The 57,671-nt window shown below is 70.9% G+C and carries 49 protein-coding genes and 1 tRNA gene (2 of these 50 only partly in view); 9 read left to right on the plus strand and 41 right to left on the minus strand.

What is annotated here, in order from left to right; genetic code table 11:
- The 5 genes in view from ACSQ2D_RS11945 to ACSQ2D_RS11965 are tightly spaced (at most 57 nt apart) and all read left to right on the plus strand, a layout consistent with a single transcriptional unit that may run on beyond the window.
- Positions 1-891, plus strand: partial view of a C39 family peptidase gene (locus tag ACSQ2D_RS11945; RefSeq protein ID WP_435986162.1) — the 3' portion only. The gene continues 288 nt to the left of window position 1, outside the view; 891 of the gene's 1,179 nt are visible here — the last part of the coding sequence; its start codon lies off the left edge, out of view; it ends in the stop codon at positions 889-891.
- A complete protein-coding gene (locus tag ACSQ2D_RS11950; RefSeq protein ID WP_435986163.1) occupies positions 891-1,469 on the plus strand; it encodes a hypothetical protein in 579 nt (192 codons plus the stop codon). Before ACSQ2D_RS11945 ends, ACSQ2D_RS11950 begins: the two co-directional genes overlap by 1 nt.
- A 34-nt stretch (positions 1,470-1,503) precedes the next feature.
- Positions 1,504-2,298, plus strand: coding sequence for a C40 family peptidase (locus ACSQ2D_RS11955; protein WP_435986164.1), 795 nt, complete (start codon positions 1,504-1,506; stop codon positions 2,296-2,298).
- Positions 2,295-3,170, plus strand: coding sequence for an EamA family transporter (locus ACSQ2D_RS11960; RefSeq protein ID WP_435986165.1), 876 nt, complete (start codon positions 2,295-2,297; stop codon positions 3,168-3,170). The genes ACSQ2D_RS11955 and ACSQ2D_RS11960 overlap by 4 nt, the downstream gene beginning before the upstream one ends.
- Before the next feature lie 57 nt (positions 3,171-3,227).
- A complete protein-coding gene (locus ACSQ2D_RS11965) occupies positions 3,228-4,601 on the plus strand; it encodes an MFS transporter (protein ID WP_435986166.1) in 1,374 nt (457 codons plus the stop codon).
- Positions 4,602-4,691: 90 nt separating this feature from the next.
- Here the strand turns inward: ACSQ2D_RS11965 and ACSQ2D_RS11970 are convergent, their stop codons facing one another.
- Entirely contained in the window at positions 4,692-5,684 is a 993-nt protein-coding gene (locus ACSQ2D_RS11970) for an RNA polymerase subunit sigma-70 (protein WP_435986167.1), read from the minus strand.
- Between the two features lie 140 nt (positions 5,685-5,824).
- A complete protein-coding gene (locus ACSQ2D_RS11975; protein WP_435986168.1) occupies positions 5,825-6,754 on the minus strand; it encodes a hypothetical protein in 930 nt (309 codons plus the stop codon).
- 200 nt (positions 6,755-6,954) lie between these two features.
- Here ACSQ2D_RS11975 and ACSQ2D_RS11980 point away from each other — a divergent pair, with 200 nt between their 5' ends.
- A complete protein-coding gene (locus ACSQ2D_RS11980) occupies positions 6,955-7,392 on the plus strand; it encodes a VOC family protein (RefSeq protein WP_435986169.1) in 438 nt (145 codons plus the stop codon).
- 145 nt (positions 7,393-7,537) lie between these two features.
- On the opposite strand, the gene ACSQ2D_RS11985 is transcribed toward ACSQ2D_RS11980, so the two are convergent.
- From ACSQ2D_RS11985 to rpsA, 14 genes are all read right to left on the minus strand, one after another.
- On the minus strand, positions 7,538-8,650 hold the full coding sequence (locus tag ACSQ2D_RS11985; protein ID WP_435986170.1) for a TerC family protein: 1,113 nt from the start codon (positions 8,648-8,650) through the stop codon (positions 7,538-7,540).
- Positions 8,651-8,908: 258 nt separating this feature from the next.
- Positions 8,909-9,253 (minus strand): MmcQ/YjbR family DNA-binding protein, encoded by a 345-nt coding sequence (locus ACSQ2D_RS11990; protein WP_435986171.1) that lies wholly within the window; start codon positions 9,251-9,253, stop codon positions 8,909-8,911.
- A 112-nt stretch (positions 9,254-9,365) separates the two neighbouring features.
- Positions 9,366-11,480, minus strand: a complete 2,115-nt coding sequence (gene uvrB, locus ACSQ2D_RS11995) for an excinuclease ABC subunit UvrB (protein WP_020144080.1) — start codon at positions 11,478-11,480, stop codon at positions 9,366-9,368.
- Between the two features lie 40 nt (positions 11,481-11,520).
- Positions 11,521-11,904, minus strand: a complete 384-nt coding sequence (locus ACSQ2D_RS12000) for a YciI family protein (RefSeq protein WP_435986172.1) — start codon at positions 11,902-11,904, stop codon at positions 11,521-11,523.
- Positions 11,905-11,981: 77 nt separating this feature from the next.
- Entirely contained in the window at positions 11,982-13,031 is a 1,050-nt protein-coding gene (locus tag ACSQ2D_RS12005; RefSeq protein ID WP_435986173.1) for a lipoate--protein ligase family protein, read from the minus strand.
- Between the two features lie 44 nt (positions 13,032-13,075).
- Positions 13,076-14,284, minus strand: a complete 1,209-nt coding sequence (gene coaE, locus ACSQ2D_RS12010) for a dephospho-CoA kinase (protein ID WP_435986174.1) — start codon at positions 14,282-14,284, stop codon at positions 13,076-13,078.
- A 167-nt stretch (positions 14,285-14,451) separates the two neighbouring features.
- Complete coding sequence (locus ACSQ2D_RS12015; RefSeq protein WP_020144076.1) at positions 14,452-14,913, minus strand: PPOX class F420-dependent oxidoreductase; 462 nt, start codon at positions 14,911-14,913, stop codon at positions 14,452-14,454.
- A 2-nt stretch (positions 14,914-14,915) separates the two neighbouring features.
- A complete protein-coding gene (locus tag ACSQ2D_RS12020; protein WP_435986175.1) occupies positions 14,916-15,575 on the minus strand; it encodes a TetR/AcrR family transcriptional regulator in 660 nt (219 codons plus the stop codon).
- 252 nt (positions 15,576-15,827) lie between these two features.
- Complete coding sequence (locus ACSQ2D_RS12025; RefSeq protein ID WP_435986176.1) at positions 15,828-16,709, minus strand: glycerophosphodiester phosphodiesterase family protein; 882 nt, start codon at positions 16,707-16,709, stop codon at positions 15,828-15,830.
- Positions 16,710-16,711: 2 nt separating this feature from the next.
- Complete coding sequence (locus tag ACSQ2D_RS12030; RefSeq protein ID WP_435986177.1) at positions 16,712-17,824, minus strand: ABC transporter ATP-binding protein; 1,113 nt, start codon at positions 17,822-17,824, stop codon at positions 16,712-16,714.
- Positions 17,825-17,933: 109 nt separating this feature from the next.
- A complete protein-coding gene (locus ACSQ2D_RS12035) occupies positions 17,934-19,235 on the minus strand; it encodes an ABC transporter substrate-binding protein (RefSeq protein ID WP_435986178.1) in 1,302 nt (433 codons plus the stop codon).
- A gap of 68 nt (positions 19,236-19,303) precedes the next feature.
- Entirely contained in the window at positions 19,304-20,236 is a 933-nt protein-coding gene (locus tag ACSQ2D_RS12040; protein WP_435986179.1) for a carbohydrate ABC transporter permease, read from the minus strand.
- The gene (locus ACSQ2D_RS12045; protein ID WP_435986180.1) at positions 20,233-21,195 is read right to left on the minus strand and encodes a carbohydrate ABC transporter permease; all 963 of its coding nucleotides are present in this window, start codon (positions 21,193-21,195) and stop codon (positions 20,233-20,235) included. The genes ACSQ2D_RS12040 and ACSQ2D_RS12045 overlap by 4 nt, the downstream gene beginning before the upstream one ends.
- Positions 21,196-21,376: 181 nt before the next feature.
- Complete coding sequence (gene rpsA / locus ACSQ2D_RS12050) at positions 21,377-22,888, minus strand: 30S ribosomal protein S1 (protein WP_435986181.1); 1,512 nt, start codon at positions 22,886-22,888, stop codon at positions 21,377-21,379.
- Positions 22,889-23,060: 172 nt separating this feature from the next.
- On the opposite strand from rpsA, the gene ACSQ2D_RS12055 reads away from it, so the two are divergent.
- The gene (locus ACSQ2D_RS12055; protein ID WP_435986182.1) at positions 23,061-23,882 is read left to right on the plus strand and encodes a class I SAM-dependent methyltransferase; all 822 of its coding nucleotides are present in this window, start codon (positions 23,061-23,063) and stop codon (positions 23,880-23,882) included.
- Between the two features lie 88 nt (positions 23,883-23,970).
- Here the strand turns inward: ACSQ2D_RS12055 and ACSQ2D_RS12060 are convergent, their stop codons facing one another.
- The 3 genes from ACSQ2D_RS12060 to polA all read right to left on the minus strand — a co-directional run bounded on the left by ACSQ2D_RS12060 (position 23,971) and on the right by polA (position 30,153).
- A complete protein-coding gene (locus ACSQ2D_RS12060) occupies positions 23,971-26,661 on the minus strand; it encodes a hypothetical protein (RefSeq protein ID WP_435986183.1) in 2,691 nt (896 codons plus the stop codon).
- On the minus strand, positions 26,658-27,281 hold the full coding sequence (locus ACSQ2D_RS12065; RefSeq protein ID WP_435986184.1) for a hypothetical protein: 624 nt from the start codon (positions 27,279-27,281) through the stop codon (positions 26,658-26,660). The genes ACSQ2D_RS12060 and ACSQ2D_RS12065 overlap by 4 nt, the downstream gene beginning before the upstream one ends.
- Before the next feature lie 196 nt (positions 27,282-27,477).
- Positions 27,478-30,153, minus strand: a complete 2,676-nt coding sequence (polA, locus tag ACSQ2D_RS12070) for a DNA polymerase I (RefSeq protein WP_435986185.1) — start codon at positions 30,151-30,153, stop codon at positions 27,478-27,480.
- A gap of 77 nt (positions 30,154-30,230) precedes the next feature.
- Between polA and ACSQ2D_RS12075 the strand changes: the two genes are divergently transcribed.
- Positions 30,231-30,668 carry a PaaI family thioesterase gene (locus ACSQ2D_RS12075; protein WP_435986186.1) on the plus strand — a complete coding sequence of 146 codons (438 nt, stop codon included), beginning with the start codon at positions 30,231-30,233 and terminating at the stop codon, positions 30,666-30,668.
- 29 nt (positions 30,669-30,697) lie between these two features.
- Here the strand turns inward: ACSQ2D_RS12075 and ACSQ2D_RS12080 are convergent, their stop codons facing one another.
- The 19 genes from ACSQ2D_RS12080 to hisI form a co-directional block, all read right to left on the minus strand.
- Positions 30,698-31,279, minus strand: coding sequence for a GNAT family N-acetyltransferase (locus tag ACSQ2D_RS12080; protein WP_435986187.1), 582 nt, complete (start codon positions 31,277-31,279; stop codon positions 30,698-30,700).
- A gap of 192 nt (positions 31,280-31,471) precedes the next feature.
- Positions 31,472-32,191 (minus strand): ABC transporter ATP-binding protein, encoded by a 720-nt coding sequence (locus tag ACSQ2D_RS12085; protein WP_435987852.1) that lies wholly within the window; start codon positions 32,189-32,191, stop codon positions 31,472-31,474.
- Positions 32,181-33,152 carry an ABC transporter ATP-binding protein gene (locus ACSQ2D_RS12090; RefSeq protein ID WP_435986188.1) on the minus strand — a complete coding sequence of 324 codons (972 nt, stop codon included), beginning with the start codon at positions 33,150-33,152 and terminating at the stop codon, positions 32,181-32,183. Before ACSQ2D_RS12090 ends, ACSQ2D_RS12085 begins: the two co-directional genes overlap by 11 nt.
- The gene (locus ACSQ2D_RS12095; protein ID WP_435986189.1) at positions 33,145-34,293 is read right to left on the minus strand and encodes a branched-chain amino acid ABC transporter permease; all 1,149 of its coding nucleotides are present in this window, start codon (positions 34,291-34,293) and stop codon (positions 33,145-33,147) included. The genes ACSQ2D_RS12090 and ACSQ2D_RS12095 overlap by 8 nt, the downstream gene beginning before the upstream one ends.
- Positions 34,290-35,279, minus strand: a complete 990-nt coding sequence (locus ACSQ2D_RS12100) for a branched-chain amino acid ABC transporter permease (protein ID WP_435986190.1) — start codon at positions 35,277-35,279, stop codon at positions 34,290-34,292. The genes ACSQ2D_RS12095 and ACSQ2D_RS12100 overlap by 4 nt, the downstream gene beginning before the upstream one ends.
- A gap of 112 nt (positions 35,280-35,391) precedes the next feature.
- Positions 35,392-36,534 (minus strand): branched-chain amino acid ABC transporter substrate-binding protein, encoded by a 1,143-nt coding sequence (locus tag ACSQ2D_RS12105; RefSeq protein WP_435986191.1) that lies wholly within the window; start codon positions 36,532-36,534, stop codon positions 35,392-35,394.
- A gap of 151 nt (positions 36,535-36,685) precedes the next feature.
- Entirely contained in the window at positions 36,686-37,396 is a 711-nt protein-coding gene (locus ACSQ2D_RS12110) for an ANTAR domain-containing response regulator (RefSeq protein ID WP_435986192.1), read from the minus strand.
- Positions 37,397-37,490: 94 nt separating this feature from the next.
- Positions 37,491-37,573 (minus strand) — tRNA-Leu (locus ACSQ2D_RS12115).
- A gap of 163 nt (positions 37,574-37,736) precedes the next feature.
- The gene (gene pyk, locus ACSQ2D_RS12120; protein WP_435986193.1) at positions 37,737-39,194 is read right to left on the minus strand and encodes a pyruvate kinase; all 1,458 of its coding nucleotides are present in this window, start codon (positions 39,192-39,194) and stop codon (positions 37,737-37,739) included.
- A 183-nt stretch (positions 39,195-39,377) separates the two neighbouring features.
- Positions 39,378-40,835, minus strand: coding sequence for a glutamate synthase subunit beta (locus tag ACSQ2D_RS12125; protein ID WP_435986194.1), 1,458 nt, complete (start codon positions 40,833-40,835; stop codon positions 39,378-39,380).
- Positions 40,828-45,393 carry a glutamate synthase large subunit gene (gltB, locus tag ACSQ2D_RS12130; RefSeq protein WP_435986195.1) on the minus strand — a complete coding sequence of 1,522 codons (4,566 nt, stop codon included), beginning with the start codon at positions 45,391-45,393 and terminating at the stop codon, positions 40,828-40,830. The genes ACSQ2D_RS12125 and gltB overlap by 8 nt, the downstream gene beginning before the upstream one ends.
- Before the next feature lie 202 nt (positions 45,394-45,595).
- Positions 45,596-46,675, minus strand: coding sequence for a prolipoprotein diacylglyceryl transferase (lgt, locus tag ACSQ2D_RS12135; RefSeq protein WP_435986196.1), 1,080 nt, complete (start codon positions 46,673-46,675; stop codon positions 45,596-45,598).
- Positions 46,672-47,472, minus strand: a complete 801-nt coding sequence (gene trpA / locus ACSQ2D_RS12140) for a tryptophan synthase subunit alpha (RefSeq protein WP_435986197.1) — start codon at positions 47,470-47,472, stop codon at positions 46,672-46,674. The genes lgt and trpA overlap by 4 nt, the downstream gene beginning before the upstream one ends.
- Positions 47,469-48,728, minus strand: coding sequence for a tryptophan synthase subunit beta (gene trpB, locus ACSQ2D_RS12145; protein WP_435986198.1), 1,260 nt, complete (start codon positions 48,726-48,728; stop codon positions 47,469-47,471). Before trpB ends, trpA begins: the two co-directional genes overlap by 4 nt.
- A 2-nt stretch (positions 48,729-48,730) precedes the next feature.
- The gene (trpC, locus tag ACSQ2D_RS12150; protein ID WP_435986199.1) at positions 48,731-49,558 is read right to left on the minus strand and encodes an indole-3-glycerol phosphate synthase TrpC; all 828 of its coding nucleotides are present in this window, start codon (positions 49,556-49,558) and stop codon (positions 48,731-48,733) included.
- 5 nt (positions 49,559-49,563) lie between these two features.
- Positions 49,564-49,833: an HGxxPAAW family protein gene (locus tag ACSQ2D_RS12155; protein ID WP_435986200.1), complete on the minus strand. Its 270-nt coding sequence runs from the start codon at positions 49,831-49,833 to the stop codon at positions 49,564-49,566.
- 58 nt (positions 49,834-49,891) lie between these two features.
- The gene (locus tag ACSQ2D_RS12160; RefSeq protein WP_435986201.1) at positions 49,892-50,533 is read right to left on the minus strand and encodes a Trp biosynthesis-associated membrane protein; all 642 of its coding nucleotides are present in this window, start codon (positions 50,531-50,533) and stop codon (positions 49,892-49,894) included.
- Positions 50,530-52,113: an anthranilate synthase component I gene (locus ACSQ2D_RS12165; protein ID WP_435986202.1), complete on the minus strand. Its 1,584-nt coding sequence runs from the start codon at positions 52,111-52,113 to the stop codon at positions 50,530-50,532. The genes ACSQ2D_RS12160 and ACSQ2D_RS12165 overlap by 4 nt, the downstream gene beginning before the upstream one ends.
- Positions 52,114-52,359: 246 nt before the next feature.
- The gene (gene hisI, locus ACSQ2D_RS12170; protein ID WP_435986203.1) at positions 52,360-52,758 is read right to left on the minus strand and encodes a phosphoribosyl-AMP cyclohydrolase; all 399 of its coding nucleotides are present in this window, start codon (positions 52,756-52,758) and stop codon (positions 52,360-52,362) included.
- Between the two features lie 92 nt (positions 52,759-52,850).
- On the opposite strand from hisI, the gene ACSQ2D_RS12175 reads away from it, so the two are divergent.
- The gene (locus ACSQ2D_RS12175; RefSeq protein ID WP_435986204.1) at positions 52,851-53,540 is read left to right on the plus strand and encodes a hypothetical protein; all 690 of its coding nucleotides are present in this window, start codon (positions 52,851-52,853) and stop codon (positions 53,538-53,540) included.
- 6 nt (positions 53,541-53,546) lie between these two features.
- On the opposite strand, the gene ACSQ2D_RS12180 is transcribed toward ACSQ2D_RS12175, so the two are convergent.
- The 3 genes in view from ACSQ2D_RS12180 to ACSQ2D_RS12190 are tightly spaced (at most 49 nt apart) and all read right to left on the minus strand, a layout consistent with a single transcriptional unit that may run on beyond the window.
- The gene (locus ACSQ2D_RS12180) at positions 53,547-55,358 is read right to left on the minus strand and encodes an ABC transporter ATP-binding protein (RefSeq protein WP_435986205.1); all 1,812 of its coding nucleotides are present in this window, start codon (positions 55,356-55,358) and stop codon (positions 53,547-53,549) included.
- Positions 55,355-57,220, minus strand: a complete 1,866-nt coding sequence (locus tag ACSQ2D_RS12185) for an ABC transporter ATP-binding protein (protein ID WP_435986206.1) — start codon at positions 57,218-57,220, stop codon at positions 55,355-55,357. Before ACSQ2D_RS12185 ends, ACSQ2D_RS12180 begins: the two co-directional genes overlap by 4 nt.
- 49 nt (positions 57,221-57,269) lie before the next feature.
- Positions 57,270-57,671: the 3' portion of a GNAT family N-acetyltransferase gene (locus tag ACSQ2D_RS12190; RefSeq protein WP_435986207.1), read on the minus strand. The gene runs 654 nt beyond the window's last position; 402 of the gene's 1,056 nt are visible here — the last part of the coding sequence; the start codon falls outside the window, past its right edge; the stop codon is at positions 57,270-57,272.

Genomic DNA, 57,671 nt, shown 5'->3' on the forward strand with positions numbered 1-57,671 from the left:
CTCGTCGAGCAGGCCCTCGAGGTGCTCGCCAAGCAGAACGACGGCACCCAGGTCGAGGTCGACGAGGTCCGCTTCGTCGACTACAGCCACCCCAAGCTCGCGCTCCAGCTCCTGCGCGAGGGCCGCGAGGTCGCGATGCTCGAGCTGCACACGTGGGAGGTCGTGCCGCCGGCGAGCAAGCGCGAGCGCGGCGCTCCCCCGGGGAACTTCGAGCGCTGGTCCCTCCTCGGGAGCCTCACGGCGAAGGCGCGCGAGTCCCGGACCGCGCGCTACGACACCACGGTCGGCGAGCTGTCGCGGCTCGTCGAGCGCCTCGACCGGGACCGCTACACGGTCTCCGTCGTCGACACCGTCGACATCCTGCTGCGCACCCGCCGCCGGGACCTGCACTACAGCACGCGCAACAGCGACCACCAGGTCTGCTACGAGCTGCGGGGCCAGCAGACGAACGTGTGGTGCGTCGCCGCGAGCGTCCAGATGGTCCTCGACTTCTACCGCTACGAGTACGGTCAGGTCCGCATCGCCGCCGAGCTCGGGCTCGGGACGCTCGCGAGCCCGACGGGACTGCCGTACGCGAACGACGCGCTCGTCGTCACCGTCCTCGAGCGGCTCAGCAGCAACGCCCTCGACGCGACGATGTACACGACGAACCCCTTCTCGCGGTTCGTCAGCGAGATCAACGCCAACCGGCCGCTCGTCAGCTTCGTCCCGGGCCACTCGCGCACCGTCGTCGGCTACTCCGAGACCGGCTGGCTGCTCCTCACCGCCACCGACCGTGGGCTCACCGTCTTCGACCCGTGGCCGCCCAACGCCGGTGTCGTCACGCGGTGGGAGAACTTCGACGCCACGACGTACCGCCGCACTTTCACCGCGCAGGTCACACTGGCCTGATGGAGCGCGACGCCGACCGGACGAGCGAGCTGCCCGACGAGGGTTCGCTCGCGGCGCAGGCCCGGACGGCGACGCTGCGGCTCGTCGCGGACGTGGGTCGGGTCGGTCCGCTCGTCCACGGCCGGGGCGTCGTCGGCCGGCCGGTGCCGGTCCGGGCGCCGGCCCCGCCGACGTCGTCGGGCCCGTCGGGCTCGTCAGGCGGCCCGGCCGCCGGGGTCTCTACGTGGTTCGTGCCGGTCACGACCGGCGACCGCCTCGCCGGTTTCGCGCTCGTCGACGTCGAGACGAGCCCGCCACCCGCGGACCGCGCCGACGCGCGCGAGCCCGCTGCACGCATACGCCGGTGGTCGACGTTCCAGCGCCACGAGGGCGACCTCGAGTCGTGTCCCCCGGCACTCCTCTGGACCGACCCGCCGACGATCACGGCCACGGCCGTGGCCGCCGTCGGTGCGCCCGACGGCGTGGTCACGGGCGAGCCGACCCTGACGTGGGAGCGCACGCCCGAGCACCTCGTGTGGGAGGTGACCGTCGGAGGCCGGTCCGTGCACGTCGCGGGGTCCAGCGCCTGGCCGGCGTGAGCGAGGCACGGAGCGTGGTGCGAGGATGACGGGCGTGAGCTCGTCCGTCGCCGTCCACGCCGTCACCGCCACCCACCTCGTCCGCGTCCCCGTGACGACGGTGTGGTCCAGTCCCGGGAGCCCCCGGCCCGTCGACGCGCCCGTCGTCGCCGACGAGCCCGATGCCGCCGGCTGGCTCGCGGCGCTCGACGCGCACGCCTCCGACGACGAGTCGGGCCAGGGGCGACTCGGCCTGCACGGCCGCGTCGAGTCGCAGCTGCTCGCCGGCGAGCCCGTCGTCGTCACCGACACCGCCGAGTCCGGCGCCTGGTCGCACGTCGTCGCGCCGTGGCAGCTCTCCCCGAAGGACGACCGGGGCTACCCGGGTTGGGTGCCGTCGGCCCACCTGGCACCCGCGACCGACCCCCTGGTGGAGGGGCCGACGCCCGTCCTCGACGCGGCGGGCGCGGCAGACGGGGACGACACGCACGCGGCCGTCGCCGAGGCCCGCCGCCACCTCGGGCTGCCCTACCTCTGGTCGGGCGTCTCGCCGCTCGGCTTCGACTGCTCCGGTCTCGTGCTGCACACGTGGCGCCTCCTCGGCGTCGTCGTCGCGCGCGACGCGTACGCCCAGGCGGAGCTCGCGACGCCGGTCGAGCTCGACGCCGTGCAGGCGGGCGACCTCTACTTCTTCGCCCGGCCCGGTCGGCGCATCCACCACGTCGGCATCGTCGTGCGCCCCGGTCGCATGGTCCACGCCTCGGAGACCGGCGGCGTCCTCGTCGAGGAGGACCTGCCCGCCGAACGCGTCGCCACCCTCGTCGCCGCCGGGCGCCTGCCGATGCCGTGAGCGTCGACCACCGCACTGCTCCCCTTCTCGTCCTCGGCGGCGTCGTCTCCGTCCAGTTCGGCGGCGCCTTCGCCGCCACGCTCGTCCCCCGCATCGGGGCGCCCGGCTCGGTGCTGCTGCGCCTCTTCTTCGCGATGGTCATCCTGTATGCCGTCGCGCGGCCCTCGTGGCGGGGGCGCAGCCGGTCCGACTGGGGCACCGTCGTGCTCTTCGGGCTGGCGCTCGCGGCGATGAACACCTCGTTCTACGCCTCCCTGGCCCACCTGCCCATCGGGGTCGCGGTGACGATCGAGTTCCTCGGCCCGCTCGGGCTCGCGGCCGCCCTGAGCCGTCGGCCGCGGGACGTCGTGGCCGTCGCGGCGGCGGCCCTCGGCGTCGTGCTCGTCTCCGGGGTGCTGCACACGTCGTGGGACCGGCTCGACCTCGTCGGCGTCGGGTTCGCGGCACTGGCGGGCGTCATGTGGGCGGCCTACATCGTCCTCAGCCAGCGCACCGGCAAGGCGTTCGGGGGCCTCGACGGCCTTGCGCTCGCCCTCATCGTGTCGACGGTCGCGGTGGCCCCGCTCGGTCTGACCTCCGTCGACCGCTGGACGCCGCGTGACGTCGCGCTCGGCCTCGGCATCGCCGTCCTGTCGTCGGTGCTGCCCTACTCGCTCGAGCTCGTCGCGCTGCGTCACCTCGCGCAGCGCGTGTTCGGCATCCTGCTCAGCCTCGAGCCGGTCGTCGCGGCCGTGGCCGGCTTCGTCGTCCTCGACCAGGTGCTCGACCGGGGACAGGTCGCGGGCATGGCGCTCGTCGTGCTCGCGAGCGTCATCGTGCTCGGCGCCCAGTCCCGGCCCGAGTCGCCGGACGCCGCGATGGGGCCGGGTTGATGCGCCGTGTGGCCGACTGCTTGACCTCAAGTGCGCGTGAGGTCCTACCGTCGCCGGATGACCTCCAGCACGATGCGCCCTGACACCGGCACGACCGTCCCCGACGAGGGCGGCGGCATCATGGCGCCGGCCCTGCGGGCCACGACCATCGGCGTGCTCGCGCTCGTGTCCCTGCACGCCTTCGAGGCCCTGGCCCTGACGACCGTCATGCCGACGATCGCCCACGACCTCGACGGTGCCTCGCTCTACGCGATGGCCTTCACGGCAACGCTCGCGTCGGGGATCGTCAGCATCGTCTGGTCGGGCAACCTCGCCGACCGGCGCGGGCCACGGCCTCCCCTGCTCCTCGGCCTCGTGCTCTTCGCCGCCGGCCTCGTGGTCGCCGGCCTCGCGCCCTCGATGGGGGTCCTCGTCGCGGCGCGGGTCGTGCAGGGCCTCGGCGCCGGGATGACGAGCACGGCGCTCTACGTCCTCGTGACACGCGTCTACCCGCAGCGGCTGCACACGGCGATCCTCGCCGGCTTCTCGGCAGCGTGGGTCGTGCCGTCGATCGCGGGGCCGTTCGTGGCCGGCCTCATCACCGAGACGATCGGCTGGCGCTGGGTCTTCGGGCTGGCGCTCGTCGTCCTCGTCGTGGCGGCCGTGCTGCTCGGCCGCATCATCACCGGCCTGCGGCAGGACGTCGTCGACGTGCCGTGGCGGTGGCGGTCGATCGCCGCGTCGGTCGTGCTGGCCGTCGCCGTGCTCGGTCTCAACGCGGCCGCCGAGCGTCTCGACGCCGTCGGCGTCACCCTCGCGGTGCTCGCCCTCGTCGTCGTGGGCCTCACCCTGCTGCCGCTCACACCGCGGGGGACGTTGCGGGCCGCCCGTGGGCTGCCGACCGACATCGCCCTGCGCGCGCTCGCCTTCGCCGCCTTCAGCGGCGCCGAGGTCTACCTGCCCCGTCTCCTGACCGAACGCGACGGCCTCAGCCCCAGCCTCGCGGGCGTCGCACTCACCGTCACGGGCGTCACGTGGTTCGCCGGGTCGTGGGTCCAGGGACGGTGGGACCGGCGCTTCGAGATCGGTCGCACCGCGGCCGTCTCCCTCGCCGCGATCGCGCTCGCCCTCCTCGCCCTGGCCGGCGCGGTGGCGCTCGACGCGCCGACGTGGGTCGTCATCGCCCTCTTCCCCGTCGTCGGCCTCGGGATCGGGACGCTCTACCCCCGCGTCACGGCCCAGGCGCTCGCCCGGGCCGAGTCGACCGAGCAGGGCTTCGTCAGCTCGGCCCTGCAGATCGGCGACTCGTCGGGGGCCGCGACGGCGATCGCCCTCTCGGCCATCGTCTTCGCCGGAGCGGGGTCGGCCGTCCCCGGGGCGTATGCCGTCGTCTTCGCCGTCATGGCCGTGCCCGCCCTGCTCGGCTGGGTCGTCGCCCACCGGGTCCGCTGACGACCGCGAGCGCCGGGACGAGCGCCGGGACGGGCGCCGTCCTCCGCCCGGAACCTCGTCGCCCGCGATCGTCGCCCGGTCAGAGGTCGCCTACTCCGTGCCGAGGGCCGGCAGGCGCTCCGGCAGCCCCAGGCACGGGAACCGGTCGGCGTGGAACGTGGTGATCTCGGCGACGGCCCCGCCCGTGACGCGCAGCGCGTCCACCGTCAGCGGCAGGTACGCGGCCTCCGCCTCCTGCCAGAGGTAGAAGGCCACGGCGGGCTGCCGGTTCAGGGCGGTGGGGACGGTGCGCAGGTGTCCCAGCTCCTCGAAGCCGCCCTCGACCCAGTCCTGCAGGACGGCCTCGCGGCCCACGAACAGCCCCGGGGTGGGCGGCATCGAGCAGCGGACGTCGTCCTGCACCAGGGCAGCCAGCCCGTCGATGTCCTTGGCCACGCTGGCCTCCGTGTAGCGGCGCACGAGCTCTCGCGTGCCCGCGTCCTCGTCGCCGCCGGTCCAGTCCTGGCGCTCCGCCGGCAGGTGCTCCCGCAGTCCTGCGCGGGCGCGCTGCAGCGCGCTGTTCACCGAGTTCACGGAGTCCCCGAGCAGGTCCCCGACGTCCTTGGCCGGCCAGCCGAGCACGTCGCGCAGGATGAGCACGGCCCGTGCGCGGGGCGCGAGGTGCTGGACCGCGACGAGATAGGCCAGCTCGATCGTCTCGCGCGCGAGGGCGACGGCTTCCGGCTCGTCCCCGCCGTCGGCGGGCAGCTCGTCGAGCAGCCGGTCCGGATACGGCTGGAGCCACGGCACCTCACCGCCGGTGGCGGCCGTCGGGCGGCGCTTGGCGAGCAGGTCCAGACAGGTGTTCGTCGCGATCCGGTAGAGCCAGGCCCGGAACGTGGAGCGCCCCTCGAAGGTCTCTCTCCGGCGCCACGCACGCAGGAACGTCTCCTGCACGGCGTCCTCGGCGTCCTCGAAGGACCCGAGCATCCGGTAGCAGTGCACGTGCAGCTCCCGGCGGTGTCGCTCCACCGTTCCCGAGAAGGCCGGCTCGTCGACCTTGTCCAGCTCGTCCAGCTCGTCCACCCGTACGTCCGCGCTCATCACGTCATACTTCCGTCTCACCGTGTTCCTGTCGTAGGTGAGACGGCTGCCGGGCCCACAACTCATCACCGGCGCCCAGGGTCGTGCGGAGCGGGCGGCCCCCTGTCACTCGTCCGAGACGACAGGGGGCGTGCCGTGCCTCAGAGGATGTAGCCGCTGGAGGCGCTCCAGATCGCGTGGGTGCGGCAGTTCGAGTCGGCGTACTCCTTGGAGGTCGACTCGAAGACGGAGTAGAGCCGCTTGACCGACGAGCCGGCCGACTGCGGGGCCCAGACGATCCCCTCCATCATCGGCAGCGTGTTGTGGCTCGAGCGGGCACCCGTGGACCGCACCTGCGTCGTCACCTTGCTCAGGTTGTCCCGACCCCACGAGCGGCTGAAGACGAAGTGGCTGCCGGTGACCTGCACGCCCTGGACGATCGAGGGCGTGCCGTAGGCCGCGTTCGACGTCACGGTCACGTAGCCCGCGCTCGACGTCGCGTAGCGGCGCATGAGGTTGGAGTAGAAGTCCCCGACGTAGAGGTTGCCGCCGTAGTAGTCGACGTACGAGGCGTGCGTCAGGCCGCCCATGGTGTACCGCGCGGCATACGACACGGCCCGGCGCGCGCCCGCGGGGACGGCCCGGATGCGGTCGATCGGGATGCGGTAGACGTAGGCACCGCCCTCGCTGTCGGAGACGTAGAGGTTGCCCCGCCCGATGGTCACACCACCCGCGTGCCCCTTCTTGGGGACCCCGCTCAGCTCGATCGTCTTGACCCACGCGGACGTCGACCGCTTGTAGACGACGACGCGCGGCACCTCGAGGGCGTCGCGGTGGTACATCGAGACGTAGAGGTAGTCGCCGTTGGAGTCGTAGGTCATCCCCTGCGGCACCCAGTTGGTGTCCTTGTAGGCGCCGAGCGTGTGCCCCGACCAGTTGTCGAACGCGTTGAGCTGCGGATCGGCGCAGCTGCTGACCTTGGCGAAGCCGACCGGCTCGATCGCGCTGGCGGGACTCGCGGCGACGACGCCGAGGGTCGATGCGAGTGTCAGCGCGAGCCCGGCGGCCGCGGTGCGAAGTCGTGTCCTCATGAGGTTCCCCTGTGCTCGTCGGAGGACCTCTTCCCCCGATGCTCGGACCCTACTCGTCGTCATCGGCCACCGGCGGCAACGTCACGAGGTGATTTCCTCCCGGCACCGTGGTCGACCGGACGGAACCTGGACCGATGGGTGGTCGAGCGACTCCCCTTCGCCCGAGCGACGCGTCACCTCGCTTCGGTAGCGTGCCCCTCATGCCCATCAAGCTCGAGAACGTCGGGATCGCCGTGCAGGACCTCGAGGCGACGATCGCCTTCTTCACCGACCTCGGACTGACGGTCCTCGGTCGAGACACGGTCAGCGGGGAGTGGACCGACACCGCCGTGGGCCCCGACGGCAACCACGCCAGGATCGCCATGCTCCAGACCCCCGACGGCCAGGGCCGGCTCGAGCTCTTCGAGTACATCCACCCCAGCGCCATCGAGACGACCCCCACGCTGCCCAACGAGATCGGCATGCACCGGGTCGCCTTCTCGGTCGACGACATCGACGAGGCGCTCGAGATCGCCGCGAGGCACGGCTGCCACCCGCTGCGCGGGGTGGCCACGTACGAGGACGTCTACAAGCTCACCTACGTCCGCGGACCCAGCGGCATCCTCGTGATGCTCGCCCAGGAGCTCACGGCGAGCTGAGCCGGGCGGCCTGCCGCCCACGCAGCGTGGGCCCAGCTGTTTCGTGGCAGCCCCGGCCGTACGACGGTGAAGGCGTCCCGACTCCCGACGCGACCCCGCCCGCCGACCAGGCGGTCGGCGGGCGGGGTCGTGACGGCATACGTCGTCAGCGCTGGTCGTGCGTGGCGTGGGGTGTGGTGACACCCTCGTCGCCTGCGAGCCCCGCGGGGTCCTGCGACGCGTCGCTGGTGCCGGCCTCGCCCTCGTCTGCGCTGTCCACGTCGGAGGTGCCGTTCGCGGCCTCCAGCTTGGCGTCGCGGCTGGACTTCCAGAGGCTCGCGACGGTGGTGACACCGAGGATGAGGACGATCGCACCGAGCGAGACGAGGATCGGGATGTCGGGCACGCCCTCGATCGGCTGGCCGCCGTTGATGAACGGCAGGTTGTTCTCGTGCATCGCGTGCATGACGAGCTTGACGCCGATGAACGCGAGCAGGACCGCGAGGCCGATGCTGAGGTAGACGAGCTTCTTGAGCAGGCCACCGATGAGGAAGTAGAGCTGCCGCAGTCCCATCAGGGCGAAGATGTTGGCGGTGAGGACGAGGTACGGCTCGTTGGTCAGGCCGTAGATCGCCGGGATCGAGTCGAGCGCGAAGAGCAGGTCGGTCGTGCCCAGAGCCAGGATGACGATGAGCATCGGCGTGATGAGGCGCTTGCCGTTCTCGATCACCGTGAGGCTCGTGCCGTGCCACTCCTTGGTCGCCGGGAAGCGCTTCTCGACCCAGAGGAGGAAGCGGTTCTCGTGGTACTCGTCGTCGTCGCTCTCGCCGCCGGTCGCGAGCTTGATCGCCGTGTAGACGAGGAAGGCGCCGAAGATGTAGAAGACCCACGCGTACGCGTTGATGACGACCGCACCGAGCCCGATGAAGATGCCGCGCAGGACGATCGCGATGACGATACCGACCATGAGCGCTGACTGCTGGAGCTTCTTCGGCACCTTGAAGCTGCCCATGATGAGCAGGAAGACGAAGAGGTTGTCGACCGAGAGGGAGTACTCGGTGAGCCAGCCCGCGTAGAACTCGCCGGCGTACTGGCCGCCCCACTCGAACCAGACGAAGAGTCCGAAGAGCACGGCCGCCCCCACGAAGAAGGCCAGGTGTCGGCCCGCCTCGGCCATCGACGGCACGTGCGGTCGCCGCGCGATGACGAAGACGTCGACGAGCAGGAACACGGTCATCAGACCGATCGTGAGGAACCAGCCCCAGGCGGGAACGTTCATGGGCACAACCTTCCGGTCACCAGATCAGCAACCGGAGGTCTCTCCCGCCCGGAGCGCCCGAGGCGCTGCCGGACCGACGGGACCGGGAGCGGCGGTGAGACCCACTCCGTGATGACGAGCCCGTCGTGTCGGGGATACTCCCCTCCGTGAACGCCTGAGTCTTTCACTCCCGGCGCCATGCCTCAAATCGGTCCCGTCCCGTGGGCAGGCCGTGGGCGTCACGAGGCATCCTCCGGCGGGAGCTCACGCCACCGACGCTCAGTCCGCGGGCCCGGGTCGCCTGCTGCGCGGCAGGCCCGACACGACGATCTCGTAGGAGGTCTCGATCGCCTCGAGGAGCTCGTCGGGGTCGATCGCCCCGGTCGTGCGCAGGGTGTTCCACCCGTGCCGGCCGATGTAGGCCATGACCGATGCGTCGTCGGGGTAGCGGTGCAGCCACTCGTCGGCCTCCGTGCGGCTGCGGGCGCTCTTGACCCCGATCGACTCCCCGCCGAGGAAGACGAAGATCTTGTCTCCGACCTTGGCGACGGTGTCGCCGTCCCACGGCGAGTCCTCCCACGCCCCGGGCAGCGCGAGGGCGGCGGCACGAAGCCGGGCAGCCACGCTGCCCCTCCCGGCCCCCTTGGGCGTCATCGGGTCCTCACCGCGCCGTCACGCGCCGTCACGCGCCGTCACTGAGCCGTCACTGAGCCGTCACCGGGCCATCACCGCACCATCACCGGGTCGCGGCACTCATCTGCCGCAGCTCCTTCTTGAGGTCGCCGATCTCGTCGCGCAGGCGCGCGGCCAGCTCGAAGTGCAGCTCGGCCGCCGCCTGGTGCATCTGTGTCGTGAGCTCCTGGATGAGACCGGCGAGGTCGGCCGCCGCCATGTCGGCCGGACGGTTGGTCGTGCCGCCGGCCGACACCCCGACGTCGGCGGCCATGGCGCCGCGACCGGCACCGCTCTTGCCGCGGGACTGCATGCGCCCGGAGCCGAGCAGCTCCTGCGTGTCGGCGTCCTCGCGCTCGAGCAGGTCGGTGATGTCGGCGATCTTCTTGCGCAGCGGCGTCGGGTCGATGCCGTGCTCGGTGTTGTAGGCGATCTGCTTCTCGCGACGCCGGTTGGTCTCGTCGAGCGCCTGCTCCATCGACGGGGTGATCTTGTCGGCGTACATGTGCACCTGGCCGGACACGTTTCGGGCCGCGCGACCGATCGTCTGGATGAGCGACCTGGCCGAGCGGAGGAAGCCCTCCTTGTCGGCGTCGAGGATCGACACGAGCGAGACCTCGGGCAGGTCGAGGCCCTCACGGAGCAGGTTGATGCCGACGAGGACGTCGAAGACGCCGGTGCGCAGCTCGCGGAGCAGCTCGACCCGCCGCAGGGTGTCGATGTCGCTGTGGAGGTAGCGGACCCGGATCCCCTTGTCGAGGAGGTAGTCGGTGAGGTCCTCGGCCATCTTCTTCGTCAGGGTGGTGACGAGCACGCGCTCGTTGCGCTTCGTGCGCTCCTGGATCTCGTGCATGAGGTCGTCGATCTGGCCCTTGGTCGGCTTGAGCACGACCTCGGGGTCGATGAGACCGGTGGGTCGGATGATCTGCTCGACGGGCGGGCCGGACTTGGCCAGCTCGTACTCCCCCGGCGTCGCCGAGAGGTAGACCGTCTGCCCGATGCGCTCGAGGAACTCCTCCCACTTCAGGGGACGGTTGTCCATGGCGCTCGGCAGGCGGAAGCCGTGCTCGACGAGCATCCGCTTGCGGGACATGTCGCCTTCGTACATCGCGCCGATCTGCGGGACCGTCTGGTGCGACTCGTCGAGGACGAGGAGGAAGTCCTCGGGGAAGTAGTCGATGAGGCAGTTGGGGGCCGAGCCGGACGTGCGACCGTCGATGTGGCGGCTGTAGTTCTCGATGCCGTTGCAGAAGCCGACCTGACGCATCATCTCGAGGTCGTAGGTCGTGCGCATGCGCAGCCGCTGGGCCTCGAGGAGCTTGCCCTGCTTCTCGAAGAGCGCCAGCTGGTCCTCGAGCTCGAGCTCGATGCCGCGGATCGCCCGCTCCATGCGCTCGGGGCCGGCGACGTAGTGCGAGGCAGGGAAGACGTACATCTCCTGCTCCTCGTTGACGACCTCGCCGGTCACGGGGTGCAGGGTGTAGATGCGCTCGATCTCGTCGCCGAAGAACTCGATGCGGATCGCGAGCTCCTCGTAGACGGGGATGATCTCGACGGTGTCACCCCGGACGCGGAACGTGCCGCGCGTGAAGGCGAGGTCGTTGCGGGTGTACTGCATCTCGACGAACCGGCGCAGCAGGTCGTCGCGCACGACCTCCTGCCCGACCTTGAGGCGGGCCATCCGGTCGACGTACTCCTGCGGCGTGCCGAGGCCGTAGATGCACGAGACCGAGGCGACGACGATGACGTCACGCCGGGTCAGCAGCGAGTTGGTCGCCGAGTGCCGCAGCCGCTCCACCTCGTCGTTGACCGAGCTGTCCTTCTCGATGTAGGTGTCCGTCTGGGGGATGTACGCCTCGGGCTGGTAGTAGTCGTAGTAGCTGACGAAGTACTCGACGGCGTTGTTGGGCAGCAGCTCACGGAACTCGTTGGCCAGCTGCGCGGCGAGGGTCTTGTTGGGCGCCATGACGAGGGTCGGGCGCTGGACCTGCTCGATGAGCCAGGCCGTCGTCGCCGACTTGCCCGTGCCGGTGGCGCCGAGCAGCACGGTGTCGGTGTCGCCTGCCCGCACGCGCTTGGCCAGCTCGGCGATCGCCGTGGGCTGGTCACCGCTCGGGGTGTACTCGGAGATCACCTCGAAGGGTGCCACCGTGCGCTGGAGGTCGGTCGTGGGACGCATGGCTCAACCGTACGTCGCACGACCGACAGCGCCCATTCGCCTACTCCTCCCAGACGTATGCCGGACGCAGCTCGATGGTGTCGCCGGGCCCCGCGAAGTTCACGGCGAGCTCCTCCGCCCGCTCCCGCGACGCCACGTCGAGCAGGAAGAAGCCGGCGAGGTGCTCCTTGCTCTCGGCGTACGGCCCGTCCGTCGCGACGGTCCCGCTCTCGCTCCACCGGTAGATGCGCGAGGAGGCGGGGTCGCCCAGCGCCTCACCGCCCTTGAGCTCGCCGCTCTTCGAGAGCTCCTCGAGCATCGCGTCGAAGGCGGCGCCGCCGGCGTCGCGCTCCTCCTGCGGGCGGGCCAGCGCCTCGGCGACGAAGTCACCGGTCGGGTGGCCCCACGGCTGCGGGTTGGAGTGGATGAGGATGACGTACTTCATGGGGTGTCCCTTCGGTTCGCGGGCGGCCAGTCTGCCGCCTCGGGAGGGACGTCGGAGCCGACACGCCGGTCTCGACATCACGGCACGCGGTGGGTCCACTCCGGCGTCGCGAACTTGTCGTCGACGAGCCGCTGGGCCTCGGCGAGCTCGGCGTCGGTGTAGTCGGAGAGCGTCGTCCGGTAGCGCCGGGCGAAGGAGGCCGCGAACGACTCGAGGATCGCGTCACGCGTCATCCCGGTCTGCGAGCGCATCGGGTCGACGCGCTTGTTGGCCGACTTCGTGCCCTTGTCGCTCATCTTCTCGCGGCCGATCCGCAGCACCTCGAGCATCTTGTCCGCGTCGATGTCGTAGGCCATGGTCACGTGGTGCAGCACGGCGCCCGACACGAAGCGCTTCTGCGCGGCACCGCCGATCTTGCCGCGGTCGCTCGCGATGTCGTTGAGCGGCACGAAGTGGGCGGTGACGCCGATGTCGGCGAGGGCCTCGATGACCCACTCGTCGAGGAAGGAGTAGGAGCGCTCGAAGCTGAGCCCCTCGACGAGCGAGGTCGGCACGACGAGCGAGTACGTGATGGTGTTGCCCGGCTCCATGAACATGGCGCCCCCGCCGGAGACGCGCCGCACGACGTCGATGCCGTGCCGCTCGGCCCCGTCGGGGTCGACCTCGTTGCGGACCGACTGGAACGAGCCGATGACCACGAGGGGGCTGTCCCAGTCCCAGAAGCGCAGCGTCGGCGGCCGCTCACCGGCGGCGACCTCGCGGGCGATGACCTCGTCGAGGGCGACGTGGAGGGCCGGGTCGAGCACGCGGGCCGGGATGACGTCGAAGTCGTGGTCGTCCCAGCCGGTCGCCTTGCCCAGGGCGCGGCGGATCGCGATGCCGATCGACTCGGCGGTGAAGCCGATGAGCGACACATCGTCGGAGAGGGCGCCGGTCACGGCCCCGGCCAGCTGCTCGACCCCGGCGTCGACGGGCATGCCGGTCAGGGCGGCGTTGATGTCGCCCAGCGCCTCGTCCGGCTCGAGGAAGAAGTCGCCCGACAGGCTGACGCCTGCGAGCCTCCCGTCCACCTCCTCGACGTCGACCGCCACGAGCTTGCCACCGGGGACCTTGTACTCACCACGCATGTCACGCTCAACACCGCACACGGCGTGGGTATGCCGGCCGCTCCCTACCGCGGCTGCCACCCGGTGCGCTCGGCCCAGTCCGTCGCGCGCTGCCACGCGCCCTCGAACCACGCCTCCTTGGCGTCGACGTAGTCCGAGGTGGACTCGTGCAGCCCGAGCAGCCGGTGCTTCTCCGCGGCGTACGCGTCCCGCTCTGCGGGCTCGTGGCGCAGCCAGTCACGGAAGAGCAGGGCGAAGCGCCAGCCGGCGGAGCCGTGCTCGCGGACGTGGACGTGGACGTGGTTCGCCGGGTCGCAGCCGCCGAGGAAGCGCTTCGTCCAGTCGGCCGGGTCGGACCCGAGCGGGTGCGGCGTGTCGCTGTGGTTGCCGTGGGAGAACACGTAGCCGGCGTCCTGGAAGGCCTGCTGCACGTCGTCCCGGTCGGCGTCGGACAGGTGGTGGACCCCGACCTGCACGTCGATGACGTCCTTGGCGAGGAGGCCGGGCACGGCCGTCGACCCGACGTGCGACACCTCCGTGGCCACGCCGCACGGCGCGAGGGCCGCGGCGAGACGGGCGACGACGCGCTCGGCTCGTGGCTCCCAGTCCGGGCCGGGGTCGACGACGCAGTCACGGGCGAGGTCGGGCCGCCGTGACCGGGTGCCGGTCACGAGGTTGCTCTCGTAGGGCACGAGCCGCTCGTGCCAGAGCGCGTCGACGGCGCGGACGAGGTCGTCGGGGCTGCCGGTGTTGTCGAGGACGACGTCGGCGACGGCACGGCGCTGGTCGTCGGTCGCCTGTGCCGCGATGCGGTGCCGGGCGTCCTCCTCCCCGAGCCCGCGCTGCTCAACGAGTCGGCGCACGCGCGTCTCGACGTCGGACTCGACGACGACCGTCAGGTGCTCGTGCACCCAGAGCCCCCGCTCGACGAGGAGGGGCATGTCGTAGACGGAGATCGTGTCGTCGGGTGCGGCGGCCCGCTGCTCGGCGACACGGGACGCGATCGCGGGGCCGGTGATGGCGTCGAGCGCGTCGAGTGCCTCACGGTCGGGGAAGACGATCGCGGCCAGGGCCGCGCGGTCGAGGCTGCCGTCGTCACGGATGACCGCGTCGCCGAAGCGCGCCCTGATCCGGTGCAGCGTGGGCTCGTCCGGCTCGACGACCTCGCGGGCGACGGCGTCCGCGTCGATGACGTGCGCGCCGAGCTCGCCCAACCGTCGTGACACCGTGGACTTGCCCGACCCGATCCCTCCGGTGACTCCGACGCGCAGCACGGGGGTCAGCCTACGGGCGGGTCCCGGCGCCCGCCCGCGCGGAGGGCCCCGTCACACCGCCGCCTCCGCCCACCGAACGCCGCGTTCGGTCTCGACAGCCATGCTGGAGCAGTGGGTTCGGCACCGAACGCGGCGTTCGGTGAGGTGGGCGGAGGGGACGGGCGACCTCAGGCGAGGCGGGCAGGGAAGCCGCCCCTGGCCACCGGACCCCACCGCGTCGGCGTGACGCGGAGCAGGGACTTGCCCTGGTCGCGCATCGCCTGGCGGTACTCGTCCCAGTCGGGGTGCTCGCCCGAGATGGCGCGGAAGTAGTCGACGAGCGGCTCGACGGAGTCCGGCAGGTCGATGACCTCGCAGTCACCGTCGACCTGCACCCACTCGCCGCCGAAGTCGTCGGAGAGCACGAGGACGCTGACCTGCGGCCGACGGCGGGCGTTCGTCGTCTTGGCGCGCTCGGGGTAGGTGGAGATGACGATGCGACCCTGCTCGTCGACTCCGCCCGTGACCGGCGAAGCCTGCGGCCGGCCGTCCGCGCGCTGCGTCATGAGCACCATGGAGTGGCGCGGCCGCACGAAGTCGAGCATCGCGTCACGGTCGACCTCGGTGTTGGTCGCGATCTGACGGGGCATGGTCAGTCCTCCTGCTGGGTGCTGGCGCGGTCGAAGATCGCGACGACCGCCTCGGCCAGCCAGGCGGCATACATCGCGTGGGTCCACCCGCAGCGTCGCACGAAGCGGTCGTAGATCTCGGGCGAGGTCACGGTCCAGACGATGTCGATGAACCGCTCGCGGTCGAGCTGCGGCGGCAGCCCGTGCGCAGCCTCCAGGGCGTTGAGGGCATTCGTGTTCCCGGCGCGACGCTCGCGGTCGATCGTCGCGACGAACTCCTGAAGGCCGGCGTCGCCGCCGGCGCCCTGGGCGAGGAGCACGCCGAGGAGGGGCCCGACGCGTTCGTAGATCGTCGCGCACAACGCGGCGTACGCCCGGACGAAGCCCTCGCGGTCGGGGGCCGTCGACATGGCGCGGAACTCCGGGCGGTCCTGCATCGCGACGGGCGCGTCGTCGCCGACGAGGAGCACGTCGTAGACCGCCTTGACGACCGCCGCCTTGCCACCGACGGCGTTGTAGACGGTCTGCGCGCTGACGCCGGCGTTCGCCGCGAGCGCGCTGACCGACATGGCGTGGTAGCCGTCGCGCAGGAGCATCTCGCGGGCTGCCTCGATGATCCGGCGCCGGGTGGCTTGGGCTGCTTCCGCACGCGAGCTGTTGTCGTACGCCCGGTCTGTTGACATCGGAGCCCTTCGAAAGCATCATGAGTTCGCTGGAACGGCGTTCTAGCGAATGGGTGGGGTCCAGGGGTCCCCACCCTGCTGCTGCACCGGACGGTGGCAGCGCCGACATCGGCGCCTGTCGACCGCACGAGTGTGCCACGGGCGCCGAGTCCCCCGCCCCGGCGGGGCACCGGGAGGGGGAGCGAGGGGCCGGACCACGGGGGTCCGGCCCCTCGCTACGGGGAGAAGTCCGGTCCGCGCCGGAGGGTCCGCTCAGGCAGGCGCGGGGGCCAGCACCGACAGGGCGCGGTCGGGGTAGTCCGACACGATGCCGTCGACCCCGGCCTCGACGAGCTCGACCATCCGCCGGGGCTCGTTGACGGTCCACGGCAGCACCGCGAGGCCGGCTGCGTGCGCACGCTCGACGAAGTCCGGGTCGACGAGCACGTGCTCGGGTGAGATGACGGCGGCGCCGACGGCGGCGGCCCCCGCACACATGTCGTCGTGCGACTCCCCCACCGTGACGCTGCCGGTCCACGGGCTGCCCGGCACCCACGTCACCGAGGCCTCGACGAGGGCCGAGCGGACCACGTCGGGTGCCAGCTGCGCCGAGAGCTCGAGCACGGTCCAGTCGAACGAGTGCATGAAGCACTGCCGCTCGAGGCCCGCCTCGTGCACGCTCGCGAGGACGCCCTCGAGGAGCCGACGGCGTCCGGCGGACTCCCCCGCGTCGAGCGGGTTGACCTTGAGCTCGATGGTCCACCACACGTCGGGCGCGCGCTCGAGCCCGTGGGCGAGCACCTCGTCCAGCGTCGAGATGCGGGCGCCCGGCGACGGACGCTGCTCCGGGAAGCCGGCGAGGGTCTGGCTGCCGACGTCGACCGTGCGCAGCTGCTCGAGGGTCAGGTCGGCGACCCGGGCACCGACGAGGTCGGGACCGGTCGGCCGGCACTTGAGCGGCAGGAGCACGGGGTCGTGCCAGACCACGACCTCGCCATCGGCCGTGAGACGGACGTCGAGCTCGACGCCGGTCACGCCGGCGTCGTAGGCGGCGGCGAAGCTGGCCAGCGTGTTCTCGACGACGAGCCCCTTGGCACCGCGGTGCCCCTCGACGTCGAAGCGGCCCGAGGCCCAGGGGCCGGGGCGTGACGCCATGCTCAGGCCTCGATCCGCTCGCCGGAGGCCGCGTCGAAGAGGTGGACCTCGCCGTGGTTGGGCTCGACGTGCACGGTGTCGCCGACGGTCAGGTGCGTGCGCTTGTCGAGGCGCACGGTGACGCGGTCGGAGCCCTCCTCGGCGCCGACCGGGCGACCGTAGACGAACGACTCCGAGCCCAGCGACTCGACGAGCTCGACGTTGAGCGCGAGGGCCGACGGGTCGGACCCGTTGCTCCCGCCTCCCGCGGGCGTCTCCACGACGTGCCACGACTCCGGGCGCAGTCCGACGACGACCCTCTCCCCCGCGCGACCCGCGACGGCGCGGTCGAGGGGCACCGGGACGCCGTGGACGCGGGCCACGCCCTCGCGCACGTCGGACTCGACGAGCGTGATCGCGGGCGAGCCGATGAAGGCGGCGACGAACGTGTTGACCGGGTGGTCGTAGAGCCGCTCCGGCGTGTCGACCTGCTGGAGCTTCCCGTCGCGCAGCACCGCGACGCGGTGGCCCATCGTCATCGCCTCGACCTGGTCGTGGGTGACGTACACGGTCGTGATGCCGAGCCGGCGCTGCAGCCCGGCGATCTGCGACCGCGTGGAGACGCGCAGCTTGGCGTCGAGGTTGGACAGCGGCTCGTCCATGCAGAAGACCTTGGGGTTGCGCACGATCGCGCGGCCCATGGCGACGCGCTGGCGCTGACCGCCCGACATCTGGCCGGGCTTGCGGTCGAGCAGCGGCTCGAGCTCGAGGATCTTGGCGGCCTCGGCGACGCGCTGCTTCGTCTCGGCCTTGCTCACCTTCGCGTTGTCGAGCGCGAAGGCCATGTTCTGGGCGGCCGACATGTTCGGGTAGAGCGCGTAGCTCTGGAAGACCATGGCGATGTCACGGTCACGGGGGCGCACCCCCTTCTGGTCGTGGCCGTCGACGAGGATGCGCCCGCCGTCGACGGGCTCGAGACCCGCGAGCATCCGCAGGGTCGTCGACTTGCCGCAGCCCGAGGGGCCGACGAGGACGAGGAACTCACCGTCGGCGATGTCGAGCGTGATGCCGTCGACCGCCGGGGCGTCGTCCTTGGAGAACCGACGAGTCGCCTCGTCGAAGTACACGGTTGCCATCGGTGGCCTCTCGGGTCGTTCTGGTTCGGGGGTGGTAGCCGTCCGGCGGGTCCGTGCGGAGCCCGCCGGACGGCATACGACCGGGATGGTGCGGTGGTGCGGTGGCGCGTCAGGCGCCGAGCTTGCTCTTGATCTGCGAGTCGAAGACCTGCTGGCTCTCGGCGTCGAGACCCTTGAAGACGGTCGCGACGTCCTGGCCCTGGACGATCTGGTCGAGGCCCTTGCCGATGCGGGCGCCGCCACCGGGCAGCAGCACGCGGACGTTGTCCTGCGACCGCGTCTTGGGCAGCTGCTCGATCGCCGTCTTGGCGTTCGGGTTCTTCTCGAGGAAGGCCTGCTCCGCCGGGAGGTCGACCGCCGACTTGCGCACGGGCATGTAGCCGGTGGCCTGCGTGAACGTCACGGTGTTCTCGGCGTTCGTGAGGAACTCCATGAACTTCAGGGCGTTCTTCTTGCGCTCGTCGGAGATGTTCGCCGGGATGCCGACACCTGCACCGCCGGTGGGGCAGTTGCCGTCACCGGGCAGGAAGGCCGTGCCCACGGGGAACTTCGCGTCCTTGGTCACGCCGCCGAGCGAGCCCGTCGACATCATGCTGCAGCCGACGATGCCGGACGTGAAGTCGGGCGCCGGGTCCTTGGACACCTTGAGGTAGCCGTCCTTGGCGAGGTTCTGGAGGTAGGTGCCCGCCTTGACCGTGTTGGGGTCCGAGAAGGTGGGCGTCCACTCCTTCGAGTAGGCACCGCCGTAGCCCCACACCATGTTCTGGAAGACCCAGTCGAGGTAGTTCGAGCCGTCGGGCAGCTCCATGACGATCTTGTCGGAGCCGGCGGCCGCCTTGAGCTTCGGTGCCCACGTGAGGAACTCGTCCCAGTCCTTCGGGCCGCGGTCCTCGAGACCGGCCGCCTTCCAGAGGTCCTTGTTGTAGTAGAAGAGCGGCGTGGACCGCGCGAACGGCAGCGCGTAGTGCTTGTCGTCGAGGTTGTAGTCGTTGTACAGCGCGTCGACGTAGTCGCTCGTCTCGAGCTTCGCCGTCGACAGCAGCTCGTCGAGCGGGCTCAGCTGCTTGTTGAGCGCGAAGTTGAACCACGTGACGTCCGAGACGACGACGACGTCGGGCAGCGCGCCGCCGGCGAGGGAGGCGTTGAACTTCTGCGCGACCTCCTCGTAGTTCTTGCCGGCGTCGACGAGCTTGACCTTGAGGCCCGGGTTGGCCGCCTCGAAGGCCTTGATGATCTGCTGCTCGACCGGCTTGCTGTTGCCGGGGTGGTTGCTCCAGAACTCGATGGTGTTGCTCGAGCCGCCACCGCCGCCGGTCGTCGGCGAGGTACCGGTGCCCGCGCAGGCCGCGAGACCGGCGACGCCGGCCGCGCCGGCGAGGCCGAGGAAGCCTCGACGTGAGAACTCGTTCATGGATGGTGCCTTTCCCTGTGGTGGTGGGTGGGGTCGTTGAGATGGATCGGTATGCAGCAGAGCCGGGTTCAGCTCTTCACGGCCCCCGCCGTGAGTCCCTTGATCATCTGGCGCTGGAGGAAGAGGAACAGCACGAGGATCGGCAGCATCGCCAGCACGGTGCCTGCCATGACTGGTCCCCAGTTCGTGACGCCGTCGTTGTTCTGCAGGAACGTCAGACCGACGGGCAGGGTGGCCGTCGACTCGTCGTCGGACATGAGGAACGGCCAGAGGTACTCGTTCCACTCGTTGACGACCGTGATGAGCGCGAACGCGACCAGCGTCGGCCACGACATCGGCATGACGACCCGCCACAGCAGCTTCATCGGTCCGGCGCCGTCGAGGCGGGCCGCCTCGATGATCTCGCCAGGCAGGTTGAGGAACTGGTTGCGCATGAGGAAGGTGCCGAAGGCGACGCCGGCCAGCGGGATGATGATGCCCTGGTAGGTGTTGCGCCAGCCGAGCTGCGCCACGAGGGCGTAGTTGCTGATGACGGTGATCTGGTTGGGCACCATGAGTGCCGCGATGACGACGAGGAAGACGATCGATCGTCCCGGGAAACGCAGCAGCGACAGGGCGTACGCGCTGATGACGCCGAGGATGATCTTGGCGAGCGACGTCGCCGTCGTGATGATCACCGAGTTGCGGACGTAGTCGAAGAACGGGATGCGGGTCGTCAGCTCGCTGTAGTTCTGGGTCGTCGCGGGGTCCGGCCACCACTGGGCCGGACGCACGTAGATGTCTCCCCGCTCCTTGAACGAGGTGAGGAGGATCCAGAAGAGCGGGACCGCGACGACAAGGACGACGAGGACCATCCCGGCGTAGCCCGCGGCGGTCCAGACGGGGCCGCGGTTGTGCGTCGAGGCCTCGACGTTGTGGGCTGCCCGGCGACGCTGCCGGCGGGTCCGGGTCGGCGGGGCCTTCTCGTCGTCCAGCGTCCCGACGATGGTGGAGGTGCTCATGCCTTCTTCCCCCTGTCCATGAAGCGCACCTGGACGACCGTGACGGCCAGCAGGATGACGAACATGACGGTGGCGACGGTGGCGCCGTAGCCGGCGCGCTGGTTGACGAACGTCTCCTGGTAGACCTGGTAGACGAGGGTGGTCGTGGCGTTGCCCTGCGGGCCGCCGCGGGTCATGACGTTGATGATGTCGAAGACCTGCACCGAGCTGAGCAGCACCGTGATCGACAGGAAGAACGTCGTCGGGCGCAGCTGCGGCATGAGGACGCGCCGGAAGCGGGTCCAGGCGGAGGCGCCGTCGATCTCGGCCGCCTCGTCGAGGTCGGCCCGCCGGCCCTGCAGGGCGGCGAGGTAGATGACGAAGGTGTAGCCGATGTTCTTCCAGATGTAGGTCACGGTGACCATGAACAGGGCCCAGCCCGGCTGCTGGTAGAAGTCCGGCACCCCGACGCCGATGCGGACCAGCAGGTCGCGGATGAGGCCGTAGTTGGGGTCGAAGACGAACTGGAAGGCGATGCCGATCGCCGCGCCCGAGATGACGAACGGCGCGAACACGACCGAGCGGACGAGGTTGCGACCCCTGAGCTTCTGGTCGAGCAGCAGGGCGAGGCCGAGGCCGACGGCCATCGAGATGCCGACAGTCGCGACCGTGAAGACCAGCGTGTTGCGCACGATGATCTTCGTGTCGTCGCGCCCGAACCACTCGATGTAGTTCGACAGGCCTACGGGGTTGGCGATGGGCGAGGAGATGTTCCAGTCCGTGAACGACAGCCTGATGTTGTCGAGCAGCGGACGGTACGTGAAGACGATGAGCAGCACGAGGTTGGGCAGCAGCAGGAGGGCCGCGAGCGACCACTCCCAGGCCCGTCCACTCGACCGTCGCGGGGGCGGCCCCACCTCGGGCGGGGGTCCCCCGGATCCGGGCGTGGCACTGCGGGGTTGGGTCACCGATGACTGCACTCGGCAAACCTAGCCGCGTCGGTGCACCGATTGCGGCTTTGGTGCGTCGGGCATTCAACGCGTGTCTGAACTCCTGTCCCCAGCGGACCCGTGCGGTCCACGCGCGCAGCACGCGAAAGAGCCCCGGACCACAGGGGTCCGGGGCTCTTTCAGAGCGTGTCGCTCCGAGCAGTGACTGGCGTCAGTTGCCCGTCAGCTTCTCGCGAAGCGCGGCGAGCGCCTCGTCCGAAGCCAGGGTGCCCTCGGCCGGGGCCGGGGCGTTGCGCGGTGCGCGCTCGCCACGGTCGGCGTCAGCGGCCTCGGCCACGTCACCGGTCGCGGACGAGTACGAGGTCGCGGAGCCGGCGTTGGCCGCAGCCTCGGCGTCGGCCTTCGTCGCGGCGTCGACCTGGGCCTTGTGGGCCTCCCAGCGGGCGTGGGCGTCGGCGTACTGACGCTCCCACTTCTCGCGCTGGGCGTCGAAGCCCTCGAGCCACTCGTTCGTCTCCGGGTCGAAGCCCTCGGGGTACTTGTAGTTGCCCTGCTCGTCGTACTCGGCAGCCATGCCATAGAGGGTCGGGTCGAACTCCGACGCCGCGACGGCCTGGTCGTTGGCCTGCTTGAGCGACAGCGAGATGCGACGACGCTCGAGGTCGATGTCGATGACCTTGACGAAGATCTCGTCGCCGACGTTGACGACCTGCTCCGGCAGCTCCACGTGGCGCTCGGCCAGCTCGGAGATGTGGACGAGGCCCTCGATGCCGTCCTCGACACGCACGAACGCGCCGAAGGGGACGAGCTTGGTGACCTTGCCGGGGACGACCTGGCCGATGGCGTGCGTGCGAGCGAAGTGCTGCCACGGGTCCTCCTGCGTCGCCTTCAGCGACAGGGAGACACGCTCGCGGTCCATGTCGACGTCGAGCACCTCGACGGTGACCTCGGTGCCGACCTCGACGACCTCGGACGGGTGGTCGATGTGCTTCCACGACAGCTCGGAGACGTGGACGAGACCGTCGACGCCGCCGAGGTCCACGAACGCACCGAAGTTGACGATGGAGGACACGACGCCCGAACGGACCTGGCCCTTCTGGAGCTCCTTGAGGAACGTCGTGCGCACCTCGGACTGCGTCTGCTCGAGCCAGGCACGGCGCGACAGGACCACGTTGTTGCGGTTCTTGTCGAGCTCGATGATCTTGGCCTCGATCTCCTTGCCGACGTACGGCTGGAGGTCGCGGACACGACGCATCTCGACGAGCGAGGCCGGGAGGAAGCCGCGGAGGCCGATGTCGAGGATGAGACCACCCTTGACGACCTCGATGACGGTGCCGGTGACGACGCCGTCCTCTTCCTTGACCTTCTCGATCGTGCCCCAGGCGCGCTCGTACTGCGCACGCTTCTTGGACAGGATCAGACGGCCTTCCTTGTCCTCCTTCTGGAGGACGAGGGCCTCGACCTCGTCACCGACCTTGACGATCTCGCCCGGGTCGACGTCGTGCTTGATGGACAGCTCGCGCGAGGGGATGACGCCCTCGGTCTTGTAGCCGATGTCGAGCAGGACCTCGTCCCGGTCGACCTTGACGATGCGACCCTCGACGATGTCGCCGTCGTTGAAGTCCTTGATGGTGGCGTCGATCGCCGCAAGGATGTCTTCCTGAGAGCCGATGTCGTTGATGGCGATCTCAGGCGCGGTCTTCTCGACCGTGTTGGCAGTCATGTAGTAGGAACTCCGATTGTGGACAGTTAGATTGGGGACCTCGGGGCGGCTGACCTGACGGCCTGCGCCACGATGCCTTGTGGACAGGTGCAACATTGATCGTGCGCACACGGATGTGCACGGCAATCCTATCCGTGCTGTCACCAGCCGGTCAAAAGAGAGCACGTATGCCGTGAGCACGCCCACCGAGGCCACCCGCCGTCCCGCTCCCCCGGACGAGACGGTCGCCGCGAACCGCACGTGGTGGGACGCCGAGGCCACGTCGTACTACGTCGAGCACGGGTCGTTCCTCGGTGACACGGACTTCGTCTGGGGTCCCGAGCGGCTCCGCGAGGAGGACGCCCATCTCCTCGGCGCCCCCGAGGGCCAGGTCGTCCTCGAGATCGGCGCCGGCTCGGGCCAGTGCTCCCGGTGGCTGGCGGCCCACGGCGCGACCGTCGTGGCCACCGACCTGTCCGCGGGGATGGTCGCCACCGGCGTCGCCGTCAACGAGGCCCTCGGCGACGGCCCGGGCGACCCCGTCCGGGTGCCCTTTGCGCAGTGCGACGGCCGCGCCCTCCCCTTCGCCGACGCGTCCTTCGACACGGTCTTCACGGCATACGGGGTCGTGCCGTTCGTCGCGGACTCGGCCGTCGTCATGCGGGAGGCCGCCCGCGTGCTGCGCCCCGGTGGGCGCTTCGTGTTCTCGACGACCCACCCGGTGCGGTGGGCGTTCCCCGACGACCCGGGTCCGGGCGGCCTGACGGCACGCCACTCCTACTTCGACCGGACGCCCTACGTCGAGCAGGACGACGAGGGCCATGCGACCTACGTCGAGCACCACCGCACGGTCGGCGACCGGGTGCGGGAGATCACCGCGGCGGGGCTCGTCCTCGTCGACCTCGTCGAGCCCGAGTGGCCGGAGGGGCACGACGAGCCGTGGGGCGGGTGGTCCCCCCTGCGCGGGCGCGTCATCCCCGGCACGGCCATCTTCGTCTGCCACAAGCCCGCCTGACGGCATCGACCCCGGCGACGACCGCGTCCCGGCACACGACGGCGGCCACGGACCCGAAGGATCCGTGGCCGCCGTCGTCACACTGCCGTCAGAGGAAGCGGCGCCGCAGGAGGACCGCGCCACCGGCGAGGCCGAACACAGCGGCTGCCGCCGCGGTCCGACCCAGGTTCGCCGAAGCCTGCCCGTCGACACCGGCGAGCTCGTACGAGTACGCCGTGGCGCCCATGGCGCCCTTGGGCGCGCCGTACGCCATCCCCTCGGCCTTGGCCCGCCGCGCACCGATCTCGATGAGGGCGTACTTCTCCCCGTAGTCCGCCGCCGTGGCCTTGCCGGCCGCGACGAGCTTCTTCGTGCCCTCGTCGGAGAGACGCTGCGCGCCGTCCTTGAGCTGGGGCGCGCCGGCTGCCGCGTCGGTCAGGCCGGCAGCGAGCTGGCTCGTGCCGTCCGCTGCATCGGCAAGACCGTCGGAGAGCTGACCGGCACCGTCACTGAGCTTGCCCGCGCCGTCGTCGAGCTGACCCGCGCCGTCCGCGAGCTTGCCGACGCCGGCATCGAGCTGACCCGCACCCGAGGCGACCTGGCTCGACCCGTCGGCGAGCTTCGAGGCCCCCGCGCCGAGGTCCTTGGCGCCCTGGGCCACCTTCGACGTGCCGCCGTGCACCTGGTCGGCCCCGACCGTGAGCTGGTCGATGGCGTCGAGCAGGTCCAGGCCACCGAGACCGAGGAGGTCCACGCCGTACTGGAGGTCGTTGACGCCCCCGCGCAGCGTCCGGTTCTTCGCCGTGTCGGTCGGGCTGCCGATGCCGCCCTGGACCTTCGTGACGACGCCGTCGACGAGCGTCGACACGCCGGCGTCGACAAGGTCGACGCCCTCGAGCAGGCCCGGCACCTTGGGGTCACAGATCCCCTTGAGCGTCGTGTTGCTCAGGCCGCACTCGACCTTGGCGAGCCCGAAGGCCGCGTCGCTCAGCTTGCCCTTGAGCAGACCCAGACCACCCGACACCTGACCCAGGCCCGTGGACACCTGACCGAGGCCACCGGAGACCTGCCCCAGACCGTCCGACACCGAGCCGAGCCCGCCGGCTGCGGCCGTCGTCTTCGTCCGGAGGTCTCCGAGTCCTGCCTGCACCTGCCCGAGGATCCCCTGGCACACCGCGCCGCAGTCGGTGGTCTTGGCCAGCGCCACTCCACCGTCGAGCTGGTCGATACCGCCCCCTGTCTTCAGGGCGTCCTGGAGGCCGGCGCGGACCTGGTCCACGCCACCCTTGGACTGGTCGACCCCACCCTTGGACTGGTCGACCCCGCCCTTGGACTGGGTGACCCCGCCCTTGAGCTGGTCGAGGCTCCCGCCGTCCTTGGTGGCCTCCGCCAACCCGCCGCGGATCTGGTCGACGCCGTCGATGAGGGTTCCGGTCTGGCCCTTGTCGCCGAGCCCGGCACGCAGCTTCGCGATGCCCGCGTGCAGCGGCTTCGCCTGGTCCGGCAGCGCACCGACGCCGTCGTAGAGCTGGGTGAGACCGGCATCGACCTGGTCGAGACCGTCGGCCACCTGTGCGAGCCCGTCCAGCAGGGCCGGCGCGTTCTCGCCCACGAGGTGCAGACCGCCGGCCACCTGGCCGGCACCGTCGTCGACCTGACCGGCGCCACCGCTCAGCTTCTGTGCGCCCGCGTCCAGCTGCTTGTTGCCGTCCGCGACCTGGGTGGCGCCGTCGGCCAGCTTGGCCGAGCCGTCCTTCGCGTCGCCCGCTCCGGCGCGCAGCTTGGACGTGCCGTCCTTGAGCTGGCCGGCGCCACTGGCGAGCTCGCGCGAGCCCGGCAGGGCCTGGGCCCCGAGGCCGGCGTCGAGCTTCTTCGCGCCGTCACGCAGCTGGATCAGCCCCGCGAGGAGCGTGCTCGCCCCGTCACGCAGCTTGAGGAGGTTCGTGTCGATCTCGGTCGCACCGGCCGTCAGGGTGGCACCCGTCGTGGCACCGCCCTTGTAGCTCTCGGCCCCGCCCTTGAAGGACGGGCTCTCGAGCGGGCTGACCGGCAGGGCGGACACGGACGCCTTGGGAAGCGTCCCGTCCACGATGTCGGCGGCGTACCCGAACGTCGCGGTGGGCGTCCCGATGGGGCCGAAGAGCGTCATCGTGAAGGTCAGCTTCGTGCCGCCGCGCCCGTCACCCGCGAGGTTGGCCTCCTTCGAGCTGACGTTCGTGAACGTGCCCGGCAGCGTCGTGGTGAGCGATCCCACCATGGGGATGACGACGTCCTCCGTCGCCGACGCCTGGTTGCCCGTCCCGTCGTCGAAGGTGACGAGCTGCGAGGAGCCCGTGACGTTCTTGACCGTGTAGCGCACCTCGAGACGGCCGCTGCGGCCGAGCAGGTCACCGGGCTCGACGGGCTGACCGTCCAGCGTGTAGACAGCCCGGACCTCGAGGGGCAGCTTCTTCGTGAAGTCGCTGACGGTGCGCAGGCGCTGCTCACCGTCCACGTCGAAGCTGCCGGTCATGACGCCGTCCTTGACGTCGAACCCGCTGAAGCCGTCGAGGTTGCGCAGGCCCTGGGTCTCGATGGGGTTCTGCAGGTCGACGGTGCCGCGGCCCTTCATGGCCACCTGCTCGTAGACGCGCGCGACGTCCACGTTGCCCGTCGCGTCGAGGTAGGCCTGCACCGTCTCCGTGTTGGAGACCTGCACCGATCCGTCCCCGGCGGCAGCCGCCGGCGACGCTGCCAGCAGCAGGAGGGTGGGCATGGTCGCCAGGCCGGCGACGATGGTGGCGAGGGTCCGCTTGCTCACTGTGCTGCTCCCTTCACGAGGTCATCGAGGTCTGTGGTGCTGGAGGAGTCGTCGTGCTGGTCGTGCTGGTCGCGCTGGTCGCGCTCGGCACGCCTCGCCTCGACGGCCGGCTGCGGCCGCGCCGACGCGTGCGGTTCCGACTGTGCTGCAAGCAGGTTCGTGGCGAGATAGCCGAGACCCACGGCGAGCAGCACCGTGGTGGCAGCCGCAGGCGACTCGGTGAGGAACTGCGAGGGCGCGTTCGTGTAGACCGACTCGTAGGCGCCGACGATCGAGGCCGCACCCACGAGCCCGCTCCACAGCGGGAGACGGCCACGGCTGACCGCGGCGACGACGGCGATGAGCGCCACGACGACGAAGGCCGCGACGGCGCGCCCCGCGGACGAGTCCGGGAGGACGGCGGCACGCAGCGCGAAGCCGAGCCAGGCCAGGAGGAAGCCGGCGAGGAAACCCGCCACCTTGCCCCAGGCGGGACGGTGCGGGACGAGCCCGAGAACACCGCCGAGAGCCGCGCCGAGAAGGGCGACGTGCTCGAGGTCGAGACCGAGCAGGTCGCTCAGTCCGATGATGACCGCCGCGAAGACGGCGAGACACAGACCTGTGACCAGGCTTCTGACCATGTCCACCTCACAGTAAAAGCACCCGTCTCCGATGACGGGTGCAAGTTACCGAGCAGTATGCAGGTGCGGTGGGGTCCGTGGTGTGTCAAGTGGTGGACACCACGTCGCCGTTGCCAGAACGTGACCTAACGGACACCGTGAAGTGGGTAGGCGGGCCACGGAGCGTCGCGCGGACGGTGCCGGGTGCCCCGCCCCGTCAGTGGGCGGCGTCGTGCCAAGAGTGACCGACGCCGACGTTGATGTCGAGCGGCACGTCGAGCTCGGCGGCGTGACCCATCTCGTGGCGCACGAGCTTCTCGACGTCGTCGCGCTCCCCTGCGGCGACCTCGAGGACGAGCTCGTCGTGGACCTGGAGCAGCACGCGCGACCGTGCGCCCGCGTCGGTGAGCGCGCGGTCGACGCCGATCATGGCGACCTTCATGATGTCGGCGGCCGAGCCCTGGATCGGGGCGTTGAGCGCCATCCGCTCGGCCATCTCGCGTCGCTGGCGGTTGTCGGACGTCAGGTCGGGCAGGTAGCGCCGGCGGCCGAACATCGTCGCGGTGTAGCCGGTGCCGCGGGCCTCGGCGACGACCTCCTTGAGGTAGTCGCTGACGCCGCCGAACCGCTCGAAGTAGCCGTCCATGAGGCCGCGGGCCTCCTCGGTGCTGATGGTCAGCTGCTTGGACAGGCCGAAGGCCGACAGCCCGTAGGCGAGGCCGTAGGACATGGCCTTGACCTTGGAGCGCATGGCCGAGGTGACGTCGTCGGGCTCGACACCGAAGACCTTCGAGCCGACGAAGTTGTGGAGGTCCTCGCCGGTGCGGAAGGCCTCGATGAGGCCCTCGTCGCCGGACAGGTGCGCCATGACGCGCATCTCGATCTGGGAGTAGTCGGCCGACATCAGCGCGTCGTAGCCGTCACCGACGACGAAGAGCTCGCGGATGCGTCGGCCCTCCTCGGTGCGGATCGGGACGTTCTGGAGGTTGGGCTCGGTCGAGCTGAGGCGGCCCGTGGCGGCGATGGTCTGCAGGTAGGTCGTGTGGATGCGGCCGTCGTCGGCCACCGACTTCTGCAGTCCCTCGACCGTGACCCGGAGCCGGGCGGCGTCGCGGTGGCGCAGCAGCGCCTCGAGGAACGGGTGCTCGGTCTTGGTGAAGAGGTCGGACAGCGCGTCGGCGTCGGTGGTCCAGCCCGTCTTGGTCTTCTTCGTCTTGGGCAGGTTGAGCTGGCCGAAGAGCACCTCCTGCAGCTGCTTCGGCGACCCGAGGTTGACGTCGCGACGGTCGATGGCGTCCCACGCGTCCTCCTGCGCCTGGGCGACCTTGGCGGCGAAGTCGCCCTCGAGGGACTCGAGCCCGGCCACGTCGACGGCGATGCCGGTGCGCTCCATGCGGGCGAGGACGCCGACGAGCGGGATCTCGACCTCCGCGAGCAGCTGGTCGCCGCCGGTGGCGCCGACCTGCTCGTCGAGGACGTCAGCGAGGTCGCGCACGGCAGTGGCGCGCACCATCTCCTTCTGCGCGGCGACCTCGTCGGCGTCGCCGCCGAAGTCGAGCATGCCCTGGCCGTCGGTCGGGGCGGCACCGCTCAGCTCGCGGTGCAGGTTGCGCAGCACGAGGTCGTCGAGGTGGTAGGTGCGCTGGTCGGGCTTGACGAGGTATGCCGCGAGCTGGGTGTCGCTCGTCAGGCCGCCGAGCGTCCAGCCCCGGGCGCCGAGCGCCTCGATCGGCCCCTTGGCGTCGTGCATGGCCTTGGGTCGCGCGGCGTCCTCGAGCCACCCGCCGAGCGCGGCCTCGCCCTCGGGGGTCAGGGTCTGCAGGTCGATCCACGCGGCGCTGCCGTCGGGTGCGGCCACCGCCACGCCGCTCGCGTCACCGGTGCCCCGAGCCCACGTGCCGGCCACGGAGAGACCGGCACGCTGGTCGGACGCGAGGTGCTCGGCCACCCAGGCCGGCACGGCCTCGGGTGCGAGGACCTCGCCGTCGACGTCGAAGCCCTCCTCGGCCTCGGGCGCAGCGGCCTCGACGGTGGCGAAGAGCCGGTCGCGCAGCACGCGGAACTCGAGCCCGTCGAAGACCGTGTGCACCTCCTCACGGCTCCACTGGGTGCGCTGGAGGTCCTCGACCTCGACGCCCACGGGGCTGTCCTTGACGAGCTGGTTGAGCCGACGGTTGCGCAGGACCTGGTCGAGGTGGTCGCGCAGCGACTGCCCGGCCTTGCCCGGGATCTTGTCGATGCTCGCGACGATGCCGTCGAGGTCGCCGTACTGGGTGATCCACTTAGCCGCGGTCTTCGGGCCGACACCGGGCACGCCCGGCAGGTTGTCGGAGGTCTCGCCGACCATGGCCGCGAGGTCGCTGTAGCGGGTCGGCGGGACGCCGTACTTCTCCTCGACCTGGGCAGGGCCCATCCGCGACACCTCGGAGACACCACGGACCGGGTAGAGGATCGTCACCTTGTCGGAGACGAGCTGGAAGGTGTCACGGTCGCCCGAGCAGATGAGGACGTCGATGTCCTGGGCCTCGGCCTGCGTCGCGAACGTCGCGATGATGTCGTCGGCCTCGTAGCCGTCGAGCTCGACGTAGCGGATGCGGAGCGCGTCGAGGATCTCCTTGACGAGCGGGATCTGGCCCTGGAACTCGTCGGGGGTGCGCGCCCGGCCCGCCTTGTACTCGGCGTACTCGTCGGTGCGGAACGACTGGCGGGCCTTGTCGAAGGCCACGACGACGTGCGTCGGCTCCTCGTCGCGCAGCATGTTGATGAGCATCGAGGTGAAGCCGTAGACGGCATTGGTGTGCTGCCCCGTGCTCGTCGAGAAGTTCTCGGCGGGGAGCGCGAAGAACGCACGGTAGGCCAGCGAGTGTCCGTCGAGGAGGAGAAGTCGGCTCACACGGCAACCCTAGTGGCGGCCACCGACGGCGTGAGCCGGGGCACCGGGAGGGCGGGAGGGCGGCATACGATCCCGGCATGACCGACTCTTCGACGCAGGCAGCCGACCAGAACCTCGACGACATGCGGTCGATGGCCGAGGGGACGCTCCTCGAGCGGATGCACATCGAGCTGACCGAGGTCTCCCCCGAGCGCCTCGTCGCGACGATGCCCGTCGCCGGCAACACCCAGCCGTACGGCCTGCTCCACGGCGGGGCCAGCGTCGTGCTCGCCGAGACCCTCGGCTCGATCGGCGCCCAGATCCACGCCGGCCCGGGTCGCGTGGCCGTCGGTCTCGACATCAACGCCACGCACCACCGTGCCGCTCGCACGGGCGTCGTGACCGGCACGGCGACGCTGCTGAGCGCCGGCCGCACGCTCGTCAGCTACGACGTCGTCGTCACCGACGAGGACGGCAGGCGCGTCTGCACGTCGCGGATCACCTGCCTGCTGCGCGACGCGGCCCCGGGGGCCTGACGCCGGACGCGCCGACCTCCGGAGAGGTCTCAGCCGGCGATCTTGGGGTCGTGCCGCGGCGCCCGCGCCCGCAGGTCACGACGCCGCTGGAGCAGGTCGAGCGAGACCCGCTGGGGTCGCGGCTCCCCCGCCAGCTTGCGCTGCATCGTCGCCGAGGTCGCGACGCGCCGCACGGTCTCGGGTGCGAAGCCGAGCCGGGCGAAGAAGCGGTTGGCCTCGCGGTCACCTGCGGGCACCGAGCTGGCCAGGTGCTCGCAGCCCTGACGGTCCGCGTAGCGCCCCGCGGCCGTGAGCAGGGACCGGCCGACGCCCTGACGGCGGAACTCGGGGTGGACGAAGAGCATGTCGATCGACACGCAGGGCGAGTCGACGAGCAGGCTCCGCGTCGAGTCGGCGAGGACGACGTAGCCCGCCGGACGTCCGTCGATGGAGGCGATGAAGGCGCAGATGTCGTTGCGCTGCAAGGCATTTCGCAGGGTTCCGTCGAGCGCCAGCCGCTGGGCCGCCTCTGGGGTCGTGCCACCCTCGATCCGGTGCGTGATCCACAGCTCGATGAACTGCGAGTGCAGGCTCTCGTCGACCCGCTGCACCGAGACCAGTGCTCGACCCATCATCCCTCCCGTTCCTGCCCCGAGGTCACCCGGGAGACACTACGACCAACGAGGCCGCGGCGGAAGAGGAACGCGCAGGTGCACAGCTGGCGAACGGGGCGTCACGACCGTGGTCGTGACGCCCCGTTCGGATTGCTGGACCCGGCACCAGGTGCCGGGATGCCGAGCCGACCGTCCGGCCCGGAGGCCGTCCTAGACGTCGCCGCCGAGGTAGGCGGCCTTGACGGCCGGGTCGTCCGCGAGGTCCTTGCCCGTGCCCTCACGGACGATCTCGCCCGTCTCGAGGATGTAGGCGCGGTGCGACCTCTTGAGCGCCTGCGCGGCGTTCTGCTCGACGAGCAGCACGGTGGTGCCCTGGCTGTTGATCTCCGTGACGATGTCGAAGATCTGCTTGATCAGCTTCGGCGCAAGACCCATCGACGGCTCGTCGAGCAGCAGCAGCTTCGGCTTGGCCATGAGCGCGCGGCCCATCGCGAGCATCTGCTGCTCACCGCCCGACATCGAGCCGGCGGCCTGGTTGCTGCGCTCCTTGAGCCGCGGGAAGAGCTCGAAGACCCGGTCGAGGTCGTCCTTGACGGCCTTGCTCTTGCGGTCCGGACGGGCATACGTGCCCATCTCGAGGTTCTCCATGACGGTCATGCCGACGAAGCACCCACGGCCCTCGGGCGACTGCGAGATGCCGAGGACCGGCCGCTCGTGCGACGGCAGGTGCGTGATGTCCTTGCCGTCGAAGACGACGGACCCGGCGCGCACGGGGCGCAGACCGGAGACCGTCTTCATCGTCGTCGTCTTGCCCGCACCGTTGGCGCCGATGAGGGTGACGATCTCACCCTCCTCGACGGTGAAGCTGATGTCGCGGATGGCCTCGATGCGCCCGTAGTTGACGCACAGGCCCTTGACCTCAAGAAGCATCTTCCTCATCAACTCCCAGGTAGGCGGCGATGACCGCCGGGTTGTCGCGGATCTCCGCGGGCGAGCCCTCGGCGATCTTGCGGCCGAACTCGAGCACGACGATCCGGTCGGTCACGCCCATGACGAGCTTCATGTCGTGCTCGATGAGCAGCACCGTGTAGCCCTGGTCGCGGATCGTGCGGATCAGCTCCATCAGCTTGGCCTTCTCGGCCGGGTTGAAGCCGGCCGCCGGCTCGTCGAGGCAGAGCAGCTGTGGACTCGTGGCCAGGGCGCGCGCGATCTCGAGACGACGCTGGTCGCCGTACGGGAGGTTGCGGGCCAGCTCGTCGGCCTTGCCGTCGAGCCCCATGAACGTCAGCAGCTCCATGGCCCGGGCATAGCCCTGGGCCTCCTCCCGGCGGTGCTTCGGCAGGCGGAACATCGCCGAGACGACCCCGGTCGAGTGGTGCGCGTCGACCCCGACGAGGACGTTCTCGAGCGCCGTCATGTTGGCGAAGAGGCGGATGTTCTGGAACGTGCGCGCGATCCCGAGCTTCGTGATCGCGAACTTCTTGCGCTTGCCCAGCGGCTTGCCGAGGTAGCGGACGCCACCCGAGGTGGGCTGGTAGACGCCGGTCATGACGTTGAAGCACGTCGTCTTGCCGGCACCGTTGGGCCCGATGAGGCCGAGGATCTCGCCCTTGTTGATGTGGAAGCTCACCTCGTTGAGGGCCACGACACCGCCGAAGCGGAGGGTGACCTCGTCGACCTCGAGCAGTCGCTCGCCCTCGGACACGACGGGGACGCCGATGTCCTCGGGGGCGATGTCGACCTCGGGGTTGATCTCGGTGACCTCGTCGGCCGGGTCGGCGAGCGTGCGCTCCCCGGCCGGTTCGGCGAGCGTGCGCTCCCCGGCCGGTTCGGCGAGCGCGCGCTCCTCGGCGGGCTCGTCACCCGTGGCGGGTCGTGTGGGGTCAGACATGGGCTTCTCCTTCCTCGAGGACGGCCTGTCTGTCGTCGGCCCGCTTGGCGCGGACCGTGCGCCGCGGGGGCAGCAGCCCCTGAGGACGGAAGATCGCCAGCAGCATCAGGGCGAGACCGAAGACGAGCACGCGGAAGTCCGCGAACTCACGGAAGCGCTCCGGGAAGTAGGCGACGACGATCGCACCGACGATGACGCCCCAGCGGTTGCCGGCGCCACCGACGACGACGGCGGCGAGGAACAGGATCGACAGCAGCAGCTGGAAGCTGTCCGGCGAGATGAAGCCTGCCTTCGTCGCGAAGAGCGCACCCGAGAGGCCACCGATGGCAGCGCCGAGGGCGAAGGCGAGGAGCTTGAACCGGAAGGTCGGCACACCCATGAGCTCGGCGGCGTCCTCGTCCTCACGCGTGGCCTCCCAGGCACGACCGACCCGGCTGCTCTTGACGAGGATGTCGAAGAGCAGGACGAGCCCGATGATGCCGAGGGCGAGCCAGTAGTACGGCACGAAGTCGTTGATCCCGAACTTGAGGAACGTCGAGGTCGTGTCGAGGTCGACGACCGGGGTACCGCTGCTCCAGTCGATGCTCGGGACCTCGAACAGCTCGAGGCCGGGCGGCTTCGGGATGTCGGAGATGCCCTGGGCGCCGCCCAGCCACTGCGAGTTGACGAGCGTCAGACGGACGATCTCACCGAAGCCGAGCGTCACGATGGCGAGGTAGTCGCCGCGCACGCGCAGGGTCGGAGCACCGAGGATGATGCCCGAGATCATCGCGACGACGATCGCGATGGGCACGACGACGATCCACGACATGTGGGCGTGCTCCGAGGTCAGGACACCGACCGTGTAGGCGCCGATCGCGTAGAACCCGACGTAGCCGAGGTCGAGCAGTCCGGCGTAGCCGACGACGATGTTGAGGCCGAGGGCGACGAGCACGTACGTCGCGACCGTGAAGAGGACGCCACCGAAGTCGGAGCCCTCGGTCGTGATGAACGGGATGTTGAGCAGCGGGAGGAGGAACAGGAAGATCGCGAAGAGCACCCAGAGGGCGATCTTGACGGCCTTCGGCAGGGTGTCGACCCGCTCCTTGAACCCCGGCGAGGACGGCTTGCGAGCCGCCGGGGCTGACGTCGAGGTGCTCATGCGCGCGCCTTTCCGAGGGACTCACCGAGCAGGCCGGTGGGTCGGAAGAGCAGGATCAGGACGAGGAGCACGAAGGCCACGACGTCCTTCCACTGCGAGCCGACGACGGCGGAGCCGTAGTTCTCGGCCAGCCCGAGGATGAAGCCACCGAGCAGCGCGCCGCGCAGGTTGCCGATGCCGCCGAGGACGGCCGCGGTGAACGCCTTGACGCCGAGGATGAAGCCGGCGTCGTAGCGGGTGATGCCGATCTTCAGCATGTAGAAGACGGCTGCGGCACCGGCCATGACGCCACCGACGAGGAACGTCACCTGGATGACGCGGTCGCGGTTGACACCCATGAGGGCGGCGGACTCGGGGTCCATCGCGACGGCGCGGATGCCGCGGCCGAGGCGTGAGCGCTTCACGAACTGGTCGAGGACGACCATGATGACGATGGCTCCGACGATGACGAACACGTCGACGTTCGTCACGTTGTAGCCGCCGATCGTGAAGATCGGCTGCGGCGCGATGATCGTCGGCATGCCCGCGTTGTTGCGCGAGTTGCGGACGTAGTCGCGCAGGTTGTCGTCGAGGCCGACCCAGCCGGTGATGCGGCTGCGCAGACCCATGATCTCCGCGAGGACGAACGAGGCGCCGATCGCCGAGATGAGCGCGATGAGCGGTGGCGCGTTGCGTTTGCGGAGGGGCCGGTAGGCCACCCGTTCGAGCAGCACGGCGATGAAGCCGGACATCGCCATGGCCGCCACGAACATCATGGCGACCCAGAAGACGACCTGCCCGACGCCGGCACCGGGTCGGCCCCCGAGGAGCATGACGACCCACAGCGCCGCGAAGGTGCCGTACATGAACACCTCGGAGTGGGCGAAGTTGATGAGGCGCAGGACGCCGTAGACGAGGGTGTAGCCGAGGGCCACGAGCGCGTAGACCGCGCCGATCGTCAGGCCCGTGATGGTGTACGCGAAGAAGTTGTCGATCAGGTTCTGCATCCAAGACCTCCTGGGCCGGGTGCGGTGGACGGGACCAGAGCTCGCGCGTCAACCGAACGGAGGGGCGGTCGGAGCGTACTGCCCCGACCGCCCCCCTTCGATGACGTTCGCGCTACTTGATCTCGCCGGTGCCGACGATCTTGCCGCCCTCGACCTTGTAGGCGAAGACCTTGATGTCGGCGGACTCGCCCTTGTCGTCGAACTTGAGCTGCTTCGTCACGCCCTTCTTGTCGTACGCCTTGACGAAGTCGACCATGCTCGCGCGGTCCTTGCCGGCGGCGATGCCGTCGAGCAGGATCGTGGCGGAGTCGTAGCCCTCACCGGAGTAGGTGTTGGGGTCCTCGTTGTACTTCGCCTTGTAGGCGGCCTGGAAGTCCGGGGCCACGTCGGCCGGGACGCACGGGCACGTGATGATGGTGCCCTCGGCGGCGTCCTTGGCGTTGTCGATGAAGGACTGGTCCTTGACGCCGTCGGCCACGACGAACGTGCCCTTCCAGCCGGCGTCGCGCAGCTGCTTGATGAGCGGCGCGGCCTCGGGCGAGTAGCCACCGAAGAACAGAGCGTCGGCGCCCGAGCTCGTCACCTTGGTGACGGAGGCGCTGAAGTCGGTCTGCTTCTGCTGGATGGTGTCGTTGCCGGCGACCTGGGCGCCGAGATCCTGACGGACGATGTCGGCCAGGCCCTTGCCGTACTCGGACGCGTCGTCGATGACGAAGGTCTTCGTCGACTTGACGGTGTCCTTGATGTACTTGGCGGCCGCGGGACCCTGCGTCGCGTCGTTGCCGAGCGCGCGGAAGAACGTCTTCCAGCCGTTGGAGGCAAGAGCCGGGTTGGTCGCGGACGGCGTGATGGTGACGAGGCCGGCCTCGTTGAACGCCGGGTCGGCGGCCTTGGACTCACCGGAGAACGCGGGACCGACGATGCCGACGACCTTCTTGTCGTCGATGGCCTTCTTGGCCAGGGCCGGAGCCTGCGTCGGGTCACCCTGCGAGTCGTAGTTCTCGAGCGTGACCTTGCAGTCCGCGTGCTTCTTGTTGTAGTCGTCGAGGGCGAGGTTCACGCCGTTCTGGATGTAGATGCCCAGGTTGGCGTTCGGGCCGGTGAGGGCGCCGAACATGCCGATCTTGTAGTTGCCGCAGGCTGCAGCACCACCGCTGGCGGCAGGTGTCTCAGTGTCGCCACCCTTGGTGCCACAGGCGCCGAGGGCAAGCGCTGCGACCGCGAGCGGCACAGCGAACTTGAGGGTAGAACGCACGGGTGTCCTCCTGATGTCACACATCCCTCGGTCGAGGGCTGACTGGAGACTAAGCCCCACCCTGCGCCGGGGTCACGGGAAACTCGCGATGAGTGACCGTGTCGTGACCTGTTCGGGACGTGCTCCCGGAGGATGTGCGGTCGAGGATGCGTCAGGACGCCGGAAAGCCGTTGATGACGGCCTCGGCGACCTCCTTCATCCCGAGGCGGCGGTCCATCGCGGTCTTCTGGATCCAGCGGAAGGCGTCGGACTCGCTCAGCTTGAGCTGGGTCATGAGCACACCCTTGGCACGGTCGACGAGCTTGCGCGTCTCGAGGCGCTCGCCGAGGTCGGCGATCTCGGCCTCGAGCGCCTTGAGCTCCTGCCAGCGCGAGGTCGCGATGTCGATGGCGGGGCGCAGGTCGTCGGCGGTGAACGGCTTGACGATGTAGGCCATGACGCCGGCGTCGCGGGCGCGCTCGACGAGCTCGGTCTGCGAGAAGGCGGTGAGCATGATGACGGGGCACAGCTTGGCCTCGTGGAGCTGCTCGGCGGCCGAGAGCCCGTCGAGGACGGGCATCTTGACGTCCATGATGACGAGGTCGGGCTTGACCTCCTTGGCGAGCTCGACGGCCTGCTCGCCGTTGCTCGCCTGGCCGACGACGTCGTAGCCCTGCTCCCCGAGCATCTCGACGAGGTCGAGACGGATGAGCGCCTCGTCCTCGGCGACGAGGATGCGGGTGGCCCCGCTGACCGGCGCAGCGGCGCCGGCGTCCTCGGGTGCCGGCGTCGCCTCGGGGACGGCCGGGGCCGCGGAGGCCGCGGAGGCATCGGCGGCGGTGGCGGGGGTCGGCCTGGGGGTCGTGCTCTCGTCAGTGCTCACGGGCAAAGCGTAGCCGGGGCCACGTTTCCGGCGCGTTTCGGGACCGTCGACCCGGCAGTCGCGCCGGGGCGGGCGCGGTCGTGGGCGCCCAGGGTGCCGAGGGCGGGACTCGAACCCGCACGGCCTTGCGGCCAGAGCATTTTGAGTGCCCCGTGTCTGCCATTCCACCACCCCGGCCGGAGTGCCGCGCCAGCATACCCGTGACGACGCGGGAGCCGCGGCCGCCGGCCGCGCCGCACTCCCCCGGACACACGTATGCCGCCGGGCGGGCCCGGCGGCATACGTCATCGGTCGCTTCTGGCGAGCCGTGCGTGACGTGCGTGACGTGCGGTAGCACGCCTCAGCTCGTGACCTCCTCCGGCCGGTAGGCCGGGGCCGCACGGTTGACGGCGTCGCCGACCCGGTGCACGCGCAGCGCGTTCGTCGAGCCGGGGATGCCGGGGGGCGACCCGGCGACGATGACGACGCGGTCGCCCTCGGTGACGCGGCCCTCGGGGATCAGCTTGAGGTCGACCTGCATGGCGAACTGGTCGGTGTGGTGCATGCGCGGCACGAGGTAGGTCTCGATGCCCCAGACCAGCGCGAGGCGCGAGCGGACGCGGGGCTCGGAGGTGAAGGCGAGCATGGGCAGGCGCGGACGGATGCGGGCCATCCGCGTGGCCGACCCACCCGTCTCCGTGAAGGTGATGAGGAACTTCGCCCCGACGACCTCGCCGATCTCGGCCGCGGCCTTGGTCACCGCTCCCCCGACCGTCTTGGGGTTGGTCTTCATCCGGGCGATCTTGTCGTAGCCGTGCACCTCGGTGGACTCGATGATGCGCGCCATGGTGCGCACCGAGTCGATCGGCCAGGCACCGACGGACGTCTCGCCCGACAGCATGAGCGCGTCGGCGCCGTCGAGGACCGCGTTGGCGGCGTCGGACGCCTCGGCGCGGGTCGGGCGGGGGTTCTCGATCATCGACTCGAGCACCTGCGTGGCGACGATGACCGGCTTGGCCTCGCGGCGGGCCAGCTCGATGGCGCGCTTCTGCACGAGCGGGACGTCCTCGAGGGGCATCTCGACGCCGAGGTCGCCGCGGGCGACCATGATGCCGTCGAACGCCGCGACGATGCCCTCGAGGTTGTCGACGGCCTGCGGCTTCTCGATCTTGGCGATGACGGGGATGCGCTCGCCGAACTCGTCCATGATCGCGTGCACGTCGACGATGTCGTCGGCCGAGCGGACGAACGACAGCGCGATCATGTCGACGCCGAGGCGCATGGCGAAGCGGAGGTCCTCGCGGTCCTTGTCGGACAGGGCCGGGACGCTGACGGCGACACCCGGCAGGTTGATGCCCTTGTTGTTGCTGACCTGACCGCCGATGACCGTCTCGGTGAGCACGTCGGTGTCGGTGACCTCGACCGCGCGGAGCATGACCTTGCCGTCGTCGATGAGCAGGACGTCGCCGGGAGTCACGTCTCCGGGCAGCCCGTCGTAGGTGGTCCCGACGATCGTGTCGTCGCCGTCGACCGCGCGGGTCGTGATGGTGAAGCGCTGGCCGGGGCTCAGCGTGACCGGACCGCCGGAGAAGCGACCGGTGCGGATCTTGGGGCCCTGGAGGTCGACGAGGATGCCGACGGCTCGGCCGGACGCGTCGCTGGCGGCGCGGACGTCGCGGTAGACCTGCTCGTGCACGGAGTGGTCACCGTGGGAGAGGTTGAGGCGGGCGACGTCCATGCCGGCGTCGACGAGGGCGCGGAGCTGGGTGGGCGATGAGGTCTTGGGTCCGATCGTGCAGACGATCTTGGCGCGACGCATGCTTCAACCTTATGGGTGCTGTGACGTGGGTCACCACACGGGTTCGTCCAGTGGGACGCCCCGCGGCGTCGTCGGCGCGGGCTCCGTTGTGGCTCAGGGTGATCATGAGCGTATGCCGTGTCGCCGAGGTGGCGACACGGCATACGCCAGGGTGCGGCGGGGTGGCCGGATGCCGGCCGGTGGTCAGACCGTGACCGGGCGGTCGCTCGGGCCGATCGGACGCGGGAGCGAGCTGGACCCGGTGAGCCACGCGTCGACGCCGGCGGCCGCGGCGCGGCCCTCGGCGATGGCCCAGACGATGAGCGACTGGCCACGACCGGCGTCGCCGGCGACGAAGACGCCGGGGACCGAGCTCATGAAGTTCTTGTCCCGCTGGACGTTGCTGCGCTCGTCGAGGGCGACGCCGAGCTGCTCGACGACACCCGGGCCCTGCGGACCGAGGAAGCCCATCGCGAAGAGGACCAGCTGCGCCGGGATCTCGCGCTCGGTGCCGGGCTTGGACGTCGGGCGGCCGTCGACGAACTCGACCTCCGTCAGGCGCAGCGCGGAGACGTTGCCGTCGTCGTCACCGACGAACTCCGTCGTGCTGACGGCGTAGAGGCGCTCGCCGCCCTCCTCGTGGGCGCTCGCGACGCGGTAGAGCATCGGGTAGGTCGGCCACGGCTGGTTGCCCGGCCGGTCCTCCCCCGGCTGCGGCATGATCTCGAGGCTCGTGACGGACGCCGCGCCCTGGCGGTGCGCGGTGCCGATGCAGTCGGCGCCGGTGTCACCGCCGCCGATGACGATGACGTGCTTGTCGGTGGCGAGGATCTGGCCCTCGACCTGCTCGCCGAGCGCGGCCCGGTTGCCCTGCGGGAGGTAGTCCATCGCCTGGTGGATGCCTCCGAGCTGACGGCCCGGCACGTCGAGGTCGCGCGGGACCGTGGCCCCGAGGGCGAGCACGACGGCGTCGTAGCGGTCGCGGAGCTGTCGGCCCGTGATGTCGACGCCGACGTTCATCCCGTTGCGGAAACGGGTTCCCTCGGCCGTCATCTGGTCGAGTCGCCGGTCGAGGACCGACTTCTCCATCTTGAACTCGGGGATGCCGTAGCGCAGCAGCCCCCCGGGCTTGTCGGCCCGCTCGAAGACGGCGACGGTGTGGCCCGCGCGCGTCAGCTGCTGGGCCGCGGCGAGGCCGGCGGGGCCCGACCCGACGACGGCGACCGTCTTGCCCGAGAGCCGCTCGGGCGGGAGCGGCGTGACGAGACCCTCGTCGAAGGCCCGCTCGATCGTCGTGACCTCGACCTGCTTGATCGTCACGGCAGGCTGGTTGATGCCGAGCACGCACGCGGTCTCGCAGGGCGCCGGGCAGAGACGGCCCGTGAACTCCGGGAAGTTGTTCGTCGCGTGGAGCCGCTCGATGGCGTCGGACCAGTCACCGCGCCAGGCGAAGTTGTTCCACTCGGGGATGAGGTTGCCGAGCGGGCAGCCGGAGTGGCAGAACGGGATGCCGCAGTCCATGCAGCGCCCGGCCTGGCGCTGGAGCTGCCCGAGCTCCTGCTCCTCGTAGACCTCCTTCCAGTCCCGGATGCGCACGGGGACGGGGCGGCGGGCCGGGAGCTCGCGCTCGCGGGTGGTGAGAAAGCCTTGGGGGTCAGCCACGGGAAGCCTCCATGATCCGGTTCCACACTTCGGGTCCGTCGAGGTCGAGGCCCTGCGCCTCCGCCTCGGCCCGGACGTCGAGGACACGCTGGTAGTCACGCGGGAGCACGAGCGTGAAGCGCTCGCGCGCGGCCGCCCAGTCGTCGAGCAGGGCTTGCGCGACCGGCGACTCGGTCCACCTGACGTGTCCCTCGAGCAGCTCGCGGAGCGGCTTCTCGTCGTCGGGTCGCAACGGCAGGAGGTCGACCATCTCGCGGTTGACGAGATCGGCGTCGAGGTCGAGGACGTAGGCGACGCCGCCGGACATGCCGGCCGCGAAGTTGCGACCGGTCCGACCGAGCACGACGGCCGTGCCACCCGTCATGTACTCGCAGCCGTGGTCACCGACGCCCTCGACGACCGCGTGCGCGCCGGAGTTGCGCACGCAGAAGCGCTCGCCGACGATGCCGCGCAGGAAGAGCTGGCCGGTCGTCGCGCCATAGGCGATGACGTTGCCGCCGATGACGTTCTGCTCGGCCACGAGCGAGGCGTCACGGTGCGGCCGGACGGCGACGCGGCCACCGGAGAGGCCCTTGCCGACGTAGTCGTTGGCGTCACCGAAGAGCTGCATCGTGACCCCCGCCGGCAGGAAGGCCCCGAAGGACTGCCCACCGGAGCCGGTCATCGTCAGCTCGATCGTGTTGTCGGCGAGACCGTGCGGGTGCGCCTTGGTGACGTGGTGCCCGAGCATGGTGCCGACCGTGCGGTTGACGTTGCGGACGGCGATCTCGGTGCGCACCGGCTCACCGGTCTCGATGGCCGACAGGGCGCGGCTCAGCAGCTCGTTGTCGAGGGCCTTGTCGAGGCCGTGGTCCTGCGTGGCCGACTGGTGGAGCGTGCCACCGGTCGGGTTGTCGGCGACGGCGAGGATCGGGCTCAGGTCGAGACCCGACGCCTTCCAGTGCGCGATGGCCTTGTCGAGGTCGAGGCTGCCGACCTGGCCGACGGCCTCCTCGATCGAGCGGAAGCCGAGCGAGGCGAGGTGCTCTCGCACCTCCTCGGCGATGTACTCGAAGAAGGTCTCGACGAACTCCGGCTTGCCGGAGAAGCGCGAGCGCAGCTCGGGGTTCTGGGTCGCGATGCCGACCGGACAGGTGTCGAGGTGGCAGACGCGCATCATGATGCAGCCCGAGACGACGAGCGGCGCGGTGGCGAAGCCGAACTCCTCGGCGCCGAGCAGCGCGGCCACGACGACGTCGCGACCGGTCTTGAGCTGCCCGTCGACCTGGACGACGATGCGGTCGCGCAGGCCGTTGAGCACGAGGGTCTGCTGGGCCTCGGCGAGGCCGAGCTCCCACGGCGCACCGGCGTGCTTGAGCGAGGTGAGTGGCGAGGCGCCCGTGCCGCCGTCGTGGCCGGAGATGAGCACGACGTCGGCGTGCGCCTTGGACACGCCGGCCGCCACGGTGCCCACGCCGATCTCGGAGACGAGCTTGACGTGGATGCGGGCCGCCGGGTTGGCGTTCTTGAGGTCGTGGATCAGCTGCGCCAGGTCCTCGATCGAGTAGATGTCGTGGTGCGGAGGCGGCGAGATGAGGCCCACGCCCGGCGTCGAGTGCCTCGTCTTGGCCACCCACGGGTAGACCTTGTGGCCGGGCAGCTGTCCGCCCTCGCCGGGCTTGGCGCCCTGGGCCATCTTGATCTGGATGTCGTCGGAGTGGGTGAGGTAGAGGCTCGTCACACCGAAGCGTCCGGACGCGACCTGCTTGACGGCCGAGCGGCGCTCGGGGTCGAGCAGGCGGTCGATGTCCTCACCGCCCTCGCCGGTGTTGGAGCGACCGCCGAGGTGGTTCATCGCGATCGCGAGGGTCTCGTGCGCCTCCTTGGAGATCGAGCCGTAGCTCATCGCGCCGGTGTTGAAGCGCTTGACGATCTCGCTGACCGGCTCGACCTCCTCGATCGGCACGGGCAGGCGGCCGGTGACCCCAGTCGGCCGGAAGCCCATGAGACCGCGCAGCGTCATGAGGCGCGACGTCTGGTCGTCGATGCGCCCGGTGTACTGCTTGAAGATGTCGTAGCGACGCTGGCGCGTCGAGTGCTGGAGGCGGAAGACCGTCTCGGGGTCGAAGAGGTGCGGCTCGCCCTCGCGTCGCCACTGGTACTCGCCACCGACCTCGAGGGTGCGGTGCGGCTGGTGGACGCCGTCCGGCGGGTAGGCCCGGGCGTGGCGCTCGGCCGTCTCGCGGGCGATGACGTCGAGACCGACGCCGCCGAGCTGGCTGACCGTGCCGGTGAAGTAGCGGTCGACGAGCGGCTGCGCCAGGCCGATGGCCTCGAAGACCTGCGCCCCGCGGTAGGAGGCGACGGTCGAGATGCCCATCTTGGACATGACCTTGAGGACGCCCTTGCCGAGTGCCTTGATGAGGTTGGCGACGGCCTTCTCGGCCGTGACGCCCTCGATCTCGCCGGCCCGGACGAGGTCTTCGACGGTCTCCATGGCGAGGTACGGGTTGACGGCAGCGGCCCCGAAGCCGATGAGCAGGGCCACGTGGTGCACCTCGCGCACGTCGCCCGCCTCGACGAGCAGGCCCACCTGGGTGCGGGTCTTCTCGCGGATGAGGTGGTGGTGCACGGCGGCCGTGAGCAGCAGCGACGGGATGGGCGCGAGGTCACGGCCCGAGTCACGGTCCGAGAGCACGACGAAGCGGGCTCCGCGGCGGATCGCCTGCGAGACCTCGGCGAAGATCTCCTCGAGGCGGTCGCGCATGGCGGCCGCTCCCCCGGTGACGTCGTAGAGGCCGCGGACGACGTGCGTGGCGTAGCCGGGCAGGTCGCCGTCGGCGTTGATGTGCACGATCTTGGCGAGCTCGTCGTTGTCGATGACGGGGAAGTCGAGGACGAGCTGGCGGGCGTGCGACGGCGTGGCCGACAGCGCGTTGCCCTCGGGGCCCATGTAGGTGCCGAGGGAGGTGACGAGCTCCTCGCGGATCGCGTCGAGCGGCGGGTTGGTGACCTGCGCGAAGAGCTGGGTGAAGTAGTCGAAGAGCAGCCGCGGCCGCGACGACAGGACGGCAATGGGCGTGTCGGTGCCCATCGAGCCGAGCGCCTCGCCGCCCGAGCGGGCCATCGGCGTCAGCAGGATGCGCAGCTCCTCGGCGGTGTAGCCGAACGTCTGCTGACGTCGAGCGACCGAGGCCGCGGTGTGCACGATGTGCTCGCGCTCCGGGAGGTCCTCGAGACGGATGAGGCCCGCGTGCAGCCACTCGGCATACGGCTTGGCGGCGGCGAGCTGGCTCTTGATCTCCTCGTCGCTGACGATCCTCCCGTGCTCGGTGTCGACGAGGAACATCTTGCCGGGCTGCAGCCGGCCCCGCTGGACGATCGTCTCGGGGTCGAGCTCGAGCACGCCGGACTCCGACGCCAGCACGACGAGGCCGTCGTCGGTGACGGTGTAGCGGCCGGGGCGCAGGCCGTTGCGGTCGAGGACCGCGCCGACGAGCGTGCCGTCGCTGAAGCAGACGTTGGCCGGCCCGTCCCATGGCTCCATGAAGGTCGAGTGGAACTCGTAGAACGCCTTGCGGGCGGGGTCCATCGTGGCGTGGTTCTCCCACGCCTCGGGGATCATCATGAGCACGGCGTGCGGGAGCGAGCGACCACCGAGGTGGAGCAGCTCGAGCACCTCGTCGAAGCTCGCCGAGTCGGACGCCTCCGGCGTGCAGACCGGGAAGATCCGCTCGAGGTCGCCCGGGATGATGTCGGACGTCAGGAGGCTCTCGCGGGCGTGCATCCAGTTGCGGTTGCCCTTGACGGTGTTGATCTCGCCGTTGTGCGCGATGAACCGGTACGGGTGCGCGAGGGGCCACGACGGGAACGTGTTGGTCGAGAAGCGCGAGTGCACGAGCGCGAGCTCGCTCTTGAACCGCGGGTCGGACAGGTCGGGGAAGAACGGCTCGAGCTGCCCGGTCGTGAGCATGCCCTTGTAGACGATGGTGCGCGAGCTGAGCGAGGCGAAGTAGACGTCGACCTCGTGCTCGGCACGCTTGCGCAGGCAGAAGGCGAGCCGGTCGAGACCGAGGGCCACCTGGCGACCGATCGAGCTGCTGACGAAGAGCTGCTCGAAGAACGGCATGCAGTCGCGTGCGACCGTGCCGACGAGGTCGGCCTCGACGGGGACCTCGCGCCAGCCGAGCACCTTGAGGTTCTCGGCGACCGCGATCTCCTCGATGCGGGCCTTGGCGGCCGCGCGCTCGATGGGGTTCTGGGGCAGGAAGGCGATGCCGGCGGCATACGCCCCGCTGTTGGGGAGCGTGAAGGGGACGCTCGCCCGGAAGAACTCGTCGGGGACCTGCGTCAGGATGCCCGCGCCGTCACCGACGAGCGGGTCGGCGCCCGTGGCGCCACGGTGGTCGAGGTTGCGCAGCGCCGTGAGGGCGTGGTCGACGATGTCGTGACCTGCCGTCCCCCGCATCGTCGCGATGAGGGCGACGCCGCAGGCGTCGTGCTCGAACTCGCGTCGGTAGAGACCGGAGTTCTCCGGGTGTGCACTGAAGAGGGCACGGGTGCGGGTGTGCGGCGGCATCTTCACCGTCCTTCTGCTGGGTCCCAGGCGGGCGACCGCGACGGGGCCACGCGACATGACTGAGGGCATGTGGACGGCACTGGCCACAGGCGTTGCTGACGACGATATCGGAGGGACCGCTCGTCCTACCTGTTGATACGGCGGATTCCGAATCGTGAGACGCCGTGCTCACGTCCACGGTCGGGACGTGACGCAGACCGCATCAGGACTGCGCCGGACGGTCCACCTTCGACGCGGTGTCCGCGGTGTCGTTCGGCCGGTCGGCGACGGTCTCCGCCGAAGGATCTTCGGGGCCGTCGGCGCCCGGGCGCTCGCCCGCCTCGGTGGCCTGCTCACCCTGCTCGGCCTGCTCGTCGCCGTGGTCGGGCCGGTCACTGCCCTCGGCGAGGGCCGGGTCGTCCGGAGCGGTCGGGACGGGGGGCTGCTCCATCCGGCCGAAGTGCCGCCACAGGTAGACGCCGAGGAGGAAGACGAGGATCGAGACCCACGTGTTGACGCGCTGCCCGAGGATGAGGTTGGCCGAGTCGGTGCGCATGTTCTCGATGACGATGCGGCCGATCGGGTAGCCCATGACGTAGGCCGCGAAGACCTGGCCCGCCTTGAGCGGGCGGTGGTGGCCGAGCCAGATGAGGAAGGCCGCGAGCAGCAGGCACCAGAGGGCCTCGTAGAGGAAGGTGGGCTGGAAGTAGCCCTTGACGACCGGGTTGCCCTGCGCGTCGACGACGGCGCGACCGAGCGAGGTGTCCCACTCGTAGATGCGCAGCCTCCACGGCAGGTCGGTGGGCGCTCCGTAGATCTCGTTGTTGAACCAGTTGCCGAAACGGCCCATCGCCTGGGCGATCGCGAGACCGGGAGCCGCCGCGTCGACGAAGTCACGGAAGGCGACGCCGTTCTTGCGGCAGCCGATCCACGCGCCGACGGCGCCGAGCGCCACGGCGCCCCAGATGCCGAGCCCGCCCTCGTAGATGGCGAACGCCTTCCACGGGTCGCCGTTCTCGCCGAAGTACGGCTGCGGCGTCGTGATGAGGTGGTAGATCCGTCCGCCGACGATGCCGAACGGCACCGCCCACGCCGAGATGTCGATGGCGATGCCCTTGCGGTGACCACGGGCCTCGAGACGCTTCTGCGTCAGCCAGACCGCGACGACGATGCCGGCGAGGATGCACATGGCGTAGCCGCGGATCGGCAGCGGGCCGAGGTGCCAGACCCCGACGCTCGGCGACGGGATGTCGGCGGGCAGGGCGGCGCCCAGTGCGGCGGGGACGCCCGCGAGCACGCTCATGACCGGCCCCGACGGACGCCGTCGGCGAGCTCACGGGCCAGGGCGCCGAGCGCCTCGAGACCCTGCTCCTCGGAGTCGGCCTCGGTGAGGCAGCGCACGAGCGCCGAGCCGACGATGACGCCGTCGGCGTAGCGGCCCACCTGCGCGGCCTGGTCGCCGGTGGAGACGCCGAGCCCGACGCAGACGGGCAGGTCGGTGTGCTCGCGGGTGCGGGAGACGAGCGCGTCGGCGGCCTCGCCGACGCTGGCGCGCGCGCCCGTGACGCCCATGACGGCGGTCGCGTAGACGAAGCCGCGGCACTGGGCGGTCACGGCCTCGAGGCGCTCGGGCGTCGAGCTGGGCGCGACGAGGAAGACCTTGTCGAGGTCGTGGGCGTCGGCGGCAGCGATCCAGTCGCCGGCCTCGTCGGGGATGAGGTCGGGCGTGATGAGCCCGGCTCCCCCGGCCGCCGCGAGGTCGGCGGCGAAGCGCTCGACGCCGTAGCGCAGGACGGGGTTCCAGTACGTCATGACGAGCGCACCGGCGCCGGCGGCCGAGACCTCACGGGCCGCGGTGAAGATGTCGGTCAGGTGCACCCCGGCGGCCAGGGCGCGCACGGCGGCGTCCTGGATGACGGGGCCGTCCATCACGGGGTCGCTGTAGGGCACCCCGATCTCGACGATGTCGACGCCGGAGTCGACGAGGACCTTCATCGCGGCGATCGACCCCTCGACCGACGGGAAACCGACGGGGAGGTAGCCGATGAGCGTGGCGCGGTCGTCGGCGCGGCACTTCTCGATGATCGTGGCGACGCTCACTGCTGCACTCCCATGCCCTTGGCGCCGTCGTCGTCGGGCAGGCGCGCCGACCCGTCGTCGCCGATGAGGCCGAACCACTCGGCGGCCGTGTGGACGTCCTTGTCGCCGCGGCCCGAGAGGTTGACGAGCAGCACGGCGTCGGGGCCGAGCTCGCGTCCGACCTTCATCGCGCCGGCGAGCGCGTGGGCGCTCTCGATGGCGGGGAGGATGCCCTCGGTGCGCGAGAGCAGCGAGAACGCCTCCATCGCCTCGACGTCGGTGACGGGGCGGTACTCGGCCCGCCCCGACTCGAGCAGGTGGGCGTGCTCCGGACCGACGCTGGGGTAGTCGAGACCGGCCGAGACGCTGTGCGACTCGACGGTCTGGCCGTCCTCGTCCTGCATGACGTAGGTGAAGGCGCCGTGGAGCACGCCGGGGATGCCGGCCGAGAAGCGCGCGGCGTGCTTGCCGGACTCGACGCCCTCGCCACCCGCCTCGAAGCCGATCAGCCGGACGGCGCGGTCGTCGATGAAGCGGTGGAAGATCCCCATCGCGTTGGAGCCGCCGCCGACGCAGGCGAGGACGGCGTCGGGCAGTCGACCGACGAGGTCGAGGACCTGCTGGCGCGCCTCCACCCCGATGACGCGGTGGAAGTCGCGGACCATCTCCGGGAAGGGGTGGGGCCCGGTCACCGTGCCGAGGACGTAGTGCGTCGTCGACACGTTGGCGACCCAGTCGCGGAACGCCTCGTTGACGGCGTCCTTGAGCGTCTTGCTGCCGTTGTCGACCGGGACCACCTCGGCGCCGAGCAGGCGCATCCGGGCCACGTTGAGCGCCTGGCGCTCGGTGTCCTTGCGGCCCATGTAGACGACGCACTCGAGACCGAGCAGGGCTGCCGCGGTCGCCGTCGCGACGCCGTGCTGGCCCGCGCCGGTCTCGGCGATGACGCGGGTCTTGCCCATCCGCTTGGTCAGCAGCGCCTGGCCGAGCACGTTGTTGATCTTGTGCGAGCCGGTGTGGTTGAGGTCCTCGCGCTTGAGGATCACGCGGGCTCCGCCGCAGTGCTCGGCGAAGCGCGGCACCTCGGTGATGATGCTCGGCCGCCCCGTGTAGGTGCGCTGGAGGCGCTCGAGCTCGCCGACGAACTCCGGGTCGACGACGGCCTTGCGCCAGACCTCCTCGAGCTGCTCGAGGGCGGGGATGAGCGCTTCGGGGACGTAGCGTCCGCCGAAGCCCCCGAAGCGGCCGTATGCCGGCACGTTGGATGTCGTGGTCATGCTCACTCTCCTGCCGCGCCGGGGCGGGCCGTGGCCCGGACCGCGGTCGCGGCGTCGATGAAGCCGCGGATCGCGGCCTCGGGGGCGCCGTCCTTGACGAGGGCCTCGCCGACGAGCACGGCGCCGGCTCCGGCGCGCACGTAGGCGGCGACGTCCTCGGGGCCACCGACACCGGACTCGGCCACGCCGACCACGCCCTCGGGCACGCGGGGCAGCAGATCGGTCACGGTGCGGGGGTCGACCTCGAGGGTCTTGAGGTTGCGGGCGTTGACGCCGACGAGCGCGGGGTCGAGCGCGAGGGCCCGGTCCAGCTCGGCGGCGTCGTGGACCTCGACGAGCGCGGTCATGCCGAGCTCGCGGGCCTGGTCGTGCAGGTCACGCATGAGCGCGTCGTCGAGAGCCGCGACGATGAGGAGGATGAGGTCGGCGCCGTGGGCCCGGGCCTCGGTCACCTGGTAGGCGTCGACCATGAAGTCCTTGCGCAGCAGGGGGGTCCGGACCGCCGCGCGCACCTCGTCGAGATCGGCGAGGCTGCCGGAGAACCGGCGCTCCTCGGTGAGCACGCTGATGGCGCTCGCTCCCCCGGCGGCATACGACCGCGCGAGCAGGCCGGGCTCGGGGATCTCGGCGAGCGCACCCTTGCTGGGGCTGGACCGCTTGACCTCGGCGATGACGGCGACGCCCTCGGCGGAGCGGATGCCCGGCATCGGGTCGAGCGCCGGAGGGACCGAGGCGAGGCGCGCCTCGAGGTCCGGGAGCGACAGCGCGGCACGACGGCGCCCGAGATCCTCGCGGACGCCGCTGATGATCCCGTCGAGAACCGTCGGCACTGCTCTCAGCTCTTGCCGATGGTGTCGGCGCCCGCCTCGTCGGGGGCGTCGACGATCGAGCCCGCCTGCGCGTGGTGGCCGTTGCTGCCGTAGCCGGCCATGGACATCGTCTTGCCCGCTGCGACCCCGGCGACGATGACGGCGGCACCGATGATGCCGAGCAACAGGCTGGGGATGACGACGGCCACGGACGCGATGGCCGTGCCGAGCAGGATGATCCCGACCCCGGTCCAGGCGGCGGTGCTGTGACCGTGGTCCTCGTGCTGCTCTTCCATGGCGTCCTCTCTGGTCCGGTCGGCTCCACTCTCGTGCGGGCCGACGACGTTCATTCTGTCAGGTCTCGTCGGGGGCGTCGCGCAGGGTCGGGTCCCGGCCCTCGGACAGCTCGTCCCACGTCGTGCGGACCTCTCCCCGGGGCCCGCTCGCGGGCTTGTCGCCCCGCTCGTAGCGACCGGAGAGGCCGGCCCACGTGCGGCTCGACACGGCGGCGAGCACGGAGCCGAGGACCAGCAGGACCGCCGCGGCGACGGCGAGCCAGACCCAGACGGTGCTCGCCCCGGTGGCGGCCGGCGCCGTCGTGCGGGCGAGCTCGCGGGCGACGGCGTCGGCCACGGTGTCGACGGGGCGCAGGGCCACGAGGAGCGTCATCGCCAGCGCCCCGAGCGAGGCGAGCACGATGACGGCGGCGGCGACGGCGCGGATGACCCGACCGCCCGTCATGAGGCCGAGCAGCGCGACGACGCAGACGACCGTCAGGCCGACGACGCCCGGTGCCGCGGTGCCGCCGGTCACGTCGGTGACCGCCTGGCTGAGGACGTCCTTGGACTCACCACTGGCCCACGTGCGCGTCGTGAGGCCGAGCAGCAGGGCCGCGGGCACGAGGACGACGAGGGCCGCGCGCTTCTTGTCGAGCGCGACGGGCCGGGCGTCGGACGAGGTGCCGGACGGGGTGCCGGACGGGGTGCCGGAGGTCATGGGCGGTGCTCCCCCAGCGGTCGCAGGCCCGCGGCGGCGGCCACGGCGCGCAGGGCGGCGGCGGCCTTGTTGACCGTCTCCTCGTACTCGAGGTGCGGCACCGAGTCGGCGACGATGCCGGCGCCGGCCTGGACGTGCGCGAGCCCGTCCTTGATGAGGGCGGTGCGGATCGCGATGGCCATGTCGAGGTCGCCGGCGAAGTCGAGGTAGCCGACGACGCCGCCGTAGAGGCCGCGGCGCAGCCCCTCGTAGGCGTCGATGAGCGCCATGGCCCGCGGCTTCGGCGCCCCGCTCAGGGTCCCGGCGGGGAACGTGGCGACGAGCGCGTCGTAGGCGCTCTGGTCGTCGCGGAGGTCACCCACGACCGTCGACTCGATGTGCATGATGTGGCTGTAGCGCCGGATCGACATGAAGTCGACGGTGTCGACGGTGCCGGCGCGGCAGATGCGCTGGAGGTCGTTGCGGGCGAGGTCGACGAGCATGAGGTGCTCGGCGCGCTCCTTCGCGTCGCCGAGCAGCTCCTCGGCCAGGTGCGCGTCGTGGTCGGGGCTCTTGCCACGCGGGCGCGACCCGGCGATCGGGTGCGTGATGGCCTGGCGCCCGGTCACCTTGATGAGGGCCTCGGGGCTCGAGCCGACGATGTCGTAGGCCGTGCCGTCGGGGTGGGGCAGCCGCAGGAGGTACATGTAGGGGCTGGGGTTGCTGACCCGCAGGGCGCGGTACACGTCGAGGGCGTCGGCGCGGCAGGGCACGGTGAAGCGCTGCGAGACGACGATCTGGAAGGCCTCGCCGGCGCGGATCGCCTCCTTGGCCTCCTCGACCATCTCCTCGTACTCGGTCTGCGTGTGGCTGCTCGTCGGGTTGCTCGGGGTGGGCTCGATCGTGGCCACGGTGCTCGGCGCAGGGGCCGCGAGCTCGTCGGTCATCCGGTCGAGGCGGCTGACGGCGTCGGCCCACGCGTCCTCGATGCGCTCGTCGGTCGCGTCGTGGTTGACGGCGTTGGCGATGAGCAGCAGGGACCCGTCGCTGTGGTCGAAGACGGCGAGGTCGGTGGCGAGCATCATCGCCACCTCCGGCAGGTCGAGCTCGTCGCGACCGCCGTCGGGGACCTTCTCCCAGCGCCGGACGGCGTCGTAGGTGATGGCGCCGACGAGGCCCCCCGTCAGGGGCGGCAGACCGGGCGTCCGGGGCGTGGCGAGGGCGGCGACGGTGTCGCGGACCGCTGCGGTCGGGTCGCCGTCGGTGGGCAGCCCGACCGGCGGCTCGCCGATCCAGTGGACGCGGCCGTCCTTTTCCGTCAGCGTCGCGGCGCTCCGGGCGCCGACGATCGAGTAACGCGACCACACTCCGCCGTGCTCCGCCGACTCGAGCAGAAAGGTGCCCGGGGCGTCCTTGGCGAGCTTGCGGTACACGCCCACCGGCGTCTCCGCATCGGCGAGCACCCGCCGCACGACGGGGATGACACGTCGGTGCTCGAGGGCGAGCTCGGTGAAGACCTCGAGGCTCGGCCACGTGCGGCCCCACGCGAGGTCGGCGTGTGGCGCGGGCGCGGCGGCGAGCGAGGTGTTCGAGTCGGGCACCGAGCCATTCTGGCCCACTCGGTGGTATGCCGTGTCCCCGCCTCACCCGTCGAGCACCACCCCCGCTCCCGAACCCACCTCGAGCGAGCGCGCAGCCACGGACGCTGCGCGTAACCACCGACGAGCGAGCGCCACCTCCGGAGCCGGCGGGACGGAGCGCTCACTCGAGTGGGACGGAGCGCTCACTCGACGTGGGGGGTCTGGCTGTGGCGGTGGGGTCAGGCGGTGGCGTCAGGCGGTGGGGGGTCAGGCGGTGGGGGTCGGTTCGCCGACGGTGGCGGGGAGGACCCGCGCGTCGAAGCACGTGCGGTCCCCGGTGTGGCAGGCCGCGCCGACCTGGTCGACGGTCACGAGGAGGGCGTCCCCGTCGCAGTCGAGGCGCACGCCCTTGACCCACTGCACGTGGCCGCTCGTGTCGCCCTTGCGCCAGTACTCCTGCCGGCTGCGGGACCAGAAGGTCACGCGGCCCTCCCCGAGTGTGCGACGCAGGGCCTCGTCGTCCATCCAGCCGACCATGAGCACGTCTCCCGTGTCGTGCTGCTGCACGACCGCGGCGACGAGGCCGTGCTCGTCACGCTTGAGCAGCTCGGCGATCTGCGGGTCGAGCGTCGTGGGGTCGGGGATCGGGTCGAGGGCGTCGGTCACCCACCCATTGTGCCGGGCCACCCGTCAGCCTTCCGGTCCGGACCCGGTCCGGACCCGGGCCGAACCGGACCGCCCGGACCTACGATCGGCGGGTGGTGACCGACCGAGCGACCCGGGCCGTGCTCCTGCTCCCGAGCCCGCTCCTGCCGGGCTCGGTCCACGACGGCCTGCGCGACGCCCTCGGTCGCCACCGCCTCGAGGCCTCCGTCGCCCCGGCACGACTCGACCGGGGCGAGGGGGCCGTCGACCTCGTCACGCGCTGGCTGCACCTCGTCGGTCCCGGCACGGTCCTCGTCGCCCACAGCAACGCCGGCTACCTCGCACCGCTCGTCCGCGCGGCCGGCGACGCACCGCCTCCGGTCGTGTTCATGGACGCAGCGCTTCCTCCGGCCGACGGGTCGTGCGCTCTCGCTGCGGCCCCGTTCCGCGCCTGGCTGGCGACGCTCGCCGACGCCGAGGGGCTGCTCCCGCCGTGGACCCGGTGGTGGCCGCGGACCGACCTCGAGGAGGCGCTGCCCGCGGACCGTCTCGACGCCGTCGACTCGGTCTGCCCGCGCCTGCCGCTGGCCTACTTCGACACCGAGGTGACGGCGCCTCCCGGATGGGTCGACGGGCCCAACGCATACCTCGCCTTCGGCGACACGTACGGGGACGAGCGGGCCTTCGCCGAGCGCCACGGCTGGCCCGTCGCCGACCTCGAGGGGTCGCACCTGTGCTTCGTCACCGAGCCGGACGACGTGGCCTCGACCATCGCCTCGCTCGTGGAGCGGCTCAGCGCGTAGGAGCGGTCAGACCGCCTGCTGCTGGGCGACCCACGACTCGTGGAGCTTGGAGTAGACGCCTCCGAGGCGGACGAGCTCCGTGTGGTGGCCGCGCTCGACGATGCGCCCGGCGTCGACGACGATCACCTCGTCGGCGGCCTGGGCCGTCGAGAGCCGGTGCGCGATCGCGATGGACGTGCGGCCACGGGTCAGCGAGTCGAGGGCGCGCTGGATGCGCACCTCCGTGCTCGGGTCGACGGCCGACGTCGCCTCGTCGAGGACGAGCAGGTCGGGGTCGGCGAGGTAGGCGCGAGCCAGGGCCACCAGCTGCCGCTCGCCGGCCGAGAGCGACTCGCCGCGCTGGCCCACGTCGGTGGCCAGCCCGAGCGGCAGGGTCGAGACCCACGGGTCGAGGCCGAGCTCGGTGAGGGTGAGCCGTACGTCCTGCTCGCTCGCCTGGGGCCGCCCGAAGCGGATGTTGTCGAGCAGGGTGCCGTCGAAGAGGAACCCCTCCTGCGGCACGAGCACGACGCGCGACCGCAGGGACGAGAAGCGGATCGTGCGCAGGTCGACACCGTCGAGGAGGACCTGGCCGCTGCTGGAGTCCATGAGCCGCGTGAGCAGCTTGGCGAGGGTCGACTTGCCCGAGCCGGTCTCGCCGACGATCGCGACGCGGCTGCGCGGCGCGATGGTGAGGTCGATGTCGTGGAGCACGGGAGCCCCACCGGGGTAGGCGAACCCGACCTCGTTGAACTGGACGGTGATCGGTCCGCGGGGCAGCGTCACGCCTTCGTCGCCGGGGTCGGAGACGTCGGCCGGGGTGTCGATGATGCCGATGACCCGGCGCCAGCCGGCGACGGCGTTCTGCATCTCGTTGAGGATCTCGGTCGCCTGCTGCACCGGCTGGGTGAAGAGGTTGACGAGGAAGAGGAAGGCGAGCAGCTCACCGAGCGTCAGGCTGCCGCGCGCGGCCAGCACGGTGCCCACGACGAGGACGACGGCCGTGGTCAGCCCGGAGACGAGCTGGCCGGACGTGAAGGCCACGACCGAGCGGGCCTGCGCGCCGATGGCGGCCTTGCGGTGGGCCTCGACCGCGGCGTCGATGCGCTCGGCCGTGCGGTCCTCGACGCCGTAGGCGCGGATGGCCTGGGCCCCGACCACGGCCTCGGAGATGGCGCCCAGCATGTCGCCGACCCGCTCGCGGACCGTGGTGTACGCGCGCCCGACGATGCCCTGGAACTTGCGGATGATGACGAAGAGCGGCACGAAGCAGAGCCACACGACGAGGCCGAGCAGCGGGCTGTAGACGACCATGAGGACCGTCGCGAGCGTGATCTGCGCGATGTTGATGAGGAGCATGAGCCCGCCGAACTGCACGAACATCGAGATCGTGTCTACGTCGGAGGTCACGCGGGAGACGAGCGACCCGCGGCGCTCGGTGTTCTGGGTGAGCATCGCGAGGTCGTGGATGTGACGGAACGCCTTGAGGCGCAACGTCGCCAGGCCGTTCTCGGAGGACCGGAAGAGGCGGATGTTGACGAAGTAGGCGGACACCGCCGTCACGGCGACGCCGACGAGGGCGATGCCGATGTAGACGGCGACGACCTGGGTGTCGGGGCCGCCCTCGGCGAGGATGCCGTTGTCGGTGATGCGCTGGACGACGAAGGGCACGAGCACCCGGCCGAGGGTCGAGAGCACGGCGAGCAGCACCGTGACCCAGATGCCCTTGCGCAGCTCGGGTGAGAGCTCGACACCCCGACGCAGCGTCTGCCACGTCGTCATCTCCTTGCCCGTGGCGACACCGTGGTGCTCGACGAGGACCTGGGACCGCATGCTCATCGGGAGACCTCCTCGGCCGCGTCGGCGCCACGGCCGTGGTCGTCGAGCTCCTCTGCGGCCGCGATGGCCTCGCGCTCTGCCGCCTCGCGGGCGTATGCCGTGACGAGCCTCTCGTAGCCGACGCACCGGCCGAGCAGCTGCTCGTGGGAGCCGTGGTCGACGACGCGTCCGCCCTCCATGTAGACGACCTCGTCGGCGAGCAGGATCGTGGCCATGCGGTAGGCGACGACGAGGACGGTCGTGCCCGAGCTCGCCTCACGCAGTCGGGCGAGGATGGCCTGCTCGACGCTGGGGTCCACGGCCGAGGTGGCGTCGTCGAGGACGAGCAGCTGGGGCTCGCGGATGACGGCGCGGGCCAGGGCGATGCGCTGGCGCTGCCCGCCCGAGAGGCTGGCGCCGCGCTCGCCGACGTGGGTCTCGAGACCGTCGGGCAGGCGCTCGACGAAGCCGGCGCCCTGCGCGACGTGCAGCGCACGCCAGACGCTCTCGTCGTCGTGCTCGGCCCCGAGCGTGATGTTGCCGCGCACGCTGTCGTCGAACATGAACGTCTGCTGCGCGACGAGTGCGGCGACGTCGCTGACGCCACCATGGCGAACCTGTCGCAGGTCGACGCCGTCGACGAGCACGGCTCCCGAGTCGGGGTCCACGAGCCGCATGACGAGGTTGGTCAGCGTCGACTTGCCGCTGCCGGTGGGCCCGACGATCGCGACGGTGGCGCCGGGCGCGACGTCGAGCGTCACGTCGACGACCGCGGGGTTGAGGTCGGGCTCGCCCGTCTCGGACTCGATCTCGTAGGCGTACGCGAGGCGCTCGGCCTGCAGGTGGCTCGCGGCGCCTCGCGGCAGCGACCGGTCACCGAAGGTCATGCTGCCCGTCGCGTCCAGGACGGCCGAGACGCGATTCCACCCGACGACGGCCCGCGGCAGCTCGGCGAGGACCCACCCGAGCGCACGGACGGGGAAGGCGAGGATGGAGAAGAGGTAGGCGATCTGGACGACCTGGGCGGCCGTGATCTGGCCGCTGCTGACCCGCAGGGTGCCGACGAAGAGCACGGCGAGCGTGCCGATCGTCGGGATGGCCTCGATGGCGGGGTCGAACCGGCCGCGGGTGCGGCCGACCTCGATGTTGGCGTCGCGCAGCTCGTGGGTGACGACGCGGAAGCGCTCGGCCTCGTGGTCCTCACGACCGAGCGACTTGACGATGAGGGCCGCCTCGAAGCTCTCGTGCGCGACCTCCGAGACGTCGGCGCGCAGCTGCTGCGCGCGGGTGACCCGCGGTGACATGGCCCGCTGGAAGGCGACGTTGGCCAGGAAGAGCATCGGAAAGACGGTGAGCCCCACCAGCGCGAGCCAGGGGTCGACGATGACCATCTGGACGATGCCGAAGACGAGCATGACGACGACACCGAGGGCCATCGGCAGCGGCGCGAAGATGTTCCACGTCGCCTCGACGTCGGCGTTCGCGTTGGAGAGCAGCTGACCGGACGGGTGCTTGTGGTGCCAGCTGAGCGGGAGCCGGAGGTACTGGCGGGTGACCTGGCGGCGGTACATCGCGCCGAGGTTGTACATCGCGACGCCGCCGGCGATGCGGCGGCCGATGACGCCGATGATCGTCGTCAGCACGACCGCGGCCATGACACCGCCGATGAACCACAGCTGGGACGCGGTGACGTAGCCGGCCTCGATGGCGGGCGAGACGGCGTGCTGCACGACGAAGCCGATGGCCGCCGCCGTCAGGCTCGTCATGACGCCGTAGACGACGCTGCCGACCACGGCGAGGGAGAACCAGCGCGGCTGGCCCTTGATGCCCCGACCGATGACGGCGAGACCCTCCCGAAGGGTCGAGGTGGGCGGGACGTTCACGGTGTGCTGCTCCCCTGGTGACGTACTCTGTTGTCGACCCCTCAGCCTCTCACGCGTCACCGACACCTCTGACATCCGACTGTCTGGCCCAGAGCCACTCCGCGCCCGCCTCCCGGGGCCGCACCGGCTCCCCCGGCTCCCCCGGCTCGTCGGCCCGCTCGAACCCGAGGCGGGCGAGCACGCGGTGGCTGGCGACGTTCCCGGGTTCGGTGTGGGCGACCACGGAGAGCCCGGCGGCCTCGAGCGAGCGCACCATCCCCGACAGGACGTCGGTCATGAGGCCACCTCCCCGGGCCTGCGGGACGAGGCCGTAGCCGACCTCGACGACGCCCGCGTCCGGCGGTCCGAAACAGCCGATCGAGCCGACGACGAGCCCGTCGGACCTCCGGACGACGTGGCGCGGAGACCACGCGTCCGGCCCCGAGGTCATCATCCCGACGGCGTCGAGGTC

This window comes from Terrabacter sp. LjRoot27, assembly GCF_964254175.1.
Classification (GTDB): domain Bacteria; phylum Actinomycetota; class Actinomycetes; order Actinomycetales; family Dermatophilaceae; genus Terrabacter.

Excerpts from the sequence above, each read along its gene's own strand:
- ACSQ2D_RS11950 (WP_435986163.1), top strand. The coding sequence starts at position 891 with ATGGAGCGCGACGCCGACCGGACGAGCGAGCTGCCCGACGAGGGTTCG.
- ACSQ2D_RS11965 (WP_435986166.1), top strand. The coding sequence starts at position 3,228 with ATGACCTCCAGCACGATGCGCCCTGACACCGGCACGACCGTCCCCGAC.
- ACSQ2D_RS11970 (WP_435986167.1), bottom strand. The coding sequence starts at position 5,684 with ATGAGCGCGGACGTACGGGTGGACGAGCTGGACGAGCTGGACAAGGTC.
- ACSQ2D_RS11975 (WP_435986168.1), bottom strand. The coding sequence starts at position 6,754 with ATGAGGACACGACTTCGCACCGCGGCCGCCGGGCTCGCGCTGACACTC.
- ACSQ2D_RS11980 (WP_435986169.1), top strand. The coding sequence starts at position 6,955 with ATGCCCATCAAGCTCGAGAACGTCGGGATCGCCGTGCAGGACCTCGAG.
- ACSQ2D_RS11985 (WP_435986170.1), bottom strand. The coding sequence starts at position 8,650 with ATGAACGTTCCCGCCTGGGGCTGGTTCCTCACGATCGGTCTGATGACC.
- uvrB (WP_020144080.1), bottom strand. The coding sequence starts at position 11,480 with ATGCGTCCCACGACCGACCTCCAGCGCACGGTGGCACCCTTCGAGGTG.
- ACSQ2D_RS12000 (WP_435986172.1), bottom strand. The coding sequence starts at position 11,904 with ATGAAGTACGTCATCCTCATCCACTCCAACCCGCAGCCGTGGGGCCAC.
- ACSQ2D_RS12005 (WP_435986173.1), bottom strand. The coding sequence starts at position 13,031 with ATGCGTGGTGAGTACAAGGTCCCCGGTGGCAAGCTCGTGGCGGTCGAC.
- ACSQ2D_RS12015 (WP_020144076.1), bottom strand. The coding sequence starts at position 14,913 with ATGCCCCGTCAGATCGCGACCAACACCGAGGTCGACCGTGACGCGATG.
- ACSQ2D_RS12020 (WP_435986175.1), bottom strand. The coding sequence starts at position 15,575 with ATGTCAACAGACCGGGCGTACGACAACAGCTCGCGTGCGGAAGCAGCC.
- ACSQ2D_RS12025 (WP_435986176.1), bottom strand. The coding sequence starts at position 16,709 with ATGGCGTCACGCCCCGGCCCCTGGGCCTCGGGCCGCTTCGACGTCGAG.
- ACSQ2D_RS12030 (WP_435986177.1), bottom strand. The coding sequence starts at position 17,824 with ATGGCAACCGTGTACTTCGACGAGGCGACTCGTCGGTTCTCCAAGGAC.
- ACSQ2D_RS12035 (WP_435986178.1), bottom strand. The coding sequence starts at position 19,235 with ATGAACGAGTTCTCACGTCGAGGCTTCCTCGGCCTCGCCGGCGCGGCC.
- ACSQ2D_RS12040 (WP_435986179.1), bottom strand. The coding sequence starts at position 20,236 with ATGAGCACCTCCACCATCGTCGGGACGCTGGACGACGAGAAGGCCCCG.
- rpsA (WP_435986181.1), bottom strand. The coding sequence starts at position 22,888 with ATGACTGCCAACACGGTCGAGAAGACCGCGCCTGAGATCGCCATCAAC.
- ACSQ2D_RS12065 (WP_435986184.1), bottom strand. The coding sequence starts at position 27,281 with ATGGTCAGAAGCCTGGTCACAGGTCTGTGTCTCGCCGTCTTCGCGGCG.
- ACSQ2D_RS12075 (WP_435986186.1), top strand. The coding sequence starts at position 30,231 with ATGACCGACTCTTCGACGCAGGCAGCCGACCAGAACCTCGACGACATG.
- ACSQ2D_RS12080 (WP_435986187.1), bottom strand. The coding sequence starts at position 31,279 with ATGGGTCGAGCACTGGTCTCGGTGCAGCGGGTCGACGAGAGCCTGCAC.
- ACSQ2D_RS12085 (WP_435987852.1), bottom strand. The coding sequence starts at position 32,191 with ATGCTTCTTGAGGTCAAGGGCCTGTGCGTCAACTACGGGCGCATCGAG.
- ACSQ2D_RS12090 (WP_435986188.1), bottom strand. The coding sequence starts at position 33,152 with ATGTCTGACCCCACACGACCCGCCACGGGTGACGAGCCCGCCGAGGAG.
- ACSQ2D_RS12095 (WP_435986189.1), bottom strand. The coding sequence starts at position 34,293 with ATGAGCACCTCGACGTCAGCCCCGGCGGCTCGCAAGCCGTCCTCGCCG.
- ACSQ2D_RS12100 (WP_435986190.1), bottom strand. The coding sequence starts at position 35,279 with ATGCAGAACCTGATCGACAACTTCTTCGCGTACACCATCACGGGCCTG.
- pyk (WP_435986193.1), bottom strand. The coding sequence starts at position 39,194 with ATGCGTCGCGCCAAGATCGTCTGCACGATCGGACCCAAGACCTCATCG.
- gltB (WP_435986195.1), bottom strand. The coding sequence starts at position 45,393 with ATGCCGCCGCACACCCGCACCCGTGCCCTCTTCAGTGCACACCCGGAG.
- lgt (WP_435986196.1), bottom strand. The coding sequence starts at position 46,675 with ATGAGCGTGCTCGCGGGCGTCCCCGCCGCACTGGGCGCCGCCCTGCCC.
- trpB (WP_435986198.1), bottom strand. The coding sequence starts at position 48,728 with ATGACCACGACATCCAACGTGCCGGCATACGGCCGCTTCGGGGGCTTC.
- ACSQ2D_RS12155 (WP_435986200.1), bottom strand. The coding sequence starts at position 49,833 with ATGGAAGAGCAGCACGAGGACCACGGTCACAGCACCGCCGCCTGGACC.
- ACSQ2D_RS12160 (WP_435986201.1), bottom strand. The coding sequence starts at position 50,533 with ATGACCTCCGGCACCCCGTCCGGCACCCCGTCCGGCACCTCGTCCGAC.
- ACSQ2D_RS12180 (WP_435986205.1), bottom strand. The coding sequence starts at position 55,358 with ATGAGCATGCGGTCCCAGGTCCTCGTCGAGCACCACGGTGTCGCCACG.